The organism is Phormidesmis priestleyi BC1401, assembly GCF_001650195.1.
Lineage (GTDB): Bacteria > Cyanobacteriota > Cyanobacteriia > Leptolyngbyales > Leptolyngbyaceae > Phormidesmis_A > Phormidesmis_A priestleyi_B.
The window spans coordinates 57,672-113,176 of sequence record NZ_LXYR01000010.1; the positions used below are offsets into that span (position 1 = coordinate 57,672).

The window sequence follows — 55,505 nt, forward strand, 5'->3', positions numbered from 1 at the left end:
CGTTAGACGTGTTGAAAATCTGATTGAAAAAGTCTTAATCAACAGCTCACCTGCAAAACATCACGCTATAATGAGGAAAGTCACGGGGCTGTAACGGTTTCGACAGGTTGGCGAACGTCACAACGTGATTCAGGTCGAGAGGGAGTCCACTCTCGTAAATATCGGCTCAAAACACAGTACATGCGAACAACATTGTACCCTTCGCTCGTAAAGCAGTCACTGCCTAAAAACCCCTAGCGGTTCGAGCGTCTACGATTTGACACCGTTAAGGATCGTAGAACAACCCCAACGGTTGCTCTAGTCGATCGCCTCAAGTCGGTTTGCTAGCTAAGACAATACTTGAGAATCCCACCGTTCGGGATAATGAACGGTTCCCGCTTCGAGGATTAGAGAAGCTAAACCTGTGAATGAGCGGTGTGCTAATACCCAATTTGGACACGGGTTCGACTCCCGTCAGCTCCACTAACCATCAAAAAGGGGAGGTTCTAAATCAGAACTTCCCTTTTTAGATTGAACATCTCAAGTCGTTAAGCATCCCTACAAGTTTCTGTGAAATAGGTGTTAGCCCTATTTTGCGAGAGATTGACCAACCCCTTTTTCTGCAAAATATTGACTGAGAAACGTGTTGGTAAAGGAAAGCACAACGGGAGCTAACACGATCGCTAACACACCGTGCACTGCAAATCCGGGAACTAGGAGGGACGCTAGCCAAAAGCAAACTCCGTTTACAACCAGCGAAAACAAGCCTAATGTCACAAAGGTAACTGGCAGCGAGAGAAGAGAAAGAACGGGTTTAACAAACGCGTTGACCAATCCGATCGAGATCGCTGCTAACAATGCAGCAGGGAATGTGTTGATGTCAACTCCAGGAACGGTGAGGTCAACGATCAGTAGACTTAATGCAGTCGTCAACGTAGTCAAAAAGAATCCAAGCATATTTATTTCTCTAAGTTAAGTGAAGTCGAGTCAGAAAGTGCCTTGCTGATTGGCTTTTTCTTCAGATTTAGCGATCGCCCAAACTGCATGAATTACGCCAGGAATCCAGCCTAAAAAGGTAAGCGCGATGTTAATCAATAAAGTGGTGCTAAACCCATAGGTTAGAAAAACACCAACGGGGGGTAGAAGAATGCCAAGTAAAATGCGAATGAGTTGCATAAATTAACCTCAGTGGGAATGATAAAAGAATGGGAACTGAAATCTAGATCGTGGACGTTGAAGCTATTTGGCGGCGACAGTTTTCAGAAGATCTTTTAACTGTTGCCGAATTTGCTGTTCTTTCCGGGCAGCAGACGTTCCGGCTTCACCGACTTTGTTCTCAAACTCTGTCTGCCTTTGCTGAAGCGGATCAGACCCTTGCGCCTCAGCTTTTGCGATCGCGGTGGTGTATCGGTCTGCTAGTTTCTCGACGCGCTGTTTAGCTGCATGGTAGCGATTGCCATATCGAGTTGTCAGCGTTGCATCTAGAGTAATCCAGCGACTTTTTAACTCAACAGACAGCCGATTTTTAAAGGTGGCGAAGAGATTTTTAATCACCGTTTGAGAACTGTTTGAAGTCGTCTCTTCGGAGGAGTTTGAACTCTCTTCGTTGAGGGTGCTAGCGATCGTAGAGAAACTGTCTTTGGCGATCGTGCCCACTTCGCTAGAACCTGCTTTGAGTTCGGTCACAGCTTGCGATGCTGCTTCTCGGACGATTTCACCAATCCGAACGGCTCGCGTTCCTCCTTGGGCTTTGACTTTTTGAAAGTTGGTTGTGATGCGGTCTTTGATGGAGTCTGTCATGGTTTACCTGCTGTTTAGCGTTGCAAATTTGGATGGGTCATCGGACTAACTGACTGAAACAGTTTCTGGGTTGGCACTCTTTGTTTTGCGCGTTTTAAGCTGTGCTAAAAGCAGTTGAGAAACTTCTGTAACCAGAACGGTTGCAATCACTCCGTCGTCAATCCAGCCCAAAATCGGAAGTGCATCGGTGGCTAGATTAAAAGGACTCACGAGATAAAACAAACTACCTAATACGATCAGCCAACGATATTTAGAATTCTGCAACGTGGTGCGATACCAAGCATAGAGCGGTTGAGTGAAGAATTTCATCGGTTGCCTTTTGGTTGACAAGACTATCTTCGCAAACCCCTCGCTATATTTCTGGTGTTGATAACCCACGATTTTGTCGTAGCATTCCCACCTTATAGACTTCTGTAATCGTCTTAGCATTCGGTGGATGTCTTGGTAGCAGTTTCAAAGTCATCCTTCAAATAAGCCTATCTCGATCGATAGACAAGGTGAGAATCATTTATGTCCCTTAGGTAGATGCAGGTTTATATATCTTCTGAGTGACTTAGCTGCTTTTAGTTGAACCGTGTATCATCTCTATACACAGCTCTCAAAAACAAAATCTAATTTGTAGTTTTTGCTACAGAATATATTAGAATTATGGAGTTCAGAGAAAAACTCTGTTAATCGTTAGAATCTTGCATTTTGTGAATCATGGCTATTGCACTTCAAGTCAACCCTTCTAAAATTTCTGCTCAACACCAAGCCACGATCGCAGCTTCTCTCGCCCATCGGCTAGCCGTTGCAAAGGTGGCTCAAAACAATCAACTCATCACTCTGTTAGAGCAAGAACAACGTCAGCTAGATGGCACCTCAAATCGTGCACTTGGTTTGTCTGAGTTTGCCGCACACATTCAGCGAGCTTGGCACTCCTGGTTAGATGCGCTCGATCGTCAGTCTCAGCTTTCAGTTAAGAGAGTTGTTGGTGAGTCTGGTATGACTTTTTGGCACGCCTATGACCCTCAAACTGGGAAGTCTCTCTACGCAGAGTCCTCTTCAGAAGTCGTGAAGTGGATCGAAGACAATCGTTTAGGACAGTAAACGTGTCGAGAAAGCTTGAGACATTTTAGACAAACGAATCTTTACGATCGTGGTGAGAATCGTAAAGATTCGTTTGCTGATCTCGGTTAGCCGTCAGTTTGACCAACCCCCTCAGTCAGCTTGATTTGAGCTTTACGGGTATGAACTACTTTGCTTAAACCTTATTAAGGCGTATGGTGAAGTTGAACGAGGAGACTTTATCGGCACAACTATGGCTCCACTGGTCGCAAACTACTATCTGACCTACCGCTGCAACGCCCGCTGCCACTTTTGTGACATCTGGGCACTCGAAGCCAAACAAGAAGCATCTTTCGAGACGATTCAGAAAAATCTAGCTGATTTGCGTCGTCTAGGTGTCAAATATGTTGACTTTACAGGGGGCGAACCTCTGCTTAGAGCCGATGTCGCTGAGGTCTTTACCGAAGCCAAGCGGCAGGGCTTTACCACGAGCATGACCACCAACACGATTCTCTACCCTAAGCGCGCCAAAGAGATGCAGGGCTTGGTAGACTTTCTCAACTTCTCGCTAGACGGGGGCGATGCTGAAACCCACGATCAGTCGAGAGGGGTGAAGATTTTTGACACGTTGGTCGAGTCGGTTAAAATCGCTCATTCGCTGGGAGAATATCCCGTTCTCAATCACACCGTTACAGCCCAAAACTTTGGACGGATTGGTGAAGTCGCCGAGCTGGGTCAGCGTCTGCAAGCCCGCATTTGGCTCAATCCTGCGTTCACTGCCCACAGCAACTACAACTCTAAAAAGAACCCCACCCCCGACATGGTGAAGGCGATCGAGGTTGCGGCTAAGAAATATAACAATCTTGGTTACAATAAAGCGGCTCTAGCGTTTATCGAAGCGGGCGGCAACGACACCGAAAAACCTCGCTGTAAGGCGGTCGAGGCGGTGATCGCGATCGGTCCTCACGATGAGCTTCTGCTGCCTTGCTATCATTTTGCTCAAAAAGGGTTGCCGATCGAAGGTCGCCTCTATGAGCTTTATAAGCAGTCAGAAGAAGTCGAAGAGTTTCGGCAATCGCAGGGTAAGCTGTCGGTCTGTGAAGGTTGCACCGTTTGGTGTTATCTCATTCCCAGCTTTTTTAAGGGTGTAGACAAATATTGGCTGTTAAACCAAGCAACCTATGTCGGAGAATTCTTGGCAAGAAAACGATTCTTACAACGAGCTTGAGTCTCTTCCCGAAGAAGCGTGTGCGGCGATCGCTGCCCTCGTAGGGGATTTGCCCGAACCGTCGGAGTTTGATGAGGTAGATGACAAGCCCTATTCGGGGTTTCGAGGGCGTAGGCGAAAAGCGGCTACGGTCTTAGTCGTGATTTGGGGCGGCACGATCGCGCTGCATCTCGTAACGTGGGGATACTGGTTTGTGCTGGGTCTGACCACGTTGATGGGGCTACACGCCGCTAGATTTTTGTTGGCACGTCCATCTGACTTACCAGAACCATTGTCGGACGACACGCGGGACTCGTATCCGTATATATCGCTGATGATTGCTGCCAAAAATGAAGAGGCGGTGATTGGAAACATTGCCGATCGGCTCTGTAATTTGGACTATCCGAGCGATCGCTATGAAGTCTGGGTGATTGACGACAACAGCACCGACAAAACGCCGATTCTCTTAGACGAGTTGGCGACTCAATCTCCACAACTCAATGTTTTTCATCGTCCTGCAAACGCTGGAGGCGGCAAGTCTGGTGCACTCAATCAAGTGCTGCCGCTGACTCAAGGAGACATTATCGTAGTCTTTGATGCGGATGCTCAAGTCGAGCCAGACTTTTTGCGGCGAGTCGTGCCGATGTTCGATCGTCAGCAGGTCGGTGCTGTCCAAGTTCGCAAGGCGATCGTCCAAGCCGAACCTTGGTTTCAATCCAAAGATGATAATAACTTTTGGATTCGCGGACAGATGGCAGAAATGGCACTTGATGCCTTTATTCATCAACAGCGAGTTGCGATCGGTGGCGTGGGCGAACTGCGCGGCAATGGTCAATTTGTCCGGCGCACTGCCTTAGAGCAAGTTGGCGGATGGAATGAAGAAACGATCACTGACGATTTGGATCTGACGATTCGACTCCACGTTAATCGTTGGGACATTGATGTGCTCACCGTTCCGGCGGTTTATGAAGAGGGCGTGACCAGCGCGATCGGGCTATGGCATCAGCGAAATCGTTGGGCGGAGGGCGGCTATCAGCGCTATCTCGACTATTGGCGGCTGATTGCTAGAAACCGCATGGGAACGCGCAAAACCCTTGATTTACTGATGTTTTGGATCATTCAATATGTCATTCCTACGGCGGCGCTGCCCGACTTTTTGATGGCGATCGCCCGCAGCCGTCCATTGCTGCTCAGTCCGATTTCGGGGTTGACGGTGACGCTGTTTCTGTTTAGCATGATGGGCGGGTTGCGACGCATTCAGAGAGTCAGCAGAGTCGAGAACAAACTCCGACCGCCTTCTAAAAGATTTGACTTCTCTCTATTTGTGACGTTGCTGCAATCTCTGCGCGGCACGTTGTATATGATGCACTGGCTTCCGATCGTTGCCAGCACCACGGTTAGAATGTCCATCCGTCCCAAACGGTTAAAGTGGGTCAAAACGGTGCATCGTGGCGTAGACGACTAGTGATCGAGGCAGAAACAAACTCCTACGCGACAGTCTCTAAGATAAAGTTGTAGCGAGTTTGCTTTAGCGTGTGATAGAACTAGAAGAGGTAGGTGTAGGACTGTAATCTACCGAAAGGCAGTAAAGGATTATTCGTTCAAGATTAGAAATGAAGATGTTAACGATCCAGCGTTTTTAATTCTAGACTCCTCAACATAGATTACGCCACGGATAGGTCAAACCCTTCCCATAAGTATGCAAAGCGAAGCCCCCGTCTCAAAACCCATTCGATCGTTAGACGATGCGATCGAACGCTGTCAGATCTTAGGAATGCGCCTTAGTCGCCAGCGGCGTTTTATCTTAGAGCTACTTTGGCACGAACAAGAGCACCTGTCTGCCCGTGAGATCTACGATCGTCTCAATCGCCAGGGTAAAGACATTGGGCACACTTCAGTCTATCAAAACCTGGAAGCGCTTTCTGAGCAAGGAATTATTGAGTGCATTGAGCGATCGGATGGTCGCCTTTATGGAAACGTCAGTGATGCCCACAGTCACGTCAACTGCATCGACACCAATCAGATTTTAGATATTCATATCGACCTGCCCGACGACCTGATTCGTCAAGTCGAAGCGCAAACAGGCGTACGAATTACTGAATATCACATTGATTTCTACGGCTACCGTGCCGATAAAGAAGCCTAGAGACTCAGTTTTAAAAACCTTTGTCCAGGAATCACTGCAAAGTCGGCGATCCCCGGATTTCGTTTGTTCACAATTCGCAAGGCTTTCGTCGATCGTTACTCCCGGACGCTCATTATTCTGAGGAGGATATTGAAATAGCCGTCAGCAAGTGAGGGTGAGCGAGTCAAAATCGGCTCAATCAACTGCCCAAACCGACTGTAGAATAGCCGAACCCCGACCTGTGCGATCTGCTGAATTCATGGCTAGAAAACCCCCGACTCTCTCCTGGTTTCAGGTCTTCCAAAAACCTCGCTCCGAGAATGCAGACCAACCATTACATCCCCACTCATCGCCAGATGACCTGTTAAACTCCGAGATAAAAGTCACTCATGAGGACGTTGAACCTGTTGCTCCGCCCGAAGGACGACGGGTAGAAAACCGCTGGGTTAAACTTCCCAAAGCTGCTGCTCACAAGATCTCATCGGGGACGAAAGGCACTCTGCAAACTTTAAGCCCGATCGCACAAGCTTGGAAATGGCAGATCATCTGGTTAGGAATTCTTGCAGCGGCAGGCGGAACAGCAATTGGAGCATTTATCTGGCTCTCAAAAGTTCCCCCAGCGGCTGACTGTCAGCAGATCTCTAGCTGGTCGGCTGAGTCAGAACGGCTGTTTTGTGCTCAACAAAGTGCCTCGTCAGGGAAGCCAGAGCAGATTTTAGAGGCGATTAAACTGGTCAAGAACTGGACACCAGAGCACCCTCTTTATGGTCAGGCGCAAGGGCTGATGCAAGACTGGTCGAATGCGCTGCTGACTTTAGCGCGCGATCGAGTCACTCAAAAAGACTTAAAAGGCGGCATTGCTCTCGCCAACCAAATCCCTAAGTCGAGTGCGATTTATAAAGATGCTCAAGTCGCCATTAAACGCTGGCGAGAAGAATTCAACAAAGGGCAAATCCTCTACGACAAGATCCTCATCGCCCTCAAAAAACAAAACTGGAACTTAGCCTCTGAGCACATCGCTTCGTTAAGTCTGGTCAACGATCCCTCTTGGCAAGATCGACTCAGCGAAGTTCGGCAACGCGCCACTGATGAGAAAGTCGCCTGGCAATATCTCAAAGATGCCCGGAATTTTGCAAAATCGACCTCACCAGAACAGTGGGGACGGGCGATCGCGATCACAGACCCGATCAGCCGTAAAACCTTTGTCTGGGAGCAAGCAAAAGCCGAGGTGCTGCGGTGGCGCAATACCGTATTTGGGCTGGCGGTGGCTCGGTTAGACAAACAGGATCTCGTTGGGGCAAGCACTCTAGTCAGTTCGATTCCTGCCAGTGTTAAGCTCACCTCAGATAATCAGGACTTAATCCGGTTGATTCGAGCCAAAGAAATCGCCGCCGATACCGATTATCGTCAACCGCCTCTAGAACGCCTCGCACCTCTGTGGCTGGCGACTCAGCTTTTGCGACAGATTAATGCACAGAGTCCGTTTTATGCCCAGGCAAAAGTTTTGTTGCCCCGGTTAGACCTGCAAGCACAAGACCTGGTGCAGCTTAATATTGCAAGCAGTCTGTCAAACGTTCAGCAGCTTCCGATTTTAGAACTGGCGATCGACCAGGCAAAACAGATTTCGCCCAAGCGTCCGCGTCGCCTTCATGCCCAAACGCTGCTTGCCCAGTGGCAAAAAGAAGCCCAATGGATGGAAGATCGCCCTGTGCTGCGGCAGGCTCAACAGTTGGCGAAGGCGGGCAAACTTGACCCCCTGCGGTCGGCGGTGGCGTTAGCCAGTTTGATTAAACCCAAACGGGCACTGTCGCAAGAAGCGCAGTCAGACATTGTGAACTGGGCGGCGCAGATTCAGACGATCGAAGACAAGCCGATTTTAGACGAGGCGAAAGCGATCGCGACCCCTGGCAAATGGGGGCAGGCGATTCAAATAGCGTCAAGGGTGCAGCCAGGGCGAGCGCTCTATGGAGATGCGCGATCGCTGATCGGAGAGTGGGTCTATCAGATTCAGATTGCTCAAGATCGCCCGATTCTCAATCAGGCGAGTAGTTTAGCAAATGGAGGTTATCTAACGAGAGCGATCGACTTGGCATCTCAGATTTCATCGCGGCGTGCCCTTTATGGAGAGGCGCAAGGTGCCATTTCGCGGTGGTCAGTTGAGCGGGCGGCGATTTGGAGAGCACGAGATCAGGAAGCTGCCAGTCAGTCTAGTGGTTCAGCAGACTCTACTCAAGAGCCAGCTTCAGATCCGGCTCCACAATAGTTGTGGGAGTATAGGAAGCATGATAGACCTGTAAAGGATTTCGTCTGTGTCGCTAGATCGTTCGGTAAATCGCTTGTTGCAGCTCATTCTAATTGAGGCAGACCCCGTTTTGCGACTGGGACTGCTGACAGGGCTGAGTCGATTTGCAGACCTGCAAGTGGCAGTCGAAGCTGAAACGGGCGCATCGGCATTGAGAACCCTGGCAGATCGCATGAGAAGCAGTGCTTCGATCGATGTGATTCTTCTAGATTTAGAAAACGCGGGATCTTTTCAGTCGCGCTTAGATCTAGATCTGCTGCGGCAACTCAAAACTCAATATCCCAATCTGCCCATTTTGCTGATCGGGTCGCTGCCAGACGCGATCGCGCTTGAAGCTATGCAAATTGGCGTTGAGGGATATTGCGCGAGAGGAAGCTCGATCGCAGATCTGGCAACAGCAATCCGGCAAGTCGCGGCAGGTCAGACTTATTGGGATCTGGAGCGATTGCAGAGTTTAACGATCGTTACCCCAACCGAACGATCCTTTAATCTGCTGAGAGAAGCGCGTCAGGCTCTCCGATCGTCGAGTCTTCAACAAATCGAAGCCGCTCTGATCGAACTTGATAATCAACTGCGATCGTCGGGGCTGTCATTACTCGACAAAGCCATTCTCACCGGGCAGCGTCGAGAGCTTAAAGCCGCTCAATGGGTGGTGAAGCGAATCTTTTCTAGCTCAGATTTAGCGCCAGAACCTGCGAAAATTTTACCTCCTTTAAGCGAACTACGATCGCTGCCGTCTAGTTCTCAACTCGTCCCTGATCCGCCTCCAGAAATGACCGCTAAAGATCTTCAAGCAATCTTGTTTGACGGCATTTCTGCCAAACTGCAATCGAGTTTGGAAAACCTGACTAATTCGCCGTTAGAAATCGACATTTTTCGAGCAGAGCGAAAGCGAGAACTTTTTTACATCATTTTGCGGCAGATTGAAGCGAGTTTAGAAGAGTTGCGGTTTTCTCAAATTCAGCCCCATCAGCTTGTCGAAAAACAGTCTGTGATCTTGCGAGACTTGTGGCAATCGGTCAGCCTGGATTTTTTTGGCAGATACTACACGTTGCGCGTCAGAAACCAAGACATTGAAGTTGTGACAGCATTACTTCAAGACGAGAAAACGGTTCAGACAGCAATTCTAGACAAAATTCCTGCGGTGATAGAGTTGTATGCTCACCTGCTATTTCGGACTGCACTCACGATCGACAATACCGATTATTTGATCGGATCTGCTGACGCGATCGCTCGTGCCACCGATCTGTTAGAAAATCTCACCATTCAGCTTGCAAATGCCGTTGTACAACCGTTGCTCAATCGCTTTTCAGACTTAGAAGCCATCAAACAAAGCTTTTACGATCGTCGCCTTCTCTCTACCCGCGACATTGAGCGCTTTCGCAATGACCTATCTTGGAAATATCGCGTCGATCGCTATGTTTCTGAACCGACCGCTATTTTTGAGAGTCGATATTCATTATTTGTGTTCACCCATCAGGGCATCGTGCGAATTTTTATCTACGCTCCACGTCGCCATGAGCTTGAGCAACTTGCAGGGGTGCGATTAGCCGTGACATTGGCATTAGAGACACGAGATGCAATTTCGCCCCGATTGAGATCAGCGATCGCATTTCTAGGCAGTGGAATCGTCTACCTTCTTACAGACGTGATTGGGAGAGGATTGGGGCTAATCGGTCGCGGAATTGTTAAAGGAATTGGGAATGCTTGGCAAGATAGTAGAAGGTAGCTCGGTTTAAGGTTTGAACTGTGAAAATGTCTGTAGAATGCACGTTAGACCGTTGCATCATTAAAAAAGCTATCTTTGATGCTGGACTACTTCTATAAAGCGAGTCACTGGTTAATTTCTAATTAAGCTCAATGGGAGCACATTTATGATTGAGTCTCTACTTGGTGCATTCACACTGATTATTCTGGGATACATGATTGGTTCTGTCAGGATCATTGACCAGGGTGACGAAGCCCTAGTTCAGAGATTAGGGCAGTATAAACGCACCTTAAAGCCAGGGCTAAATTTTGTGATCCCGTTCATAGATACGGTTTTAGTCGAAACTGTTCGAGAACAGCTTTTAGATATTGACCCGCAACAAGCGCTGACTAAAGATAACGTTCCGATCGAGATTGATGCCATCATTTTTTGGCGAATTGTAGAACTCCAAAAAGCCTATTACGCAGTTGAAGATTTAGAAGAAGCGCTAAAACAACTGGTGATTACCAGTCTGCGGGGCGAAATTGGTCGCCTGACGCTTGAAGAAGCGGTTTCATCGACCAATCGAATCAATAGTGAACTTCGCAAACCCCTCGATGAAGCGGCGCGCAAATGGGGAATTGAGGTAATTCGAGTCGAGGTGCAAGCCATCAACTTGTCATCGGCTTTAAGAGATTCTCTAGAGCAAGAGCAGATTGCCAAAAGTCAAAAGAAGGTAGCACTTTCGAGAACAGAGGCAACGGTGCAGTCGATCGAAGAACTCGCACGAGCACTACAGGCTCAACCGAATGCCCAAGAAGTATTGCGCTATTTGGTCGCCAAAGATTATGTCAACGCCAATTTAGAGATTGGCAAGAGCGATAACTCTAAAATCGTCTTCATGGACCCTAGAGCCTTGAATGAAGCCATTACCGACTTGATCAGACCGAATGAATTTGAACAAGGAACGAACAATTCTTCAGAAGGAAACACCACAAACTAAGAGCGCCAAATAGCATCGGCAACGCGGCAAACGTCGTGCATCTCTGAGACATCATGAACGCGCAAAATATCAGTGCCTCCGACGATCGCGCTCACACACGCTGCCGCTGTTCCCCATCCTCTTTTCTGCGGATCGGGCTGGCTGATGATGTGACCGATAAAACTCTTGCGAGACACGCCCACTAAAATTGGACATCCTAAACCCTGAAACGCAGGAAGCTGGTGCAGAATTTCTAAGTTCTGCGCTTGTTTTTTGGCGAACCCGATGCCAGGGTCGATGATGATCTGATGGCGATCGATACCCGCCGCGATTGCACCTCGAATTCGCAACTCTAAAAATTCGACAATCTCCCGAATCAAGTCTTGATAATCGGTGAGAGTCTGCATCGTTTTGGGAGTGCCGCGACTGTGCATCAACGCGATCGGCACGCCCAATTTTGCCACTATGGGAAACATTTCTGCGTCAAACGTCCCGCTAGAAACATCGTTAATCAAGTCGGCACCTGCGACGATCGCGGCGTTTGCCACCGTTGCCCGTGTGGTGTCGATCGAGATCGGCACCTGTGAAAAGTCTGGATTTTGTCGCAGCGCTTGAATAACGGGGATGACTCGATCGAGTTCTTCTGCTAACGTCACTTCTTCTGCATTAGGTCGAGTTGATTGTCCGCCAATGTCTAGAATGTCGGCTCCACTCGTCACCATTTTTTGCGCCTGATTGAGGGCGGATTCTAAACTGTTAAACTGTCCGCCATCGCTAAAACTGTCGGGCGTGACGTTTAACACACCCATCAAGTAGGTTTGTTGCCCCCACTGAAAGGGGCGATCGCGCAGAGTCCAAGCCGCCAAGTTTTTTGAAGAAAGAGAACTCATCGCTGAATTTTGTCACTATGAAAGAATTTAACCAGATTTGGTAGTTGAAAAGACACTTCACAACTCAAAACCTATGAAAAATAGGGACATCTACCCACAAAGTCAAGGTTTTATGAATAGTCGGCTATCTCTCCTAACTTCTACGATCGCGCTTAGTGTCAGCATTGGTTCGATAAGTTTTAGCATCCCCAAGGCAGACGCAGCGCTCTTAGTAGGCAACACCAGAGGCGACAACGTGGTGATCTACGACGATGCCGGAAACTTTAGAGGTGATTTTATCGCACCTGGGGCTGGTGGTCTGCTCGACCCCGATGATCTCACGTTTGGACCGGATGGCAATCTCTACGTCAGCAGTGGCAGTGGGTCATCAGGCGAGATTTTGCGCTACAACGGCAAGACAGGCGCTTTTATTGATATGTTTGCGACAGGTGGCTTAATTCGTCCTTATGGAAGTGCGTTTGGACCAGACGGCAAACTGTATGTCAGCAGCTTTCTGACCGATCAGATTTTGCGATTTGATGGCAAAACGGGTGCATTTCTTGATGTTTTTGCTTCTGCAAAAGAGATTCCCTCATCCGATCGCAAGTCGGGACAACTCAACGGACCCAATGATCTGCTGTTTACGGGCGATGGTCGCCTGTTAGTGACCACTCAAGGAAGTGTCGCGATCGCTGATCCGACGAAACCGGGTTCATTTAAAGCAGACTTTAGCGGCGGGTTTGCTAGCCAAATTTTGAGCTATGACCTCAGCACCGGGCAGTCATCTGTTTTTGTTGACCAACCAACGCCTTCTCCTGACAGCTTTGGCTTTGTGAGCTTTTTGGGGTTAGCCACAAATCCTCAGGGTGACTTGTTTGCCAGTGACTTTGCCAACGACATTCGCCGCTATGACCTCTCTAGCGGAGCCGCTAAACAGACCATTTCAACAAATTACACTGGGGTTGTGCCGAGCACAAGCTTTATTGGCAACCTGACGTTTGACCCAAACGGAACGCTTTATAGTGTGGGCTTTGACCAAACTACTAACCAAGGTGCAATTCTTCGCTATGACGGGTTTAGCGGGGCACCCCTGCCGTCTGCTGGCAATTCGAGTGCGATTTATGTGCCGACCAACAAAGCGTTAAAGCGCCCGATCGGAATCACCTACACGGCAATCAAAATCCCAGAGTCAGAAGCCGTTGTTGGAACCGTGGCGATCGGGCTATTGAGTGGGCTGCTGTTGAAACGCCGCGATCGGGCAAGCTCTGCGATCGAATAGGGCTTAAAAAAACTGGAGTTGGGGACTGTAGGACTATCGCGAGTAGCGTTCCTACAGTCCGGTCAGAATCGTGCTAGACAATCTGGCTCAAGAAATCTACTGTCTGATCAGTGTCCAACGATTTGAGCGAGTTCAATAGTTCTGTTGCCTCAGGCGATAGAGAATAGTCAGACGGCAGTGCAATCACTTCATCGCCCATTTTGCTGGCTAACTGCGACCAAAACGATAGCCGTTCGGTGGGGCTGAATTTGTGATATTGAGTCAGAGGTGGCTCAACATTATCGCCCGGAATTAGCTCAAGCAATGCCTTTGTAGGATGAGGATCAAGGGAAACCTCATCGGTTTTAGTAGTTTGATCGTTCAGCACATCTTGCATAAACTCGATCTGGCTGCCCTCGCGCATATCGCCCATCATATTCAGCAGGTCATTCACCTTATCAGGAGTGGCGATCGATGGAAGTGAGCTACCCAGTTCTTGATAAAGGTAGCCTAGTGCAGCGATTTGGTCATCAACGAGCAATTGCTTAAAGCGAGTCGCCAATGAATTAAGGGTTTTGGTGTCGATCGATGTCATAGCAAAGCCTCTCAAAGTATTCACAGTAGTCTCTGACACAAAACTAAGGTTCTGTGGGCAGTATAGCGACTATAAATGGGCAGAAGCTTTGCTCAAAAATAAAATCAGAATATCTTCCAATAGGTAGAGCCAGAATCTTACAACAGAGAGATGTTGAACCTGAGCGATCGCGGAAGAATGATTGAGACTATAAAATCTACAGATGCCCATTTAGGAGAAAACTTCTATGATGCTCTCTTCCTTTATCGCTCAATTCGCAATTCCTGGCACCGAGCTTTGGAACTGGGAAGGAACCCCGGTAATCATCGGATCGTGTCTACTCGTCTTAATTATCGCTAGTCGAACCATTAAATATCCTAACGCAGGAGCCAAGATGCCGCTGCCTTTTTCCAAATCGCTGTTTAACGACATCAGCGTTGCAGGATTTCTGGCTTCAATGAGTTTTGGTCATATCTTGGGTGTGCTGGCAACGTTGGTACTTGCGAACTCAGTAGCGCGATAATGACGTTCAGTTTGGCAATCTTAACCTGATGATGCGGACGTTCCACGGAGCGTCCCTAAGCACTCCAATTCTGTCATCTAATTTGAACAGAACCTCAATGGCATGGCGCAATTTCTGATAGGATCAGTCAGATAGCCTGATGTGCAGACTCACTGTATTTCTAGGCACTCCCTCTGACTGCGCCAATGTCACACCTCGATCGCTTGCCTTCCGCTCTCCATCCAGGGCTTGCCCTAACCGCGCTTGCACCCATGCAAGATGTGACCGATCTACACTTCATGAATGTGATTGCCCACTATGGCAGTCCCGATTATTTCTTTACTGAATATTTTCGCGTCTATGCAAATTCGGGTTTAGATAAAAAGACGCTGCGATCGATTACTGAAAATTCTACCGATCGCCCCATTTTTGCTCAACTCATTGGCGAAAGCATTCCCGACTTGATTCGCATTGCTCAAGAGTTGAGCCACTATCCAGTTGCGGGCATCGACCTCAATATGGGATGTCCTGCCCCCAGAATTTATCGCAAAAATGTGGGAGGTGGGCTGCTGCGCGATCCTGACAAGATAAATCGAATTTTAGGAGAGCTTCGAGGATCGGTGAACGGACTCTTAACGGTCAAGATGAGAATCGGCTTTGAAGACACAGATCACTTCGATCGCATTCTTGACCTGATCAGTCACCACGACATCGATTTGCTGAGTCTGCACGGTCGCACCGTCAAAGAGATGTATCACAGCGACGTGCATTATGATCTGATTGCTCGCGCCGTTCAACGAGTGAATTGCCCCGTTTTAGCAAATGGAAATGTCACATCTGCCGCCTCAGCCCTGGAGGTCTTATCGCAGACAGGAGCCGCAGGGGTGATGATTGGTCGCGCTGCCATCCGCAATCCCTGGATTTTTAAGCAAATTCGCCAATCTTTAAGCGGTCAACCTGTTGAGATCGTCACTCTAGCTGATGTGCATGACTATATTGAGCGATTACGACAAACGACCACAGCGCTAGCGGTGCCCGAACGAGCGCGGGTTAGCTATCTCAAAATGTATCTCAACTACATTGCTCAAAGTGTAGACTCAGCGGGCACTTTCTTGCGAGCTATGCGGCTTGCCCAGACTGAAGCTGAACTATTTGCAGTCTGCGATCACGCTCTGCTAAGTGACCCAGATCGAGCATTTGCCCCAGAGCCATATCCCGGATTGGTCGCCCGTCCCAAGTCTGAGACTGCCCGTGAACCGATCGCGATTTAACGAAAGACTCCAATACAATGCAAGAAACCCTAGAATTTGGATGAGATGAATTCATCGATCGCTGACCTCAGAAAAGACTACACCCTTCAAGAACTCAACGAAACGGAGGTTGACCCGAATCCGTTTGTGCAGTTTCAGCGCTGGTTTGATCAAGCCGTCGAGGCACAGCTTCCCGAACCCAACGCGATGACCGTCGCAACGGCGACCAAAGAGGGCATTCCGTCTGCGAGAATTGTGTTGCTGAAAGGCTTTGACGATCGAGGCTTTGTTTTTTACACCAACTACAACAGCCATAAAGCCCAAGAACTGATCGACAATCCTCATGCGGCTCTCGTGTTTTTATGGACGGAGTTAGAGCGACAAATCCGCATTGTGGGCAGTGTCGAAAAAGTTTCCGCTGATGAATCTGATGCTTATTTTTATAGTCGCCCGATCGGAAGCCGCCTCGGTGCTTGGACATCTGAGCAAAGCCAGGTGATTGCCAACCGCGATGTTTTAGAACAACGGCTCACCGACCTAAAAGCCCAATATGAGCATCAAGAGATTCCCCGTCCGCCACACTGGGGTGGGTTTCGAGTCAAGCCGATCGCCATTGAGTTTTGGCAGGGTCGATCGAGTCGATTGCATGATCGACTCCGCTATCAGTTGAAAAATGGGAAATGGATGCTCGATCGGCTGTCCCCTTAAGTGCCTAAGTCGTAACCATTGCGAGGGATAGAAATGGGCTTTGCTACTTTCGTGGAGCGCTGCTTTTCTGTAGAATAACCGATACATAGTTTAAGAAATCGTTATTCACAGTTTTCACTCTTCACCCTGCAATCCATGTCGATCGAACTTGGTCCTTTCAGATTTCCGATTGATGCCACTGTGATTGCAGGGGTAGGCTTGTGGTCGCTGGCACTTTATTTAGGGTTTTCCCCGATCGGAGAGTGGGTGATCGAGCAGCTCAATCGCTGGTTTAACTTTGCAGAGCGATCGCTCTATCTCTCAGAAGAAGAATTTGAGAAGACTCGACCCGCGAGAGAAGCCCAAAACGCTTTTTATGCGTCTGTCTTCAGCATCATTCCATTTTTGGCAGTGGGCGCTCTGTGCAGCTATGGAGTCGAGGTGAGTCTGGGCAAAAGTTGGGCAATCAGCGTCGGCATTCTTGCCTGCATGGGCTGTGGAATTTATGAATTAGGTCGTCGAGACGGACAGATTTGATTCTTAAACGTTACACGGCGCGGCTTCTCCTACACTAAGAGTGGCAAATCTAAGGAACCTCACCGTGACTCATCCTCGCGTCATTTGTCTGGGCGAAATCTTATTTGACTGCATCGCTGACCAACCGGGTCGATCGCTCGAAGCAGTCGAGTCGTGGACATCCTACCCCGGTGGCGCTCCGGCAAATGTGGCGTGTGCGTTGACAAAGCTTGGCACTCCGGCAGCGTTTGTGGGCTGCGTCGGGCAAGACGATCCCGGACGATCGCTCGTCGAGGTGCTGCAAACTGTGGGGGTTGACACGACTGGCATTCAATCTCATCCGACGGCTCCGACGCGCACGGTGATGGTGTTGAGATCAGAGACGGGCGATCGTAGCTTTGTGGCATTTGGCGGCAATCGTCCCTCTTCGGAATTTGCCGACACGCATCTGCAAGCGGCGCAGCTTTCTCCGGCTCTATTTGAGTCAGCCGATTTTTTGGTGTTGGGTACTTTAGAACTGGCTTATTTGGACAGTCGAGGCGCGATCGCTCGTGCGCTCGATTTATGTGAGCAGTTTTTCGTCAAAATCGTGTTGGATGTTAACTGGCGACCCGTTTTCTGGGCAGATTCTAACGCCGCGTCGCCAATGATTCACAATCTAATCAAACGAGTCGATTTTCTCAAACTAGCAGAAGAAGAAGCAGACTGGCTGTTTGGCACGACTGACCCCGGCGCGATCGCGCATCGTCTCGGCACCTTAGAAGGAGTCATCGTGACCGCAGGCGAAAAAGGGTGCGCTTATTGTCTGGGAGAAAACGAAGGGAAAGTGCCAGCCTTTAAGGTAGATGTTGAAGACACAACTGGAGCCGGAGACAGCTTTGTAGCAGGGTTTGTCCATCAACTCTGTCAACAGGGCATTCAAGGATTGACGAATCCCGATGTGGCTAAACGGGTTGCCAGCTACGCCAGTGCAGCCGGGGCGTTGACTACTTTGAGACTCGGCGCGATCGATGCCCAACCGATCGCCGCCGAGGTGGATGCTTTTCTCTATTTGCAGCAGCAAGGCGGGTAACAATGGGAGTCGAAATCGAACGCAAGTTTTTAGTCACCAGCGATCGCTGGCGTGACCTTGCCCCCGGAGCGCTGTATCGTCAGGGCTATATCCCTACTCAGCCGGGGCGAACGGTGCGTGTGAGAGTTGCAGGCGATCAGGCGTTTATTACCATTAAAGGAGCCTCTGAGGGAATCGCCCGATCGGAGTTTGAATACCCAATTCCGATCGAGGATGCAAATGAACTACTAGACAGTCTTTGCGCGTCGCCTCTGATTGAGAAATATCGCCGCAAGATTGACATCAGCGGGCTGACCTGGGAGGTTGACGAATTTTTAGGCGAAAACCAGGGGCTAGTCATCGCAGAAGTTGAGCTAGAAAGTGCCGACCAAGCGATCGATCACCCCGACTGGATTGGTGAAGACGTTTCTCACGATGCGCGTTACTACAATTCCAATCTGGTCAACCACCCCTTTAGCCGATGGTGATGATTTCGATCTCGCAATGGTTTCAACCGGATAAAGCCGAGCTTAATATCGGGGAACGCTAGAATCAACGACGATCGAGTAGGCATCAATGCCCCCCGCAATATTCTTAACGTCAGTAAAGCCCTGATTGATCAACCACTGGCACATCTGAGCAGAGCGCATCCCGTGATGACACAAAACGAATGTTTCTTTCTCAGAATCAAGCCGAGTTTGGATGGCTTCAGACCATTCGGCAAACTCGCTGAGAGGCAGATTTATAAAGTCGGGTAGACTAGCAGTTTCAAGCTCCCACGGCTCCCGCACGTCGATGAGTTGCACGGCTTCTGGAGGGTCTGTCAGCGTTTGGGCAAGCTCTCTAACTGTGATTTCGGGCAGGGGTTGACGAAAAGATGAGTGAGTCATGGGACGATCGTACGATAAAACCAGCTTAAGCGATTCCTCACGAGCGATCAGTTACTGAGCGGCTGAACGATTTTGTCCATAAAGCGCGATCAACTGAGTAATGCTTTCTGCTTGCTGTTGGGCGACGGCTGCTTGTCGCTTAGTAGTCTCTTTAACTTCTCGCAACTCTTCTCTAATTTCTCTCATCTCCTCCCTACTATTTTTGAACTCTTCTCTACTGTTTCTAAACTCCTCTCTCATTTCACGAATGGACTCTGTTTGCTGACGAGCATTTTCGGTTTGCTCCTGCATCAAGAATCTGAGTTCGGTTAAGCCTTCGGTGAAGCGATCGATTTGATCAGTCAGTTGCCTTAACTGTCGTTGGATGGGGAAGTCGAACTGTTCGCTGTTTGAGGTCATCGTCGCTGTTTAAAGACCGATTGAGTGAAATTGTTGTACTCGCATCATCCGCCCGTAACACTCAGCAGAGCTTTTTTGGAATGCGTGACTTTGACTTCGCCGACCGTCTTGCGATAGAGAGAACTGTGGGGCAAGACGCGCAAAATCTCTTGAATTGTGGTGATGCCCTGCGTGACTTTGGAAATGGCTGCCGATCGAAACGATTCAAAATTGCCATCGATTAAATAGCGGTTTAGCTGCGTCATGGTGCCTTCATAAATGAGTTGACGAATCGCATCATCGACGTTTAACAACTCAATAATCGCTTCGCGCCCCAAATAGCCAGAGTTATAGCAGCGATTGCATCCTTTGCCTTTACGCCACTGATCAAGATGGGCATGATCCCGATCGATGCCCAACGCCTTGAGATCTCGATCGGTCGGTTGATAAGGCTCAGAACAGTGAGGACAATTTCTTCTCACCAGCCGTTGAGCCACGACTCCTAACAACGCGTCGCTGATTAAACCGGGATCAGGACCAATATCCTTGAGACGAGGAATCGCGCTGACGGCATCGTTGGTGTGAAGAGTTGTGAGCACGAGGTGTCCCGTGAGTGCAGCACGAATGGCAGTTTCGGCAGTTTCGCTATCTCGAATTTCGCCCAACATGATGATGTCTGGATCTTGACGCAGAATAGCGCGTAAGCCAGCCGCAAAAGTCATTCCAGCCGCTTCATGCACTTGGGTTTGGGTGATGCGAGGCAGCACATATTCCACCGGATCTTCGACGGTGATAACATTGACATACTCAGTGGCGATCGTTTGCAGACTGGTATAGAGCGTACTCGTTTTGCCAGAACCCGTCGGACCTGTGAAGATCACCATTCCTTGGGGTTGCTGGAGCCAGCCTTGATAAATCTCTAGAGCCGCACTTGAGAACCCTAACTCGTGGATGTCGTTAAACGGGTTTTGACGCGGCAATAACCGGATGACTGCCTTCTCGCCGCCCACACAGGGCAAAGTGCTGACGCGCAAATCCAATCCCAGATCGGTTTCTTGACCAGAGGCGTAGATCTCACCAATGCGGGCATCTTGAGGGCGACGGCTTTCGGCAATGTCCATGTTAGACATGACTTTTAGGGCAACGATCGCGCGACGACTCACCTCGATCGGCAGCGTTGTAATATCTCGCAAGATGCCATCAATTCGATAGCGGACTCGCAGCCCGTCAGGCGTTGGCTCTAGGTGGATGTCGCTGGCACGGTTTCGCAGCGCACCCGAAATAATGGTTCTAATGCGTCCGATTTGGTCGGCTGCTTTTGACAGATAAAGCTCGGTAACTTCTCCGATGTTTTCTTGCTCCAGTTCACCCGTGAGCGGATTGACTAGAGGAGAGGCACTGATTTGAGTGTGGTCTAGATTTGAAACGTGATACCAGGCGCGATAGCTTTTGTCAGAAACCGGAATAATCTTGACATCGGTGAAGGTGCGATCGCTCAAGCTCTGAATCATCGCGTCTGAGAGTGCGGCAGGGCTACCGAGATAAAAGCAGTTGCGCCACAGCAGCAGCGGAATCAGAGGAGGCAGCGAGTTGCGATCGGGAAACTCTTTTAAGAAGCGATTGCTGACTTCGCGATCGAGCAATTCTAACGTGACGTTGCCGTCGGGGTCGATAAGCAGATGCAGGGCTTGTTCGCAAGTTAGCTCACGATTTTTTAGCTGTTGCCAAACAGAAAGACTGACGTTGAGAGCTTTCATAATCTACCTAAGGTGGAACGAGTGCAGGCTAGAGTGATGCAAGCAGTTGACTAAATTAAACCGAAGGCAAACGGCGAATGGTGACTCCAAACCCTTCAGCGATCGTACTGTACGAAAGCATTGACTACAAGCACTCTAGAAGACACTTTCGTTCTTTTTAGATACCTACAAGTTGCGTGAAGATTCGGAGGATGGCGGAGGCGGTTGAGAGGCTGAATGCTGTACCCTTCGATGCTCGACAAACTGTTTCATTGCTAGGCGGCGATTGGTCATAAAGCGACTCCAAAAGCCAGGAGTCAGGCTGTCCATTGTCTTGGCGATCGACCAAACTTCTATCGCCATGATGTTATAGAACGCGCGATCTGAGCGCCGAAGTTTTTCGAGCCATTCTTCGAGAGTCATGGCGGGAAGCGACGCGATCGGGGGCTGCTCTTGAGATTCAGAGAACGGTTTAGGCTGAGTCATAGCAATTTTCTTGACATGAGGCTCAAGGTGCCTCGCGGGATGAGTCTCCTTGTCCCAAAGGTGCTCTCGTTTCCACAATCTGAAACACGATGATTCTGAGGTTCTGATGGCAGCAGAATTGCCTAATTTTTGATTTTGTCTTTGCTTACGGACATCTTAATGTGTAGCGAGGGCATTGTGCTGAAATAATGATTTTGAGGAAAGACAGGTTTGTCGCTATCCTTGATTACTCCTTCGTCTGGGCTGATCCATGAAGCTGCGCTCATTTTTTTATCTTTCGGCAACGATCGCGACGGGGCTTTTTTTAACAGGCACGATCGCGTTTCTCTGGCTGTTTGCTCAAAGTCCGTTAGGGTTGCTCAACGGCAGCAGAGACGAACCCTCAGCAGCGATGTTTATTTCTAAACAGGCTCCTGTGATGGCATCGCTGATGGTCAACCCCGATCGATTGACTGCTCTACGTCAAATCGTGGTCAAACCCGGAAAGCGCAAACAAGCACGGGCAGAACTAGATCAGTTCAAACAGGGGCTTATCGGCGCGACTGGGCTAGATTATCAGCGCGATTTGCAGCCCTGGCTGGGCGACGAAATCACTTTGGCGGTGACAACTCTTGATATCGATCGCGACTCTGAAAACGGGCAACAACCGGGTTATTTGATGGCATTGACTACCAAAGACCCACAGCGATCGCGAGAATTTCTGCAAGTGTTTTGGCAAAAACAAGCGATCGCGGGCACTGACCTGATCTTTGAACCCTACAAAGGCACTAAATTAATCTACGGAAGCGAGTTAAAAGACAGTCAGACAAGAAAGCCAAACTCCCCACTTTTGTTGGCTAGTGCAGTCATTGGCGATCGGTTTGTCTTGTTTGCCAACAGTCCCAAAGTGCTGCGAGATGCAATCAATACGGTTCAGGCAGAAGAATTGGGGTTAGAGAATTCGACGAACTATCAGAGCGCGATCGCCAATCTGACTCAAGGACGCATCGGCATGGTGTTTCTAAACTTGCCGCAACTTGCTGCATTAACTGGAGAAGAGTCTGTAGCGGTTACAAACTCTGAAGAAGTCTCGGCAGCTTATCAGGGCTTGGCGATCGCCCTCGGACTCGATCGTCAAGGCTTGACCGCAGAGACGGCGCTTTTGGCTCCCGCAGTCGATATTGCTTCAACTCCGTCAACGTCTAAACCTGTAGGAGCGCTCAAATATATTCCTGCTAGCAGTCCGCTCTCGGCATCAGGAGTCGATCTCGATCGAGCCTGGGCAAGTCTTTCTCAAGGCGTGTCTGGCTATCGCAGCGTCGCCGATTTGGTGAATCGCCCTGTCGAAGCGCTCAACGATCGCTGGAAGTTAGACTTACCACAGGATATTTTTAGCTGGGTCAAAGGCGACTATGCGCTGGGGTTAGTGCCGCGACCAGAAGGAACTCAGGAGAAAACTGTGAGCGACTGGGTGTTTGTGGCAGATAAATCTACTGACCAGACTGCACAAAGCGCGATCGAGCATCTCGACGACATCGCAAAAGCGCAGGGCATCAGCATCGGCTCTCTGCAACTCTCTGATCAAACGGTCAACGTCTGGACTCGCCTATTGGTAGCTGGGGACGCAGAAAAACGCAGCCAAAAAACGGTTGATGTGCAAGCCCAAGTTGCCGGAGTTCATGCGTCTGTGGGCAACTATGAGATCTTTACAACCTCCGTTGAGGCAATGGATGATGTGCTGAAGGCAACCAAAAATCCGATCTCGCAAACCAAAGGATTTGAGCAGGCGATCGCTCCGCTCTCAACGCCAAACAACGGCTATCTCTATCTCGATTGGCAAACGGCTCAACCGATCTTAGAGAGCCGATTCCCAGTCCTCAAAGTGTTGGAATTTGCGGGTCAGCCTTTCTTTGATCACCTGCGATCGTTCACGATTAGCAGCTACGGCAGTCGATCGGGTGTGCAGCGAGGCGGAGCGTTTCTCAAGCTCGAAGAAACGTCTAAAGTCAAGTGACATACTTCTACACTGATGAAATGGACACTCACCTTCTACAATCATTTCCTCAGTCTGCAAAAGCGCTATCAACAAGAGACACCCAAACAGCGGTTGGCAGAAAAAGCTTGGTTCGATCGGCAGAGGCAACAACTACAACAACTATTAGATAGTGTCGAGGTGATCCTGAATTAATCATCGTTTGAGAAGGTGGCGAGACTCGATCGAAGAATAGACCTCCTGCGTGAATCTAGATAGCCCTCCTCACGCAGTGTGGCAAGCCCTCGCCAACCCTTCTCCCCAGGGAGAAGGGAGCTAGAGCCTCTTGTCCCCTCTCCTTAGGGTGAGGGCGAAGTATTCGTGCAGGAGGTCTAATATGAGCTTGCTCTTTATCAATACCCTGCGATTCTAAGTCGTTGAATTCTGCAAACCAAACCCGAAACGCTGCAAACTCCTCCGGTGAAAGCTAACGAACCGCTTGTTCAATTTCGTTCAGCGTATTTACAATCATCAACCTTTTCCACTCTGCCAACTCAACTATACAAAAAGCCGCCAACTCCGATCGAGCTAGACGCTTTTAAGATTGTTGAAATACCAGTAGAGATTAGCAACTGTTAAATCTGAGGCATCTTGCCAATTTGACGGCACAAGCGCAGAGTAACCCGCTTTAGGAGCTAGGGTATCGATCGCCACTTCATATTCTTGCCGCGACTCCGGTTTGATCATAAAGCGCAGTTGATCCCGTAATCCCTCAAAGTCAGTTTGCAGTCGCAGCGTTTCATACAGCGCCTCTTCTAGAGGAATTTGTAAAATCTCAGGCTCGATCTTGTCAAAATCTTCAAGGCTCAGATCAGGAAGCTGCTGTAATTCCCTGGGTGAAAGGGCTTGCATCACATCAATTTGAGTTTGCCACGATTCTAAAACCTGCAAATCTTGGTGATGAATGCGAGTGATTTCGGGAAAGATGAAGTCTAATTCGGCTTGAGATTGGCAAGTAGCGACAACCGAGAGAGTATTCTGTTTGATGTTGTTTTGCAAATCAGAAATACATTTACTGGCAGCGATCGGCTCATTGTGTAATTGAAAGACTAGGGCGATCGTTTGCTCGATCGTCCAAGCGCACTCAAATCGACGCAGTTTTCCAGCCGCATTCATTTCTGGCAATAACCTGGGGTCGTTATAAATTGCCAGTGACTCACTCATGGTTTGCACTGCGTTCGCTAAATAATTGTCTCTAGCATTTACGTTTTGGCACTCCAGCCCTAACCTGACTAATTTCGTCGCTTCTGCAAACCGAGCGTAGGCGCGTTCTAATTCTCGTCGGTGATCGTCAAATGTCTGCTGATCAATGCGTTGCAAAATCTCTGTGTGTTGCGAGGTCAGAACTTGTTTGATATCCAGAAAGCCATTGTTTAATTCTTTTCGCAGTTGCTTTACGTCTTCTCTCAGTTGCAGCGTTTGATAGAGGTTTACTGCTGTTAAAACTCCGGTGACTGCAACCCCTGCCCCAATAATGGCGGTTGTCGTTTGCAAGACTCCCAAACTTTGCTGAAGCGTTCCGATCATTTGGTAGGTTTTTTGAAACCCACGATGAGTCTGAACCATTTGAGCACCATCCATTATGAGTTTAAATGGTGCAACTACAGGATTAAAACCTCCTGCAACGACTCTCCCAATCTCAAAAATCTTGCCCGTATCAACGTCTACTAGCATAGGAAGCACTTCTCCTGTTTTAGACATCATGTACTGGAGTTTGCCGGATTTTAGAAGAGCTTCTCCGAGAAGACTAAATGCAAGTGACATAGGGCGATAGGTATAATTTCGATAGAGATGCCACCAGTCTATTCGCAAACTTTCTGATTAAGTATGATGTAGTGAATAAATTAGCTAATTAGCCGATTCAGCCTCAGTAAATTTACTGTTTTGCTTGTGGAAGGTAGTTGATGAAAGAATATTTCACGTCTTTGAGAGCGATCGCCCAATCTTCAACAGAACTGTTAGCGGGTCAATATCACTCGGTGGAATCCTTGGAGATCAAACAATCCGCTACAACGTTGCGTAGCTCGATCCAGCCTTGTTTAGATGATCTTCTACAGGCACAAGTTCAATTCGGAAGAAACCTGATAGGCTGCATGAAAACTCTAGAGCAGTCAGAAGCCGTCTGGCACAGCAAGCAGCAGGTCATCGCAGTTTCGGACTCTGTGATTTTGGAGAAAGTCGGCGAAATTAGCGGATGGTGGAACCACCTTCAGCAATTTGCAGCCGAAGAAAAGGCGAAAATTATTGAGCAAGCTAACCAGAACTGGCTTAATCAGATTGAGGAGTTAAAGAAGAAATTCTTTTTTGATTCAAAAAGTCAGCAACGCGCAGTGATTGGCTGGGCTGACAAAGATGGGTTTACGCGAGAACTGCCAGGTAAGATCAGTCATATCTCTGAGAGCTTAGACAAGGCAGTTAAAGAAACGCTAGATGAACTTTTCCAAAAACTCGACATTAAGCACTTAGACTCAGCACAAACGTTCACAGATCTGCTCGATCCAGAATTGAAATCTAGCATCACGCAAGAAAAAGAAAGCTTGCTGGCAGAGCTAGAAGATAAATTCTATCGGAAGCTAGGCACGCTGTCTAATAGTCATACTCTTGATTTATCTCATGACACTAATTCTAAAGTCAAAGAGTGGCAGAGCCGATTTGGTAACATCTCATGGGACGAAGTAGACAAATTCAGAGATAAAGGATTTGCAAAAATCGAGGGGCGAGTTGAGCTTGTGATCAACGATCGCCTCGCAATACTCCAGAAAGTAGTGAAATGGACACTCACCTTCTACAATCATTTCCTCAGCCTGCAAAAACGCTATCAACAAGAGGCACCCGAACAGCGCGCAGCAGAAAAAGCTTGGCTCGATCAGCAGAGGCAGCAACTACAACAACTATTAGCGAATGTCGAAACGAGTCTTAAGTAGTTTAGGTCAAAGACTTTTGCTACAGCCCAAGCGTATGTTTCAGCGCTTTATCGATGTCTTCTGTCGGTAATGAGCCAATCACTCGATGAACGGCTGAAAGCACGATCGTGGCTAAGTTATCAGTCATCACCACTGAGTCTTTTAGCAGACCTGATCGTTGCCCTTCTGATGAATTTAGCAAAATTGTAACGCGACTGGGATGCCCCGATCGAGACATTTTGCTTGTCACCATCGCAATAATGATCTGTGGCAGTTCAGTCTGCAAGCCGTCCGCTTGAACGATTAGGGCAGGGCGCGTCTTAAAAGAAATCAGATCGGAATTGGGAAAAAGTACCAGCGCTACATCACCTCGCTTGAACACTGGCTTTAGCTGCGTCGTAGTTGTCATAGATGCTCATTTCAGGACTGTCCCAATCTTCTAAGAAAGTGGCGAGGCTAGATCGTAGAACCTGAGCCTGCGCTTGATCAATTCCTTGAGATTTTAAGTCAATCCCGTCCGTCCGATATTCTTCTAGCCATCTTTTGCTCTGACCTTCCACATCTCGTAAAGCTTTGAGAAGTTCTAGATGCCTTGGACTTAACCGACCTGCCTTCTTATGCTCTTCAATCTTCTGCTCCCATGTATCCGTATCCAATTCCACAAACCAGGCGCGAAAAGCAGCAAGATCCTCTGATGAAAAGCGACTAACAGCCTCTTTGATCTCGTTCAGTGTACTCATGGCAAACACCAGCTATTTGACAATGACTACTTCGACTATACAAGGAACCCCCAACTCCGATCGAGGAACTGAGGGCATTCAAGCAAACGACTAATTGAGTCTTAGGCAACCCACTTTTGAGCCACGATTTCAGCCAGGTCAACAACGCGTTGGCTATAGCCCCACTCGTTGTCATACCAAGCGATCACCTTCACCATATCGCCGCCCATCACCATCGTCAGAGCCGCATCAATAATCGAAGACTCATCGGTTCCTGCGTGGTCGCTCGACACTAGAGGTAAATCGCAGTACTTGATAATTCCTTTCATCTGACCTTCAGCAGCGGCTCTTAGCACCTCATTAACCTGCTCGGCGATCGTCGCTTTCTCAACCTGAACCACCAAATCAACCACCGACACGTTAGGAGTCGGAACCCGCATTGCAATCCCGTTCAGCTTGCCTGCCAGTTCGGGCAGCACCAGAGCTACGGCTTTTGCAGCACCCGTCGAAGTCGGAACAATGTTCATCGCAGCAGCCCGTGCCCGACGCGGATCGCGGTGACTCGCATCTAGCAGACGTTGATCGCCTGTGTAGCTGTGAGTCGTAGTCATCGTGCCTTTGATGATGCCAAAATTTTCGTGAATGACTTTGGCAACGGGGGCAAGACAATTAGTAGTGCAGCTTGCGTTACTAATAATGTTGTGCTTGTAATGATCGTAATCTTGATGATTGACACCCACCACAAACGTGCCATCCTCACCCTTACCCGGAGCCGTAATCAACACCTTTTTAGCGCCAGCGTTGATGTGCTTGGATGCGCCTTCTTTGCTGATGAACACTCCGGTTGATTCAATGATTAAATCAATTCCCCAATCCTTCCAGGGCAAGTTTTCTGGGTTGCGATCGCTCGTGCATTTAATCACATGACCGTTGACCGTGATCGTGTTTTCATCGGCGCTCACATCGGCTTTAAACTTACCTAACATCGTGTCGTAGGTCAGCAGGTGAGCGTTTGTCTTGGGGTCAGACGTATCATTGATAGCGACTACTTCTATCTGACTGCTTTCCCTGCCCGCCCAGCAACGCATGAAGTTTCGCCCAATGCGTCCAAAGCCGTTGATCGCTACTCTCATGACTGCGCTCGCCCTCTGTAGATAAATACCTATTGATGAGACACATCATATCGTAAAAGGTAAAGAAATTATTAGAGGAAAACAGGCAGTGAAAGAGCGGGATCGGGGAGTGGGGATCAAAGGTCAAAAATTGAGAAAAAGCTTGACTATTGACAGAAAGGCGATCGCCCACTGAATCCTATGCAATCGGGGTTCACGTCTAAAGAGCAACCGGGACTGATAAAGCGATATGCGACTCGGCACCAACCGACTCGATCGAGCGCCAACTGGCTTAGAGCCGTCTCAGCAATCAGCATGTGCTCCTGACGAATTGGGTTAAACGTCCCTTCCCAACACTGCCAGCTTTTGCATCGTCAAGACATAGCTGACCACGTTGGTTTTGGACAAAACTCAATCTGCTGTCAATTTTTTGGCGTTGGTGAATGCAGACATGAAATGCCTGCCTCACGAGGTGGGGCGAGAGCTTTGCCCAACCTTTCTCCCCAGAGGGAAGGAAGCCAAAACTCTTGTCCCCTCTCCATTAGGGAGAGGGCTAGGGTGAGGGGACAATCTGTGCTTCATAGATCGATTGAGCAACGCTAATTTTTTAATCCATGTGCTGATTTGAGGAATTCGGGTTATTTTAGATGGCAACTCATTTCAACTCTGAAGACCCCCTAAATACTGATGAATTTTCATCAGGAATTGACTCACTTAATCGTGTAGTAATTTAGCTAGGGGTGCGACTGATGATGGATCAGTCAAAGGAGTTGGGAGAAATCAAGCCTCTTGCTATGTCAGGCAAAAGCCAACATCGCGGTTTTGAATTGAAGAGAAGGAAATTCTCGTTTATCTATACCGTGAAAAAGCAATTCTTGATATGATAGCGCGTGTTATTGGTGTGGTGTGTGAGGAGCTAAGATGCTGAATTCCGTTGATTTCAGCGGCAGACCGTTTCATTTTATTGGAATTGGTGGGATTGGAATGTCGGCTCTCGCTTATGTTTTAACGAAGCGTAGACTGCCTGTTTCCGGTTCTGATGTTCGCTTAAGCCATATTACCGAGCGCCTCGAAACATTAGGTGCCCATATTTTTAGTCGTCAAGATGCGTCCAATCTTGAGTTCTTTAAGTCTCAGGCTGATTTGCTCCCGACCGTTGCGGTCAATCTAGCTTCTACAGCCGTTGCAACAGTTGAGTCATCTGTGAAAAGTCGATCGTCGAAAACCGAATCGACTTCGGCTTTGCCCCAGGTTGTTTGCTCTACGGCGATCAATGCTGCGAATCCTGAATATCGGGCAGCGATCGAGCTAGGCTGTCCTATTTTTCACCGATCGGACATTCTCGCCGCTTTGATTGCAGATTATCAAAGCATCGCCGTTGCCGGAACTCACGGCAAAACCACGACTAGCAGCCTGATTAGCTACATGCTGCTGATGGCTGGGCTTGACCCCACGATCATTATCGGCGGTGAAGTTCCCGCTTGGGAAGGCAACGCCCGTCAGGGGCAAAGCAATTATTTGGTTGCAGAAGCCGACGAGTCAGACGGGTCGCTGGTGAAGTTTTCTCCTGATATTGGCATCATCACGAATATTGAACTTGACCATCCTGACCACTACAGCAGCTTAGAACAGGTTGTAGAGACGTTTCAGACGTTTTCGAGCCGTTGTCATACGGTGATCGGCAGCATTGACTGTATGACGGTGCGCGATCGCCTCAAACCCAGCATCAGCTATAGTCTTCACCTCGAATCTGGAGCCGATTATACCGTCGATCAGATTGACTATCACCCAGAGGGCACGATCGCCTGCGTCTGGGAGCGAGGGCAGGTGTTAGGGCAGTTGAGCATTAGGCTTTTGGGTGAGCACAATTTGAGTAACGCACTGGCAGCCGTGGCGGTGGGGCGGCTGTTGGGATTAGAGTTTGCGGTAATTGCGGCGGCGATCGCTGACTGTGAAGGAGCGAGGCGGCGATTTGAGCATCGGGGCGCATTCAATGACATTCTATTTATTGATGACTATGCTCACCATCCGAGTGAGATTCGAGCCACACTCTCATCCGCCCAAATTCATGCTGGGTTAACGACTCGTAAACGTCGGGTTGTCGCAGTTTTTCAGCCCCATCGCTACAGTCGAATTCTCACGTTTCTCACCGAGTTTGCCGAATCGTTTCGCGACGCGGATGTCGTCATTGTCAGCGATATCTACAGCGCTGGAGAACCCGATTTGGGACAAATCAACGGTCAGCAGGTTGCAGACTCGATCGCAAAGCATCACGCGAATGTTTATTACCAGCCTTCGCTACAGGCAATCACTCGCTTTTTAGATAAAACGTTGGCTCCTGGAGATTTGACGCTTTTCTTGGGGGCAGGAAGCTTAAATCAAATCATTCCCCATGTGATGGCGCATCAGCAGGGTGTTGAACAAAACTCGTCTTCAGAATGGTGCAGGCGCGCTTAGGCTATGGCACAACCATTTTAGATTCTGTGCACGAGATCCATCAGGGTCTCCAGTTGGAGCATTCAAACACCTAATATAACCATGACTCTTTCAAGTGATCCCCGGACTTCCTGCACTTCTCACACACCTGACTTTTCAACGTACACCCCATTATCGAGAACACTTGCCATCACAAGTGACGTTCAGACGATCCCGCTTCCCGGCACTGACAGCTTACTAAAAGCCAATGTTCCCTTAGCAACGCTAACGTCCTTTCGGGTTGGAGGTCCAGCAGAGTGGTATATTGCGCCGCGCCGACTTGAAGAGCTTCAGGCAAGCCTTGAGTGGGCACAGTTTCAAGGGCTGCCCGTAACCACGCTGGGGGCCGGGTCAAATTTGCTGATCAGCGATCGAGGTCTTCCAGGTCTGGTGATCTCTACGCGCCATCTGCGGCATAACCACTTTGATCACGCCACTGGGCAAGTGACGGTCGGAGCCGGGGAGCCGTTGCCCCGTTTAGCATGGCAGCTTGCCGATCGCGGCTGGCAAGGGTTTGAGTGGGCAGTCGGCATTCCGGGCACGGTAGGCGGAGCGGTGGTGATGAACGCAGGCGCACATGGAGAAGCGATCGCAGACGTTTTGGTTGAGGCGCAGGTGCTGCTCCCTAGTGGGCAGATTGAGATTCTCACGCCCCAAGCGTTAAATTATCGCTATCGCACGTCTGATTTACAGGGCGGTTATTCTGATGGAAAAATGGCTTCGCGGCGACGGCTGGTGACTCAGGCAACGTTTCAACTTCGACCAGGCGCTAACCCCGCTCAAGTTTTAGTCACGACTGAGCACCACAAGCACCAGAGACTGACCACTCAGCCTTACGATATGCCAAGCTGTGGCAGTGTGTTTCGCAACCCTGACGCTTATAAAGCAGGTTGGTTAATTGAGCAGACCGGGCTAAAGGGGCATCAGATCGGCGGTGCTCAGGTTGCACAGCGTCATGCAAATTTTATTCTCAACTGCGGTGGGGCAACAGCAAGCGACATTTTTCAACTAATTCGGTTTGTGCAGCAGCAGGTGCAGCAGCAGTGGGCACTCTTTTTAGAGCCAGAAGTCAAAATGATGGGAGAGTTTCAGCCGCTCTGAGATAAATCAAACGCGTGATTTCACCGAAGGCTGTTTTGAGCAATAGGGCGATCTATGTAACCACTTCTTCTGATTTTGGCTGATATACTGAGAAGAATTGTCGGGAACTTTGCAATAACTCTACAAGTCACGGTAGTTTGAAGAACTTAATGTAAAGTGACCGCCCGTGATTTCAGCAATCTGGGTAGGCTTGGATTTAAGAAGGGTGTGTCGGTTCCATCACTACAAACAAAATTTCTCTATTGAGTGAAAATGCGAGATAGAAGCGATCGTGTTCAATTTCCGTCTGTTTCACTGGCTTCTCCCAGAGCGAAATATATTGGCAGCTATTTAGTTGAGGCAGGCTTGATCACACCTGCCCAAGTTGCCGTAGCGCTGAATGATCAAAAGATCATGGATAATATGCGATTTGGTGAAGTGTTAGTGGCGCGGGGCTGGGTTAAGCAACAGACTTTAGATTATCTAATTAAAAAAGTCGTTGAACCCGAACAACGAGCGGCAAAGCCCTCTCAGCAAAATCCCTCCATCTCTAACGGGTCGTTAAGCCCTGCGATTGCCAGACAGGTTCCCCCTGCAATTGCCGCAAAATCTTCTGACCTGCTGCCCAATGAGCGCAAGCCTCTTCCTTCGGTGCTTTCTGATGATGGGGTGAGTTGGGCAGGCTAGACGCTAAACAGCCAAAGCCAAATCGGTAAAGTGAAGAGTAGCCCGATCGAGCCGAGTGCGAGAGAGGTCACGGCAAGATTTTTGTCTAGCCCATAGGTTTCTGCCAGCACTAGCGTTGCAAAAGCAGGTGGCATTGCCATTTGCAGGACGATCGTGTGTTTAGTCGCTTCAGGGATGGGCAAAAAAGGGAGGCTCAAACTTACCGTCAGAGGCACCAACAGCATTTTGATCGTCAAGCTGACCGTCGCGGAACTGAGGCGAGAAAGTGACGGTAGCTGACTGAGGCGCATCCCGATTAACGCGAGAGCCAGAACGATCGCGCCCCAGCCCGCTTGATGCAAGCTAGTCTCTAACCATCCTGGTAAGGGCACATTGCGTCCAGCAAGTCCCAGTCCAAAGCTCCAAAGTGCCGGATTTTTGAGCAGGGCGAGGGTGAGCTGCGATCGACGCTCGATGCCCAGCCCAAATCGACTCGCTAATACAACGCCTAAGCCGTAAGCGCCCCAAGTGGTGCCCAGCATATCGTAAAAAAGCGCCCAGGCAAAAAGGTTTTGTCCCCCCAGAGCCAACGCCACCGGGAAGCCTAGATAGCCAGTGTTGCCCACCATTGAGGCAAGTAGAAAGCTGCCTTGAGTGGGCTTGCTCCAAGTCGGTTGATGTTTGATCCACAGCCAAGCAAATCCTGCACCTAATAGGATCGCGACCCAGGCAACGATCGGAGCGATCCAGACCTGCCCTGACAAGTCAGCCCCCCGCAAAAATGCCAAAATGCTGATGGGAACTCCGATCCAAAATAAAAACCGACCTAAATAAGTCGAGGTTGTTTTGGGTAAATAACGCCCCATTAACCAGCCGAGGAGCGTCCATCCGATGAGCGGCAGATAGAGATGAACCAGTTGAATCGCAAGATTGGGCATGAATTTGGGACGAAATTTGCATTCCTGAACAGAGAATCGGTATCTTTAGGGGTAGCTTAAAAACCCCTGAGATCAGAAAATTGTTTGGTAAGCTTTAACGATCGAGACCACCTTGCCGTGATCCTTTCGATAGGGTAGCGTCTCTGAATCGTTCACGCCGATTGCAAAAGAAGTGTAGGAATTCTTTCTTTGAATAACGCTGGTTCACCTGGGAAACCCCCCAATCATCAGGCTGCATCCTCAATGGACGACATTCCAGAAGCTCTGCGAGAGACGAGCGAACCCAAGCCGCAGCCTCGCGTCAGTCGAGTCGGGCTAAGCATCGGCTTGGCGGCGATCGCGCTCGGTGCGGGCGGTTGGTTTGCTTACAGTGTGCGTCAGGCAAGTTCTGTCATTCCGGCTGCGAGTCCTCCTGCGCCAAGTGGCTCGATCGCGGCATCTCCGAGTGCGAGTCCGGCTCCCAATACCCTGCTGGGACATTTTGCCTACGCCGAAGCGCCCCAAGCCGAACTGCAAGCCATTAGTGGCGATGGTGGAATCAAGCTTCGCAAATCAGCGGCAGAGGCATTTAGGCAGATGTCTAGCGCGGCTCAAGCAGAAGGAGTTATTCTCGCCCCGCTGTCGGCATTTCGATCGCTCAGTGATCAACAGCACGTCTTTTTTGAAGTCAAAGCAGAGCGATCGCAGACTCCTAACCAGCGAGCCGAGGTCAGCGCCCCTCCCGGCTATAGCGAACATCACACGGGCTACGCGATCGATATTGGAGATGGCAACGTCCCGGCGACCAATCTCAGCCCCAGCTTTGATCAAACGGCTGCCTTCAACTGGCTCAAACAGAATGCAGTCCGCTTTAACTTTGAGATCTCGTTTCCTAAAAACAATCCGCAGGGCGTGAGCTATGAACCCTGGCACTGGAGATTTGTGGGCGATCGTCAAAGTTTAGAAACCTTTTACAAGGCGAGAGGCAAGCAGTAATTCTGCAAAAGGGCAACAAACGATAAAGTGAAGGATACATCCTGTTTCACTCTTTTTTGATGAACCAAATCGCTCTCAATCTGATCGCCATTTCAATTTTTGCGATGACCGTGACGACGATATTAGGTCCGTTGATTCATCTGTCTCCGGCAGTTCCAGCGATCGCGACGTTTGCGGTGTTGGGCATCGCGACGATCGACACCTTTACCTGGCAAGGGAGAGGCGGCACAATCTTGTTGGATTGGCTGGCAAATTTTTCTCCGGCTCATCGGGTGCGGGTAGCGAGACATGAGGCAGGTCATTTTCTAGTTGCCCAACAATTAGGAATTCCGGTGACGAGCTATACGCTCACAGCCTGGGAAGCGTTTCGGCAAGGGCAAGTTGGGCAGGGTGGCGTGCAGTTTGACACGCAAGAATTAGACACTCAGTTGCAAACAGGCAAACTCTCGGTGCAGTGGGTCGATCGCTACTGTGCCGTCTGGATGGCGGGTGGCGTTGCCGAGACGTTGGCATACGATTCAGCAGAGGGCGGCGCGGATGATGTGCAAAAACTTCGTATGACGTTGGCGCAGTTGCGGTTACCCAATGCTGAAATTCAGCAAAAAGAGCGGTGGGCATCGCTTCAGGCAAAAAATTTGCTAGAACAAAATCAGGAGGCTTACGAGGCATTAGTGACGGCAATGGAGGAGCGCAAACCGATCGAGGAATGCCGTCAACTTCTCAAAGAGAACCTGACCGTGAACTGATTTGTAAGGCTCTTTGGCTCATGAGTATGTCGCTTCCGCCGCAGCCGCGTGTTTTGATTCTGTTTAACCCTACAGCAGGACAAGCCCAAACCTTGATTTCAGCGTTAGAAAGCGCCGCCGATCGCTGGCGAAACAGCGGCTGGTTGGTCGATCTCCGTCCAACTCGCAGCGCAGGAGATGCGACACGCTTGGCGCGAGAAGCTGCTGCCCAAGGCTACAACATTGTCGTTGCGGCTGGGGGAGATGGCACCGTCAATGAAGTCATCAATGGTTTAGTCGGGACTCAAACCGCTCTAGCCGTGTTGCCGATCGGCACGGTAAATATTTGGGCACGAGAAATGGGATTGCCAATGGATTTGCCGCGATCGACAACGGCATTTCTACAAGCACAGCTTAAGCAAATCGATGTCGGTCAAGTCGGCGATCGCTATTTTCTGCTCATGGCAGGGATCGGATTTGATGCGGCGGTGACGGCAGCGGTTCGATCGGGCGAGAAAAAGCGGCTGGGCGCGATCGCGTATGTGTTTCAAGCGCTTCAACTTGCCCAAAAATTTAAGGGCACTCGCGCTCACATTCGCGTTGATGGCAAACGAATTCGTGGACGGATTTTGATGGTTGTGATTGGCAACAGCCAACTCTATGGCGGCGTAGTCAAACTGACGGCTCACGCAGTTCTCAACGATGGCTTGCTAGATGTGTGCGTGATTAAGGGCAGCAGCATGATGTGGGCACCCTTGCGGCTGTTGTCGATTCTGCTGCGGCACTACGATCGTGACCCCAAAGTGGACTATTATCGGGCGCGACAGGTGCAGGTTTTGGGACGAACCGTGTTGCCCGTGCAAGTCGATGGCGACTATTTGGGGATGACTCCGATGACGTTTCGAGTCGTGCCTAAAAGTTTGTGGGTGCTGGTTCCGACTTCTGCCGATCGGTCTCTCTGGCAGCCTGAATAGATTTTTGATCTCACTTCAAAGCGGCTGCAAACTATCGACCAATGCCGAAATCACTCCTGGCACTTGCCCTGTAGCGGTTTCTGTCGCAGCAATCAGAATCATTGCCACATCTTTCGGGAGCTGACGCACCAAAATTATTCCGCTGACTGGCTGGCTCTTTCCGGCGATCGTCAAGCTGCCCGTCCAATCGAGTTTGATGCCATTGGGAATGGCTTGCCACTGCCCTACCTGAAACCCTTCTCCTTGCTGAAAGGCAGTTTGAGCAATCTTCGCCAAGGCATCATTGATAAAGGTTGCGTTGCCATTTTGAAGCGCGAGTTCACCCTGCGATCGCACCAAAACGGTGTAGGCTAGACTCCCGTCTTTCGACTCAATCAACATCGAACCCGCCAGTGGACTCACGGCGTAGTCTTTGAGAATGGCAACTTTAAACCGTCCGTTAGGGTCTTTATAGTCACCGCTCACAGGCAACGGAGGCGCGATTGACGCAGGCACGATCGGAACCACGGGAACTGGGGAAATAGGCGCAAGCGGCACCGTGGGAATCGCGGGAACGATCGTGGTTAAGGGCGTTGGAGACGCGCTCACCGTTGGACGAACGCTAGGAGTCGCAGTAGGCGGAGTTGCCGGAGACACAGGGAGCGCACTGGGAGTTACGATCGGCGGTTCTGCCTGTGCCACGGTCGGAGCTAAATGCCCAGTGATTTCTCCAACGGTGGTGAAGCCGATAAATGCTGCGAATGCTATCCCAATCAACCCGTTTCGATTTAATCTCATTGTTCTTAGTGTCCGATCGACGCTTATCGCTTATTATCTGCCTAAAATTGTCGGATTGTTCGACGCAAACACACCTGCGACACAGCCGATCATCAACGTTGCCAACGTCGCCGCCCACAGTGCTTTCCACCCCAGTTCTGAAATGTCTTTGCGACGAGTAGGAATCAGACTCACAAATCCCCCGACAAAGATGCCGACAGCAGGGAGGTGAGCGAAGCCACAGAGGGCATAGCTGATGATTAAGAGGGCACGATCGCTGATCGCTCCCTTGTCGGCTAAAACCGCTAGCTGCTGATAAACTGGAACTTCGGTTTCGAGCAATCTGCGCCCAATCAACACAGACGATTGCCAAAGCTCTTGCCAGTTGAGCGAAATGCCCGTTAAAAATGTCAACGGCAAAAAGAGTGCTCCGACGATGTTTTGCAGGGTCACGACTTCAAAAATTAGACCGAGCCGACGAACGAATAAATTGTTGCTCTGCGCCAACGAAGCGAGATTGCCAAAGAACAGATTGACGAGGGCAACTAATCCTAAAACAGCGATCAAGAGAGCGGCGATCGCGATCGCGAGTTTCACCCCATCCATTGCGCCCGTGATGATGCTTTCCATCGCGTTTGTTTCGGGGTTGGCATCTTCGAGTGACTCTTCTGGCAAACCCCCCAACGTTTTAGGAATCTCGGTTTCTGGCACCAGCAGTTTAGACACCACAAAGCACGCCGGAATCGCCATGATCGAAGCCGAAATTAAATGTCCGGTAATATTGGGAAAAACGGGACGAAGTAGCTGTGCGTAAAGCGCTAAAACGGTAGAAGCAATGCTGCCATAGCAAGCGGTGAGAACGGCGCACAACTCGCTGCGAGTCATGTCTGCTAAAAAAGGACGGACAACCAAAGCCGATTCGATGCCGACAAAAATGTTGGTTGCGCCACTCAACGCTTCTGCCCCGCTCAAGCCCATTGTGCGGCGAAATAGTTTGGCAAAGATGTTTACGATCGGCTGAATCAACCGCAAATAATAAAACAGCGACATCAACGCCGAGAAGAAGATCACCGACGGCAGCGCCCGAAATGCGAAGACATAGCCCAAGTTGAGATTATCAGGGCTGAGACGATCGCCCGCCACAGGCACATAAGCAGGAGTAACGGCTCTCGCAATCCAGCGCCCTGCCAAAATGGGACCGGGCACTCGATTGGGTTCGGGCACGAGCAGAGACCCAAAGATAAACCGCGCTCCTGTTTCGGTGGCATCTAAGATTGCGTTTACGCCATCGCTCAATACTTGAATAAACGTCCGGGTGCCTGGGAAAGAGAAGACGAGTAGACCTAACACAAGCTGTAAGCCAATGCCCCAGATGATCACCTTCCAGGGAATGATGCGACGGTTTTCTGACCCTAACCAGGCGATGCCACAGAGTGCAAAAATGCCGACAAAAGACAAAAGATTTAACCAGGTCATTATGAATATCGACTCAAAAGGTCATTGAATCTGATGTTTAGCAAGTCTATCAACATTCGGATCAAGTCTTGCAGAACATTTACAGTTGAGAGTTTAGTTGGGTGCTGATTTGACACTTGAGTTCATCCTTGCCTGAAGGGTTTGCCAAGCGGCAATCGCTTCAGGGTTTGACGAAACGCCCTTTTGCATCAACACCACTCCATCTTGAACTTGAAGAACTCCATAGGTTCCGTCCGCCGAAATTTTTTCTAGGACGGGGAGCGTTGCTCGCAAACTGTCCCTACTATCCGCAAATGCTTTCTGATATTCCTGCATCTGCCACAAATCAGCCACGGCATAATCGACGGTGATGATCTCCTTGCGATCGTCTCGAATTTGCAGAGTCGGCAGCCGCACGATCGCTCGACGACTCGACAAGTGAGGGATGAGATAAGTGGTTGTTGAAACACTAGCACCATCAGGAACATTACGAATCACCTGACGAATCTGATTCGCATGCTCCCACTGGCGGGTAATCGGCACAAACACCCACGGACGAATGGAATCGGGAATGATAAAAGACAGCGATCGATTGGGATTATTAATCACCGTAAACACTAGAGATAGCGCAATGCAAATACCCCAAAAGCGGCGCAACTTGGGCTTAAAAGCATTTGGATGATGGGACCACCAAAGAATGGTTCCATAAAACACACCGGGAACAACCGCTACCGCATATCGCAGATTGATCGCCAGCGCTGACTTGCCCGACTGTGCCAGCAGCGCGAGTAGAGGAAATCCGGCGATCGTCCACGCAGACGCTGAGAGGGCAGACACAAACGCCAGCGGCAACCAGTGTGCTGCGAGGTAGCTGAAACGACGATCGAGCGGCAAAAACAAGCTAGACAGCAGCACGATCGGCTTGGTCATCATTCCCCACAGCACTTGCATTGAGGTCGGATTTGGACTGTCTACAAACTGTCCAAACCGATTTGCCAGATACAATCGCGAACTGTCTTCAGAGATGCGCGGCAAAATTGCGTTTGTGACAAATGCCACATAGCTAAAGCTGATTAGACACACTGCTAACCCAACCCAAGGGTGCCGCCGACTGAGAATTAGGTAAACCCCAATCCCAAACAAGATAATTCCTGCATCTTCTCGCAGCCCCAACACTAGCAGCACACACAGCCAAAACCATCCCCAGCGCTGTTTTTCTAACGCCAGTAGGCAACCAAACGTAAACAAAGGAATTTGACACTGCTCATAAAAGTTAGCCAACGTTGGAGCAATCACCGCGATCGCGCCATAATAGCTGCCTACAATCCACAGCGATAGCTGCGACGAGAGATAGTGTCGAGCCAGAGCATATAACACCAGTCCACCCAGCGTCATTAACGCCACCTGCAACACAATTAACATCGCTGGATGGGGAAACAGCGCATAGAGCGGCATCCACAACAGGAAATCTAAGACAAGATGCTGACCCAAATGCAAAAAAGAAACGGTAGGAATCACACCGTCAGCTAGAGAGGCAATCGAGTTTGCAGACGTGAGAGAACTCTGAAACCAACTACCCCGTAAGGTATTCCAAAAAAGCTGATTAAACAATCCCTGATCGTAGGAGGCATAGAAGGTGAAATAGCGGTGCAGCCCGATCGCCAAAACACCCGTAAAGAAAATTAACGCGAGTAGAATCGCCCGCTGCAAGCCTAATTGATGCTTACCTAGAATGAGATAAGAACGCATATTCATCCATAAAAGATTGGTAGAAGCAATAGATTCAAAATACTATACAGGTTTCTAGTCGAACGGTTAAGGGGCTTTAGAAGCCGGAGACTTTGCAGGTTTAGCGGTCTTATTAGGCACGACAGGAGCGGAAGGCACCGGAAGCGGTTTTGGCGTAGATACTTTGGCAGGAATCGCCGCAGGTGACGGTGGAATCGAAGGGGCAACACTTGGAGCAATGATCGCGGGTGTTGACTTATTGCCTAAAATACTGGCGCTACCTGTGTCATAAAATCCTGCGATACAGGCAATCATCATCGTCGCCAACGTGCCCACAAAAAGCGCTTTCCACCCCAGTTCTGAAATGTCTTTGCGACGAGACGGAATTAACGCGATCGTGCCACCTACAAAAATGCCGACCGATGCCAGATGAGCAAACCCAGACAGCGCATAGCTGACGATTAACACCGCCCGATCGCTGAGAGGATTTACCGGACGAGCGGCAGCGATCGCCAATGCCTGATAAGGCGGAATCGCAGTTTCGAGCAGTCTCCGTCCGATAATCACCGATGACTCCCACAACTCATTCCACTCTAGAGATACCCCCGTCAAAAACGTCAACGGCAAGAACAACGCACCCTCAATATTTGCCAATGTGACAATGCTAAAAAACTGACCAATCACACCGGGAATTCCCGCCAAGCTTGCAAAGATTTGATTGACGAGAGAGACTAAGCCCAAAATTAGAATCAGGACGGCGGCGATCGACACCGACATTTTTACCCCATCTAATGCCCCGACGATCGCGGCATCAAGGGGGCTAACTCGCTCGATCGGTTCGCCTCCGATATCTCTAGATGGATCTTCATCACTGCTCGCCTCAACCGGAATGCCTCCTGCTGTTAACGGAATCTCAGTTTCGGGCACCAAAATCTTAGACAACACAAAACAAGCCGGAATCGCAATCACCGAAGCTGAAACTAAATGCCCCAAAATGTTGGGAAAGACGGGACGCAAAAAGCTGACGTAAATTGCCAACGTCGATGAAGCCGCCGTCCCAAAGCAGCAAGACAAAATCGCACACAGCTCACTGCGGGTCATCTTCGCGAGAAAGGGCTTGACGACGATCGCCGCCTCAATGCCCACAAAAATATTCGCCGCCCCGCTCAACGCCTCAGCTCCACTCAATCGCATCGTCGTATAGAATGCTTTCGCAAACAGATTGGTGGCAACCTGAATCACTCCGATGTTGTAGAGCAATGCCATCAATCCAGAGAAAAAGATCACAGTCGGCAGCGCTCGAAACGCAAAAATATAGCCGAGATTGATATCAGCAGGTCGAGTTGGCAACGGGACAATGTTTTTGCCGAACACAAAACTGGCTCCGGTGTCTGCGGCAAGAAACACTCCATCCAGCAAGTTGCTAAAAACTTGCAGCGACTCTCTCGTGAAGGGCAGCCAAAAAACTAGCGCTCCCAGCACAAGCTGCATTAGGATGCCCATACTGACCACTCGCCAGGGAAACACTCTAGGGCTACGGTTTTCAGAGAAGAGCCACGCGATCGCGCACAGACCAAAGATGCCAAGGAACGAGACGAGATTGAGCAGACTCATAGGGCTGAATCCTTGAGCGAGGGCGAAACGTTTTTAGGACTACGCTTGAGGTAGATGATCGAACGTCACTAAGACGATACCTAAAAAAGGCTCGATCGGCGCAAATAATTCTCGCGATCGCCATCGCCCAAAATTGGTAAGTCGCCACTTTAGCAGGTCATAATAGGCAGAGTCGCCTTCATTCGTTGCTTCATGGACGCTTTTAATCCAACCGCTCCGACCTGGACTGAGCCTGCCATTCACGCTCACGAGTTTCACTGCCCCAACTGTCACAAGTCTTGCATTGAGGCAACCCACGTTTGGGTTAATCGCCGAGCGCCCGTCTTCTCAAATGACTATCGCAAAAAGTGGCAAGAGTTTTATCAATGCCCGTGTGGTCAAGTCTGGTGGGCATGGAGCAACGATCGTCCTCCGTCAGAGTTGCCTGAGCGCGATCGCCCAGTGATGGATATCTTCAACCCATTCGATGACCTTTGAGGATGAGCATGGAACCCTCAAATTTAACCGGACTATACTTTGACGCTCAGTAGAATATGTCAAGAACTTATATCAAGAACTTAATGATGCTGTGTCAGCACAACGACTGGACTGAATTTTAGTAGTTATGATTCTCTGGTCATAATGCTTGCAACGCTTCAAATATCATGATCGGTGTGCTTCCATATACGCTCTTAGCAAGGTGTTGATTTGGGTTTGATAACCTTGTCCTTGAGATTTGAACCACTCTAAAACCTCGCTATCAATCCGTAACGTCACCTGTGCTTTGTTTTTTTCCGTAGGTAAACCACCCCGTTGAACCGTAGCTTTAGCAAACAGTTCAGGAGTAATTTCTGGGCAATCTGATAAATCGATGTCTTCGTCACTCATCGTATCTAGTCGTTGCCAATCAGTTTGAGAGTTGCTCGAAATAGGTTCGTTGCTCATAGTTGGTCGCCTTTCTCGCAGAAATAACGCGGGTCATCTTACCTCGTTCAGTATGGACAACAGCGACTACTCGCCCTTGCAACAAACCGAACGTTACAAAACGCTGTTCTCCGTAGCGGTAGCGATCGTCTTCAACGGTTACGGTATCTCCGTCGAACATGGCGTAAACGTCAACAAAATCAATTCCGTGCTTGTGAAAATTAGCAAGACGCTTTTCTTCATCCCATTCAAACTCCATCACTCGACGATCGCTGGATTGCCCTTATTGTAATTACATTTTGTCGTTACAGTCATCGCTGCTCAACTCATCGCTTCCGAATCAAATCAGCGCTTCCGAATCCTCCACGATTGCCGAAACACGTCCCATCCAATGCGACAATGAACCCGTCCCTCTCGATCGGAGCCTCGACCCTCATGTGGCGTGTGACCGTTTACTGTTCTGCTGATAGCTGGCAAGCTCATGCGATTGCTTTTAAGGAAATCACCGCCAAATATCCCAACAAGCTGCTCTCTAGCAAGAAGATGAAAGACGATGAGCGGCGGATTATGGAATTTCAAATAGACGATGTGAATGATGCCGAATCGTTTCAAGACGAGTGCATGATGCTTGAGGGATTTACCGCGCAGTTTGAGTCTTTATAGTTTCATGGCAAAGCACCGATCAGATCTCAAAATTCTGCTTCTACAAATCCGCAATGACGCGATCACACGCTTAGAAGAGCTAGACGAATTCGTCCGCTATGGTCGCTTAGAGGCACATCAGTTTTCAGTCTTGGATGTCTTTGCCACGCCCGACTTTAGCCCCACTCAGATTGAGGGCTATGACGCTCTATTTATCGGCGGTTCTAGTGATGCGTCGGTCACTCAGCCAGAGCTATATCCCTTTGTCGAGCCGACTAAAAAGCTCATTATTCACTGTCTCAACGAAAGCATCCCCGTCTTCGCCTCTTGCTTCGGGTTTCAGGCGGCGATCGAAGCGTTGGGCGGCAGCATCATCGTTGATAAACCCAACATGGAGATGGGCACCTATCCTCTCTGGCTCACCGAGAATGCCGCGAGTGATTTGCTCTTTCACGATGTCCCGAATGGCTTTTTAGCGATCTCTGGGCATAAAGAACGCGCTGTTTCGATGCCAAAAGATGCAATCTTGTTAGCGTATTCTGATCTGTGCCCCTACCATGCCTTCAAAATTGCCAACAAGCCTTTCTACGGCTTCCAGTTTCACCCCGAAGTCGATGCCAAAGATTTAGCCGTTCGCATTAGCCGCTATCAAGACCGATATTTAGACGATCGGGATTTGCTCGATCGCATCCTCAACAGTTTGCAAGACACCCCGATCGCCAATCAACTGATCGAAAAGTTTGTCGATCGCATTCTATTAGCCCAATAAAAAAGGGGCACCCAAGTTGAGCACCCCCTAAAATAACGCAAGGTCTGACTACGCTCCGACCGATTCTTTGGCGGCGTACATTGCTTCGACCGTGATTTCGGATAGGTTGCGATCGCGCGCAAACTTCTCGGTGTTTCGCTTGATTTTGCCGCGCACAAACCCAGGAATTTTGTTTAATTCTAGTTGCGCCTCTTTCGTCCAATTCATATCAGAATCGGCAGACATTCCTCGCGTGATCACTTCTTTGGTGTCGTGTCCGCCAAAGATTTCCAGCAGGTGATCTTCCATGCCCAAGGTGAAAGAGTTGTAGACCAAATCAGCCACCTGATTAGTGCCCTCATAGCCTAGGAATGGCTTATATCCGATCGGGAAATCTTGAACGTGAATCGGAGCCGAAATCACCCCGCACGGAATTCGCAGTCGCTTCCCGACGTGGCGTTCCATTTGAGTTCCGAAGATTGCCGAAGGTTCGATGCGGGCGATCGCGTCTGCAATTGCGCCATTATCGTCACTGATCATCACTTCATCGCAATATTCACTCACCTGTTCGCGAAACCATTTCTCATCGGCTTTGCAATACGTTCCTGCCATGACGACGTGAATGCCCATCTCGCGTGACAAAATCTTGGTCATTGCCGCCGCGTGAGTGTTGTCACCAAAGACTACTGCTTTCTTGCCTGTGAGGTTTTGGCAGTCAATCGATCGTGAGAACCAAGCTGCCTGAGACACATACAGGGTTTGGTTTTCGATGAAATCTTCGTAGTTTACATCGCCACCCTGAGCATTCACCACGTCTTGAATTTTGCGAATGCAGCGCGCTGTCTCAACCACACCCATCGGCGTGATGTCCACATACGGCATCCCAAATTCTTCTTTCAAGAATTCTGCGGTCATCAAGCCAATTTCCCGATAGGGCACCAGGTTAAACCAGGCTTTTGGCAGATTCTTGAGTTCCAGAACCGAAGCCCCTTCAGGAATCACCGCATTGACTTCAACGCCGATGTCTGCCATCAAGCGCTTTAATTCAATGCAGTCGTGCTGATTGTGAAATCCCAGAGACGAGATGCCGATGATATTGACCGAGGGCTTTTCGGTCTTGCCTTCGGGCAGTTGTCCTTTCTTTTTCGCCTTCGCAATGTAATATTGGACGATCTGCTGAAGCGTTCGATCGGCAGCTTGCAGTTCCGTAAACCGATAGTGATTCACGTCTGCCAGCAGCACATCACACTTCGTATCGATTTGCGCTCGTTGCACAAAGTTTGCCAGATCTTCTTGCAAAATGCTGGAGGTGCAGGTTGGAGTCAACACAATCAGATCTGGTGTTTCTTCTGCATCTTTGCGGGTGATGTTATCCACCACTTTCTCTTGAGAGCCACGAGCCAACACGTTGCGATCAACCGAGCTAATCGTCACCGGAGTGAAGTTACGATCGCGCTCTAACATTGATCGCATGACGTTGAAATAATCATCACCGATCGGAGCGTGCATGATGGCATGGACGTTTTTAAAAGAACTGGAAATGCGAAGAGTGCCAATGTGAGCCGGACCTGCATACATCCAGTAAGCCAATTTCATACGGTGTCTCCCTTATCTGATCTGAATTCTGTGGCGTGGGGTGTAGAAAGGATTGCCCCTATCGTCTTGTCCCCGATCATCGCCGAGGCTTATCGCTTTCTGATTGTCTCAAAGATGGTGGAATCGTGGGCGATCGCTCAGTCCAGTTGGATCGATACTTTGAAGAGAAAAAATCGATGTAAGGTATATCCGGTAGGGGCTGTAGAGATTTTGACCTGGAGAGTGGAGTGGAACGATCGCAACGATTCTTATTGCTTTGTCATGTTCTGCAAAAGCCTGTCAGGAGAAAGCTTTGAGAACCTATTGGATTCGGTTAATCAACTCGAAGCAAGTTTCCTGCGATCGTTGCCACAGCATAGCTATCATTGATTGCAGTCAGCGTGGTGGGTAGCCCAAACCCAGTCTCTTGAACATTGACCAGCGGAGACAGCGTGCCGTCTGAAAGAATTTGGACTAACCAGCCCATACTCGTAGTCACCAAGCAAGCGCCTTGAGAATCAGGAATTGAATGAGTAATTGCTAACGGTATTCCTAACCCAGCCTCAATTAGATTTGCGATCGGCTCCACTTGACCCGTCGGCGAAATTTGCAAAATATTTCCATCTTCTTGTGTTACAAAGATGCGATCGCCAGCCGCCGCAATGCCAAATGGTGAACTGGGTAGCTGGACTAGCTGAGAAACTTTTCCAGACGGCGTGACCCGCACGATCAGTCCTCCTGAACCCGTCACATCGGTCACGATCGCTACTAAATAGTAAGGATAGTAGCCCCCATGAGCCGCAATCCCAAAGGGGGCACCAAACTCTCCTGCTAACTGGGATAAGTCTGCGGTCTCGGTAATTTTTCCCTCTGGCGACACCTGCATCAAGAAATGCCCTGACTCTTGGGCTGAGAGCGTGACCGCGATCGTGCCCTGCAGGTTCACCACTCCGGCTGGAATGCCATAGCGAACCAGACTTACCCATTTCGTCACAGTTCCATCTAGACTAATCTTGAGCAAATCACCTTCTAGAGTAGCAACAATTAACTGTCCATCACTCACTGCCACTCCGTGAAACGTCAGCATTTTTAGCCCTGAAGTGATCAGCGAAAGGCGGGGTGACATGGAATCAAAATTTAGAGTAGGTGTCAAGTTTAGAGTAAGTTTGAAACTGCTGACCTTCTAGTATCTCTTCAAAAAGAATTTTGTTTTTAGAGACAATTCAGCATCTTCGTGATCATATTCGTACGGCAACCAGCGCTTGGCTCCAGTTTTGAAGAAGGGGTCAGTTTCAACTTTAGCTGGGTTGATCAGAGTGTACTCTTGAAAGGTTGGAATCGTCTGATAGAGCCTAAACGTATTCGTGCCATCAGCCTCCGTCAAATCTGACAGCACCTGAATGATCACTCGCGGATTCGTGAGGCGAAAGCTGTTCTTGAGCTTAAATGGTTTGAGCGAGAGATTACTCTCCAGGACACTGGCTAACGTCGTAATTTTAATAGCTTACAAAAAGTGGTGCCTACCAAGCCCCAAAATTACTCGGGAGAATCGCAGACACCAAGTTTAAAGCCCAAAATCTTTTCAGAACAGACCCAAAGTCAGCGCTTGGCTCACTGGGAAGGCGGCTCCAATTCCCAACCACAGAGTTACAGCCGTACCAAACAGAAAAACTGTGGTAGCAACCGGACGACGGAACGGGTTTTGAAACTTGTTCACATTTTCAATGAATGGAACAATCAGCAAACCTAAGGGAACAGAACCCATTAGAACGACACCCAACAGTTTGTTAGGTGCAACTCGAAGGATGTTGAACACGGGATAGAGATACCACTCTGGCAGGATTTCTAGAGGGGTTGCAAAGGGGTTGGCGGGTTCACCGATCGAGGCGGGGTCAAGCACGGCTAAACCGACGCAAAGAGCGATCGTTCCCAAAATCACCACTGGGAAAATGTAAAGTAAGTCGTTGGGCCAGGCAGGTTCACCGTAATAGTTGTGACCCATACCTTTCGCCAACTTGGCACGCAATTGAGGATCGCTTAGATCCGGCTTCTTAACAGTTGCCATAGTTGAAAAAGGCTCTCCTTAAGAGGGAAATCAGCAGATAAGGAAACAGCAAACAAATTTCGGATTCGCGATTTTGAATTCATCATCCAAAATCTGAACCTTAAAATCGACTACAAGGGACCAGAGATACCCTGTTTGCGAATCATCAAGAAGTGCGCCAGCATGAACACGGCGATCAGCCAGGGCAACACAAACGTATGAGCACTGTAGTAACGAGTTAGAGTCGATTGACCCACACTCGCGCCACCGCGCAGCAAATCAGCAATCAAGGTGCCCACGACAGGAATCGCTTCAGGCACGCCTGAGACGATTTTGACTGCCCAATAGCCCACCTGATCCCAAGGCAGAGAATAACCCGTCACCCCAAAGGAAACGGTAATCACCGCTAAAATTACACCCGTGACCCAGGTCAACTCGCGGGGCTTTTTAAAGCCACCCGTCAGATAGACGCGGAAGGTGTGCAAAATCATCATCAGCACCATCATGCTGGCAGACCAGCGATGGACGGAACGAATTAGCCAACCGAAGTTAACGTCGTTCATCAAATACTGCACTGAGGAAAATGCCTCAGCGACAGTTGGTTTGTAATAAAAAGTCATCGCAAACCCAGTCGCAAACTGGATCAGGAAGCAAGTTAACGTAATTCCACCCAAGCAGTAGAAAATATTGACATGAGGCGGCACGTATTTGCTGGTTACGTCCTCGGCTAGCGCCTGGATTTCGAGGCGCTCCTCAAACCAGTCGTACACATTTGCCATAGAGCAAGCGTTCCTAACAATGATTGCTGTTCATAAAAAATGTAACACAGCCCAATGGTCGACAGCCGTCTGGGAAGCGGCAATTCATCAAAGTTTGGCTGCTTTTAGGGTTTACTTGCAGTGGCTGATCGCGTTTAACTATTTGTAAAGAAAAGTTTTATTTTTGAAAAATTTGACCAGCAGAGTCCACATTTTTTGAGTGCGTGGGAATTTAAGGACATTTCCAGTTAGGATCTATCACTATGGAAAGACGATTTTCTTGGGTTCGTTCACTGTCCGGGTTTGTGTTGGCGATCGCAGTCACCTGGAGCGTTTTGGCTCCTTCTGCCCACGCTCTGACTGAAGAGCAACGGCTGGTCAATGAAGTTTGGCGAATTGTCGATCGCTCTTATGTCGATTCCAGTTTTAACCATCAAAATTGGTGGGCGATTCGAGAGAAGTATCTCAAACAACCGTTGCCGAATCGTGAGGCAAGCTACACCGCGATTCAGCAGATGATAGCGGGGTTAGATGACCCGTTTACCCGGTTGCTCAAGCCCGACCAATATCGCAGCCTGCAAACCAGCACGTCTGGAGAACTGACGGGGGTAGGGTTACAGATTTCTTTAGATCCAGAGACGAAGCGGCTGAGGGTGATTGCGCCTGTTGAAGGATCTCCTGCTGCCAAGTCGGGCATTCGACCCGCAGACAGCATTTTGATGATTGATGGAGTCTCGACCGTAGGGCTATCACTAGATGATGCGGCTGAACGGATGCGAGGTCAAATGGGCAGTCGAGTTACGCTAACCATTGAGCGAGCAGGGGAAAAAGTCTTAGAAATTGATCTGGTTCGCGATCGCATTGAGTTAAACCCCGTCTATGCCGAGTTGCGTCCTCAATCGAACGGCAAAAAAATTGCCTACTTGCGGCTGAGTCAGTTTAACGCCAACGCGACGGCTGAGATGGCTCACGCGATCGCTCGACTCGAAAACCAGGGAGCCGACAGCTATATTCTAGATTTGCGAAACAATCCCGGTGGGTTGCTGCAAGCGGGGATAGACATCGCGAAGCTGTGGGTTGATGAAGGCACGATCGTCTACACCGTAAACCGTCAAGGGACGATGGGCAGCTTTGAAGCGATGGGAGATGCTCTGACTAAAGATCCCCTCGTCGTCTTGGTCAATCAGGGCACTGCCAGCGCCAGCGAGATTTTAGCAGGTGCTTTGAAAGACAACGGACGGGCGATTATTCTGGGCGAGAAAACCTTTGGCAAGGGGTTGATTCAGTCTCTGTTTGACCTGTCAGATGGGGCGGGACTGGCTGTCACCGTTGCCAAATATGAAACTCCGAGCCACAAAGATATCAACAAATTAGGAATTGTCCCAGATCAGGTGGTTCCTCTTGACCCGATCACCCTCGACCAGATTGGAACGCCGAGCGATCGTCAATATCAAGCCGCGATCGACGCGATCTCATCCGATGCGTTGGTTGCAGGCGCGAGTTAGATCGGAAGCCCTCGAACTGTCCTTTACTGTTCATTCTTTTGCTGCCCAACTCTGAGCGAACTTATCACGATCCTCTGCATGGTGCGATCGCTCTCAACAGCAGCGACTCGACCGAAGCGCTGCTGATTCGCTTGATTGACACACCTGCGTTTCAGAGATTGCGACGAATTCGGCAGTTGGGTCCAGCGAGTCTGACATTTCACGGGGCAGAGGGTTCACGGTTCACGCATTCACTGGGCGTAATGGCGGTGGCTCGGCGAGCGTTCGATCGCCTTGCCAAGTCTTATCCTCAGCTACAAGTTCATCGACCCGTGGTGCTGTGTGCTGCGCTGCTGCACGACGTTGGGCATGGCGCGTTTAGCCACACGGCTGAAGAAATGTTTGGCTGTGACCATGAACACTGGACTCGGCGGATCTTGCGAGAATATCAGCCGATTTGTGAATTGCTCGATCGCTTTCACCCAAACCTGTTGGATCAGATTGAACAAACTTACTTAAAAAAATATCCGGTGCCGTTAGTGTCGCAGTTGGTGTCGAGTCAGCTTGACTGCGATCGCCTCGATTATTTGATGCGCGATAGTTACTTCACCGGGGCATCTTACGGCAAGATTGACCTCGATCGCATTCTCATGGCGCTGAGATATGACCCCGTGAGTCAGCAGTTAGTCGTTGCACAAAAGGGAATCGCCGCGATCGAGCATTACCTGATCGTTCGCTATTTTATGTATGCCCAGATTTATAATCACCCCAAAAATATTGCGGCGACTTGGGTGTTAAATCAAGCCTTCGATCGTGCCCGTACTCAGCTTCAGGCGGGGCAGTTAACCGCCGATGAAACCGTCACTGCCTGGTTGAGTGAAGACTGTAATCGGCTCACTTTAGAGCAATATTTGTCTGCCGACGATGGCGTGTTTGTCTACCATTTGCAGCGTTGGCAACATCAGTCTGACCCCGTTCTCGCTGATTTGTGTCGGCGTTTTTTAGATCGAGACTTGCTCAAAGCCTTGGATGTCAGTCATTTAGGAGAGAGCGATCGCCAAATGCTTCTCGACAAAGTTCACTACTTATTAACAGAAGCCGGATTTGTCCCTCGCTATTATGCAGGGCTGAGAACCTTTATCAATCGAGGCTATACGCTCTATCAGCGAGGCATCAATCTGCAAACATCTACGGGTTTACAGGAAATCAGTGAGCTATCACCGCTCGTCAAAACCCTGACTCAGCCCGTACAAAAAGTTTGGCTGCTGTATCCGCGAGAGATTGAGGCGCAGTTGTTGGCGGCGATCGATTAGGTGAGCGACGGTTCAGTTGGGGTCTCTTCTAGCGAGGGCAGCCCGATCGGAATCGCTGCATTCACCAACGTCGTCAAAATTCCAGTTTGTTCCTGTCCATTGGTGGCTAAGTCGCCGTAGCAGAGAAACACTCGTTCTTCGGCGCGACCGAGTAGATCGAGCAAAATTCGTCTCAGTCGCTGCTCGTTTGAAGTTTGCGTATCGTCGGCTGTCCAGGTTTTGCCTGACCAGTCTTGCAAAAATAAAGGAGCCGCAAACAGCGAGTCTACGCCACTCAGCCAGCGAGTTGACCCGGCATCTAGCCAAAACTGCCAGCGATGAGAACGCCGACTCGATCGATATTGAAACACGGTGGCTAAGGTGACGGCATTGCTCGACGGTCCGATCGGTCTAACCGGAAACGGATTGGCAGTCACCGTCCCTTGTCTGAGCAGTTGGACAAATCGGTTCACCGTCATCGAAGGAGGCGCATCAGTTTTGTCGATCTGTTTCAGTCGAGCATCCACCTCCCAATAGTGCTGGGCGGTTTCAATCAGTTCTCTCAAAGCGGCGAGTTGGTCAAACGGCAAATGACTTCCGCCTAAAAAGAATCGCTGGATGGCTCGATCGAGCAACACTACCGGACTCGCAATCAATCGCTGCGATAACTGCGATCGCTGCCCGTCTACCCACTGGACAATCTCCTCATAGGCTTTGGTGGTTTGATATCCCAGCCGATCCCAGCGCGGAAACGTTGCGGCAGGCAGCAAGCAGGGACGATCGGGGTGAGGCTCAAAACAGTGATCGGCAATCAGTCCGGCGCGAACCGGATCAATCAGAAAGGGTGAAGCGTGAAGCGTGAGTGGAGGCTCGTTGGGGTCACGATCGGAGGGAATTTGAATCCTCGATTTCTGGCTTAAGACGACGAGCATTTCAGCGATCGTGTCTCGATCGACCAGTCGCCCTAACCCTGGGTAAACAAGCGTGAGAAGAGTCAACAGCGCTCGAATAATGGGGCTACTCGCCAAAGGACGCTGATCATTGAGCGTTTCGACCGGAATCCCTCGGCGGGTGAGAATGGCGGCAAGGGCATAGCGAGAGATCGGATCGATACCCGGACCAATCAGGGCAATCTCTCTCGGCTCAACCTGTCCTGACTGAATGGCTTTGATAATCACATCTCCCGTTTGCCGAAGGAGTTGAGCTTGAGTCGTCGTTTGAATCGCTTGGACAGATTCCGGGAGCGTGGCGAAGAAAATGGGATCGGTGACTAATTCGACGATAGACTCACTCAAATCATTGGCTAGACAAGGGGCAGGGCGATCGCTCAAAATTTCCTGCTGACACCGCAGAGCCAATCCTTGCAAATAGCCGGGGTCGGCTCCTAACCCTTGTCGCACGGCTCCATCTGGGTTAAAGCTAAAGGCTCCAACCACGCCGCGATCGAGCAAAACCTCAAACAAATGACGCACGATCGCCGGATATTCATCGACATCATCGGCTAAGACTGCCCGATAGCGCTGAGTCAGATGTTGCTGGTAGGTCGGGTCAGTCAGCAAATAGCGCCCATACAGCTCGGCGATCAGGCTATAGGTCAACAATCCCCGTTGCAGACACCAGGTACGCCAGCGCTGAAGCATCTCACAGACCGTTTCGTAGGGCAAAGGCAGTTCGCTCCCCTCTCCATCGGTTTGCCTGGGCAAGCCCTGCTCTAGAAGAGTCGGAATGTCTTCGATCGTCATCCCGCTCAAGGTCGCCAACTGCATCAAATCTAGAATTCGTCGTACGAGTCGCGCTTCTGAGATGCCCGATCGCCCGATCGCGTCATCTAGTTCGACTCTCCACAGACGAGTCGCGAGTTCTTGCTCGTTTTCGGGGCGAAGTCTCACCGGAAACTGTGCTTTTAGCCCCAAGTTTTGAATCAGCAGCGACCAGAACAGCATCACCTCATCTTCAAAAAACCCCAAAGGGGTCGTTGCTCTAAAAGGACACTTGCCTTGAGTCGCTGCCGTTAAGCGATCGACTAAATCGAGGCGGTTGTCTCCGATCGCCGACAGCACGAGCACACGGGCATCTGTCTGAGTCGATTTTGACTCGATCGCAGGGCGAACCCAATCGCAAAACTGACGGACTAATCGCGTCGTTTTGCCGCTGCGAGTTGCACCAATGATCCAAATAGATTGTGAAAGCACAAATTAGCCCTAGATGAATTTGTTAGGATACTTAGCACTCCAACGTTTGACGCTCACATTCGCAGATGCCAAGACTCTCTCTATCGTAGATCTTTACAAAAAGCAGTCTTACAATAAATTGTTGCGACGATCGTCAGATCCTGTGTCTGACCAGCCAGGGTCAAATCACTACAGCCGAGGGAAAGCGATTTTAAGTTTGCGCTATGAAAACATCAATCTTTTCAAGATTTAAGGGCTATTTGAACCGCGCTGAACGGTGGTATCTAGAAACCCCCGATCGTGCCTTAGATCACGCGTATGACGCTGCATTAAAAATTAAAGCGATCGAGGATGAACACTTCGACAGCAAAAAGGTTGCTCCTGAATCAACCAAGATGAGTCCGAATGTATTCGCTTTTTTTGAAACGGATCTGAAGAAATATCTCAAGATTGTTCGCATCGGGCTTGCAGAATTTAAACTCAGCCGATCGACGTTGAATCTCACGAATCCTGATGTGTCTGATCGCCCCTTAAGAACGATCGAAACTTCAGAATTTGGGTCTTCTCGATTCGTGTCAACGGCGAAAGATCGACCCGCCATTCTGTTAGAGAAGCTGAGATTTATCGATGAAGTGTTAGCCAGATATCATACAGAAAATCTGTTGACGATCTCTTCAACGGCGTTGGTTCCAGTTGAAAATAACGGTAACGGAGCGGTAAGCGTTAATACTGACCAGATTAATGCGGCTTCCTATTCACCTAGCCCCGATCGCACTGCTGATTTTGAAACGGTATCCGATAAAACAGGTTTATTGCCTCGATCTATTTTAGGAACTTTAAACCGTCTCAAGCGAGATCTAGACCCAAAATCTGAACAAGAAGTTGTTCAAACCTTCCGTAGCTCTAAAGTCAAGACGGTTTTTGCGTTAAGATTCATCTTGATTTTGATCTTAGTCCCGCTGCTCATTCAGCAGGTTTCTAGAAATATCTTGCTGTCCAACAATTTTACTTTTGGGGCAGTGATTTCTGAACGGTTTAAAGCTGAAAACCAAGGGAGTATCTTTATCAATTCTGAAATGGCAGAAGAGGCTCTTACAGAACTACAGCGATATGAAGAACGGCTCAAGTTTGAAAACTTAATTGGTGAAACGATCGGGCGCGCTCCGATCATTGGTGAAGAAATTGAAGCTAAAGTAAAAGCAAAAGCTGGAGAGATTGCTGAGACATTTGCTTACCAAAGTGCAGATGCAATTAAGAACTGGATTGCCGACATTTTGGCAACGATCGCGTTTACGATCGTGCTGGTCAGAGCCAAGCGAGAGATTGCAGTTCTCAAATCTTTTATGGATGAAATTGTCTATGGCTTGAGCGATAGTGCCAAGGCATTCATCATTATTTTATTTACAGATATATTTGTAGGGTTTCACTCGCCCCACGGGTGGGAGGTTTTACTAGAAGGAGTCGCAAAGCATTTTGGGCTTCCTGCCAGTCACGATTTTATCTTTCTGTTTATTGCCACGTTCCCCGTGATTTTAGACACGATTTTCAAATATTGGATCTTCCGCTATCTCAATCGAATCTCACCGTCAGCAGTCGCAACTTACAAGACTATGAATGAGTAGCCTTTTTCTAATCGCAGTCAAGGGTGTCTCGCGTCTCGCGTCCTGTCACAGGGTTCGTTCCGCTGGCAGACTTGCAGAGAAGCTTTTGAGCATCGGCTCGAAAGTCAACCCCTGTAAAGTCGGCTCCCTCGATCGTGGCTCCCTCAAATTTTGCGTTAAAGGCAAACGCCCCTTCTAAAATGGCATTGGTCAAGTTTGCATTCACAAATCGAGCCGTATCTAACGTGGTGTTTCTGAGGTTTGCTCCTTGCAAATTAGCGCTCTCTAAATTGGCACCAAACAAGCTCACTCCTTGCAGATCGCTGTTGCTGAGATTGATTTCTCGCAGATTTGCTTTTGTGAAGCTTGAGTCAGTCAACACTCGATTGGAGAAGTCAGCACGAACCAAAAAATCTTTGTCATAGTCCTCGGCGAGAGCAGGAGCGGCGATCGTGCCCCAAATCCACAGCCAAGATACCAAAATCAAGACAACTTTTTTCGACGCTTGACGCAGCGCAGCAGTCCAGCAAACCTGCATCAATGGGATAGATAGAACGTTGGACGATCGACAGCTCATTGTTTATCCGTGGGTCTGACAGTTTATAGCAGCAAATAATTCGGGCACTTTGAGAATAGACCTCTTGCAAAAGTCCCTGCCCTCACCCCAAATCCCTCTCCCACATGTGGGAGAGGGACTTTGAAATCTGGCTCCCCTTCTCCCAAGTTTGGGTTGGGGAAGGAGAGCATCTTCAGACTTTTGCAGGAAGTTTAATGAACCAAACTCGTCCTACGAGACGACTTTTGCCTCAAATTGTCCACCTTGATATTAC

General features: G+C 49.4%; 59 protein-coding genes and 1 other RNA gene (1 of these 60 only partly in view). 31 read left to right on the plus strand and 29 right to left on the minus strand.

Going from position 1 to position 55,505, the window contains the following annotated elements:
• Positions 1-6 carry the final stretch of an nSTAND1 domain-containing NTPase gene (locus A8707_RS07765; protein WP_068816237.1) on the plus strand. 3,057 nt of this gene lie to the left of the window's left edge, so 6 of the gene's 3,063 nt are visible here — the last part of the coding sequence; its start codon lies off the left edge, out of view; its stop codon occupies positions 4-6.
• Between the two features lie 78 nt (positions 7-84).
• Positions 85-465: a transfer-messenger RNA gene (gene ssrA / locus A8707_RS07770) on the plus strand.
• Between the two features lie 102 nt (positions 466-567).
• Here the strand turns inward: ssrA and A8707_RS07775 are convergent.
• The 4 genes from A8707_RS07775 to A8707_RS07790 form a co-directional block, all read right to left on the minus strand.
• Positions 568-936, minus strand: a complete 369-nt coding sequence (locus tag A8707_RS07775) for a phage holin family protein (RefSeq protein ID WP_068816238.1) — start codon at positions 934-936, stop codon at positions 568-570.
• A 30-nt stretch (positions 937-966) separates the two neighbouring features.
• Positions 967-1,155, minus strand: a complete 189-nt coding sequence (locus A8707_RS07780; protein ID WP_068816239.1) for a YqaE/Pmp3 family membrane protein — start codon at positions 1,153-1,155, stop codon at positions 967-969.
• A gap of 63 nt (positions 1,156-1,218) precedes the next feature.
• Positions 1,219-1,779, minus strand: coding sequence for a hypothetical protein (locus tag A8707_RS07785; protein ID WP_068816240.1), 561 nt, complete (start codon positions 1,777-1,779; stop codon positions 1,219-1,221).
• A 45-nt stretch (positions 1,780-1,824) separates the two neighbouring features.
• Positions 1,825-2,088 carry a YkvA family protein gene (locus A8707_RS07790; protein WP_068816241.1) on the minus strand — a complete coding sequence of 88 codons (264 nt, stop codon included), beginning with the start codon at positions 2,086-2,088 and terminating at the stop codon, positions 1,825-1,827.
• 393 nt (positions 2,089-2,481) lie between these two features.
• Here A8707_RS07790 and A8707_RS07795 point away from each other — a divergent pair, with 393 nt between their 5' ends.
• The 7 genes from A8707_RS07795 (at position 2,482) to A8707_RS07825 (ending at position 11,150) form a co-directional block, all read left to right on the plus strand.
• Positions 2,482-2,868 carry a hypothetical protein gene (locus tag A8707_RS07795; RefSeq protein WP_068816242.1) on the plus strand — a complete coding sequence of 129 codons (387 nt, stop codon included), beginning with the start codon at positions 2,482-2,484 and terminating at the stop codon, positions 2,866-2,868.
• A gap of 211 nt (positions 2,869-3,079) precedes the next feature.
• Complete coding sequence (locus A8707_RS07800; protein ID WP_068816243.1) at positions 3,080-4,054, plus strand: radical SAM protein; 975 nt, start codon at positions 3,080-3,082, stop codon at positions 4,052-4,054.
• Complete coding sequence (locus A8707_RS07805; protein WP_068816244.1) at positions 4,008-5,498, plus strand: glycosyltransferase family 2 protein; 1,491 nt, start codon at positions 4,008-4,010, stop codon at positions 5,496-5,498. The genes A8707_RS07800 and A8707_RS07805 overlap by 47 nt, the downstream gene beginning before the upstream one ends.
• Positions 5,499-5,732: 234 nt before the next feature.
• Positions 5,733-6,179: a Fur family transcriptional regulator gene (locus A8707_RS07810; protein ID WP_068816245.1), complete on the plus strand. Its 447-nt coding sequence runs from the start codon at positions 5,733-5,735 to the stop codon at positions 6,177-6,179.
• A gap of 238 nt (positions 6,180-6,417) precedes the next feature.
• Positions 6,418-8,421 carry a hypothetical protein gene (locus A8707_RS07815; RefSeq protein WP_068816246.1) on the plus strand — a complete coding sequence of 668 codons (2,004 nt, stop codon included), beginning with the start codon at positions 6,418-6,420 and terminating at the stop codon, positions 8,419-8,421.
• A 46-nt stretch (positions 8,422-8,467) separates the two neighbouring features.
• Positions 8,468-10,189 (plus strand): DUF3685 domain-containing protein, encoded by a 1,722-nt coding sequence (locus tag A8707_RS07820; protein WP_068816247.1) that lies wholly within the window; start codon positions 8,468-8,470, stop codon positions 10,187-10,189.
• A 145-nt stretch (positions 10,190-10,334) separates the two neighbouring features.
• Positions 10,335-11,150 (plus strand): SPFH domain-containing protein, encoded by an 816-nt coding sequence (locus tag A8707_RS07825; RefSeq protein WP_068816248.1) that lies wholly within the window; start codon positions 10,335-10,337, stop codon positions 11,148-11,150.
• Here the strand turns inward: A8707_RS07825 and folP are convergent.
• Positions 11,147-12,019: a dihydropteroate synthase gene (gene folP, locus A8707_RS07830; RefSeq protein ID WP_068816249.1), complete on the minus strand. Its 873-nt coding sequence runs from the start codon at positions 12,017-12,019 to the stop codon at positions 11,147-11,149. The two genes, A8707_RS07825 and folP, sit on opposite strands and share 4 nt — an antisense overlap.
• A gap of 112 nt (positions 12,020-12,131) precedes the next feature.
• Between folP and A8707_RS07835 the strand changes: the two genes are divergently transcribed.
• The gene (locus A8707_RS07835) at positions 12,132-13,277 is read left to right on the plus strand and encodes a Vgb family protein (RefSeq protein WP_068816250.1); all 1,146 of its coding nucleotides are present in this window, start codon (positions 12,132-12,134) and stop codon (positions 13,275-13,277) included.
• A gap of 73 nt (positions 13,278-13,350) precedes the next feature.
• Here A8707_RS07835 and A8707_RS07840 read toward each other — a convergent pair whose 3' ends face one another.
• On the minus strand, positions 13,351-13,851 hold the full coding sequence (locus tag A8707_RS07840; protein WP_068816251.1) for an orange carotenoid protein N-terminal domain-containing protein: 501 nt from the start codon (positions 13,849-13,851) through the stop codon (positions 13,351-13,353).
• A gap of 226 nt (positions 13,852-14,077) precedes the next feature.
• Here A8707_RS07840 and psaK point away from each other — a divergent pair, with 226 nt between their 5' ends.
• From psaK to A8707_RS07870, 6 genes are all read left to right on the plus strand, one after another.
• Positions 14,078-14,353: a photosystem I reaction center subunit PsaK gene (psaK, locus tag A8707_RS07845; RefSeq protein WP_068816252.1), complete on the plus strand. Its 276-nt coding sequence runs from the start codon at positions 14,078-14,080 to the stop codon at positions 14,351-14,353.
• Between the two features lie 185 nt (positions 14,354-14,538).
• Positions 14,539-15,603: a tRNA-dihydrouridine synthase family protein gene (locus A8707_RS07850; protein WP_068816253.1), complete on the plus strand. Its 1,065-nt coding sequence runs from the start codon at positions 14,539-14,541 to the stop codon at positions 15,601-15,603.
• A 45-nt stretch (positions 15,604-15,648) separates the two neighbouring features.
• Entirely contained in the window at positions 15,649-16,290 is a 642-nt protein-coding gene (gene pdxH / locus A8707_RS07855) for a pyridoxamine 5'-phosphate oxidase (protein ID WP_068816254.1), read from the plus strand.
• A gap of 135 nt (positions 16,291-16,425) precedes the next feature.
• Positions 16,426-16,806 carry a hypothetical protein gene (locus A8707_RS07860; RefSeq protein WP_068816255.1) on the plus strand — a complete coding sequence of 127 codons (381 nt, stop codon included), beginning with the start codon at positions 16,426-16,428 and terminating at the stop codon, positions 16,804-16,806.
• A gap of 64 nt (positions 16,807-16,870) precedes the next feature.
• Entirely contained in the window at positions 16,871-17,857 is a 987-nt protein-coding gene (locus tag A8707_RS07865) for a carbohydrate kinase family protein (RefSeq protein ID WP_068816256.1), read from the plus strand.
• Between the two features lie 2 nt (positions 17,858-17,859).
• Entirely contained in the window at positions 17,860-18,324 is a 465-nt protein-coding gene (locus tag A8707_RS07870; RefSeq protein ID WP_068816257.1) for a CYTH domain-containing protein, read from the plus strand.
• Between the two features lie 42 nt (positions 18,325-18,366).
• On the opposite strand, the gene A8707_RS07875 is transcribed toward A8707_RS07870, so the two are convergent.
• The 4 genes from A8707_RS07875 to A8707_RS07890 all read right to left on the minus strand — a co-directional run bounded on the left by A8707_RS07875 (position 18,367) and on the right by A8707_RS07890 (position 21,326).
• Positions 18,367-18,726, minus strand: a complete 360-nt coding sequence (locus A8707_RS07875; RefSeq protein WP_068816258.1) for a rhodanese-like domain-containing protein — start codon at positions 18,724-18,726, stop codon at positions 18,367-18,369.
• A 51-nt stretch (positions 18,727-18,777) separates the two neighbouring features.
• Entirely contained in the window at positions 18,778-19,125 is a 348-nt protein-coding gene (locus A8707_RS07880; RefSeq protein WP_068816259.1) for a hypothetical protein, read from the minus strand.
• A 44-nt stretch (positions 19,126-19,169) separates the two neighbouring features.
• The gene (locus tag A8707_RS07885) at positions 19,170-20,861 is read right to left on the minus strand and encodes a GspE/PulE family protein (RefSeq protein ID WP_068816260.1); all 1,692 of its coding nucleotides are present in this window, start codon (positions 20,859-20,861) and stop codon (positions 19,170-19,172) included.
• Positions 20,862-21,026: 165 nt separating this feature from the next.
• Positions 21,027-21,326 carry a hypothetical protein gene (locus A8707_RS07890; RefSeq protein WP_082906274.1) on the minus strand — a complete coding sequence of 100 codons (300 nt, stop codon included), beginning with the start codon at positions 21,324-21,326 and terminating at the stop codon, positions 21,027-21,029.
• A gap of 250 nt (positions 21,327-21,576) precedes the next feature.
• Between A8707_RS07890 and A8707_RS07895 the strand changes: the two genes are divergently transcribed.
• Together A8707_RS07895 and A8707_RS27955 are read left to right on the plus strand one after the other, a co-directional pair.
• On the plus strand, positions 21,577-23,319 hold the full coding sequence (locus A8707_RS07895; protein WP_068816261.1) for a DUF3352 domain-containing protein: 1,743 nt from the start codon (positions 21,577-21,579) through the stop codon (positions 23,317-23,319).
• Between the two features lie 15 nt (positions 23,320-23,334).
• Positions 23,335-23,493 (plus strand): hypothetical protein, encoded by a 159-nt coding sequence (locus tag A8707_RS27955; protein WP_156518424.1) that lies wholly within the window; start codon positions 23,335-23,337, stop codon positions 23,491-23,493.
• Between the two features lie 372 nt (positions 23,494-23,865).
• On the opposite strand, the gene A8707_RS07900 is transcribed toward A8707_RS27955, so the two are convergent.
• Complete coding sequence (locus tag A8707_RS07900; protein WP_068816262.1) at positions 23,866-25,101, minus strand: hypothetical protein; 1,236 nt, start codon at positions 25,099-25,101, stop codon at positions 23,866-23,868.
• Between the two features lie 140 nt (positions 25,102-25,241).
• Here A8707_RS07900 and A8707_RS07905 point away from each other — a divergent pair, with 140 nt between their 5' ends.
• On the plus strand, positions 25,242-26,261 hold the full coding sequence (locus A8707_RS07905; RefSeq protein WP_068816263.1) for a hypothetical protein: 1,020 nt from the start codon (positions 25,242-25,244) through the stop codon (positions 26,259-26,261).
• Between the two features lie 19 nt (positions 26,262-26,280).
• Here the strand turns inward: A8707_RS07905 and A8707_RS07910 are convergent, their stop codons facing one another.
• From A8707_RS07910 to A8707_RS27960, 4 genes are all read right to left on the minus strand, one after another.
• A complete protein-coding gene (locus tag A8707_RS07910; protein ID WP_068816264.1) occupies positions 26,281-26,649 on the minus strand; it encodes a type II toxin-antitoxin system PemK/MazF family toxin in 369 nt (122 codons plus the stop codon).
• Positions 26,606-26,980, minus strand: coding sequence for a hypothetical protein (locus tag A8707_RS07915; RefSeq protein WP_231947979.1), 375 nt, complete (start codon positions 26,978-26,980; stop codon positions 26,606-26,608). Before A8707_RS07915 ends, A8707_RS07910 begins: the two co-directional genes overlap by 44 nt.
• 101 nt (positions 26,981-27,081) lie before the next feature.
• Positions 27,082-28,092: a type I glyceraldehyde-3-phosphate dehydrogenase gene (locus A8707_RS07920; protein WP_068816265.1), complete on the minus strand. Its 1,011-nt coding sequence runs from the start codon at positions 28,090-28,092 to the stop codon at positions 27,082-27,084.
• Positions 28,093-28,238: 146 nt separating this feature from the next.
• Positions 28,239-28,388: a hypothetical protein gene (locus A8707_RS27960; RefSeq protein WP_156518425.1), complete on the minus strand. Its 150-nt coding sequence runs from the start codon at positions 28,386-28,388 to the stop codon at positions 28,239-28,241.
• A gap of 604 nt (positions 28,389-28,992) precedes the next feature.
• Between A8707_RS27960 and murC the strand changes: the two genes are divergently transcribed.
• From murC to A8707_RS07935, 3 genes are all read left to right on the plus strand, one after another.
• A complete protein-coding gene (gene murC, locus A8707_RS07925; protein WP_068816266.1) occupies positions 28,993-30,528 on the plus strand; it encodes a UDP-N-acetylmuramate--L-alanine ligase in 1,536 nt (511 codons plus the stop codon).
• Between the two features lie 81 nt (positions 30,529-30,609).
• The gene (gene murB, locus A8707_RS07930) at positions 30,610-31,647 is read left to right on the plus strand and encodes a UDP-N-acetylmuramate dehydrogenase (RefSeq protein ID WP_082906275.1); all 1,038 of its coding nucleotides are present in this window, start codon (positions 30,610-30,612) and stop codon (positions 31,645-31,647) included.
• 252 nt (positions 31,648-31,899) lie between these two features.
• Positions 31,900-32,313 carry a hypothetical protein gene (locus A8707_RS07935; RefSeq protein WP_068816267.1) on the plus strand — a complete coding sequence of 138 codons (414 nt, stop codon included), beginning with the start codon at positions 31,900-31,902 and terminating at the stop codon, positions 32,311-32,313.
• Here A8707_RS07935 and A8707_RS07940 read toward each other — a convergent pair.
• The gene (locus tag A8707_RS07940; RefSeq protein WP_068816268.1) at positions 32,310-33,230 is read right to left on the minus strand and encodes an AEC family transporter; all 921 of its coding nucleotides are present in this window, start codon (positions 33,228-33,230) and stop codon (positions 32,310-32,312) included. The genes A8707_RS07935 and A8707_RS07940 overlap by 4 nt on opposite strands.
• A gap of 189 nt (positions 33,231-33,419) precedes the next feature.
• Here A8707_RS07940 and A8707_RS07945 point away from each other — a divergent pair, with 189 nt between their 5' ends.
• Genes A8707_RS07945 through A8707_RS07955 form a run of 3 tightly spaced genes read left to right on the plus strand, consistent with a single transcriptional unit; the run spans position 33,420 to position 35,904 of the window.
• Positions 33,420-34,205: a M15 family metallopeptidase gene (locus A8707_RS07945; RefSeq protein ID WP_074382477.1), complete on the plus strand. Its 786-nt coding sequence runs from the start codon at positions 33,420-33,422 to the stop codon at positions 34,203-34,205.
• Positions 34,206-34,264: 59 nt separating this feature from the next.
• Entirely contained in the window at positions 34,265-34,951 is a 687-nt protein-coding gene (locus A8707_RS07950; RefSeq protein WP_068816270.1) for an ATP-dependent Zn protease, read from the plus strand.
• A 20-nt stretch (positions 34,952-34,971) separates the two neighbouring features.
• The gene (locus tag A8707_RS07955) at positions 34,972-35,904 is read left to right on the plus strand and encodes a diacylglycerol/lipid kinase family protein (RefSeq protein WP_068816271.1); all 933 of its coding nucleotides are present in this window, start codon (positions 34,972-34,974) and stop codon (positions 35,902-35,904) included.
• Between the two features lie 15 nt (positions 35,905-35,919).
• Here A8707_RS07955 and A8707_RS07960 read toward each other — a convergent pair whose 3' ends face one another.
• From A8707_RS07960 to A8707_RS07975, 4 genes are all read right to left on the minus strand, one after another.
• Positions 35,920-36,681 (minus strand): hypothetical protein, encoded by a 762-nt coding sequence (locus A8707_RS07960; RefSeq protein ID WP_068816272.1) that lies wholly within the window; start codon positions 36,679-36,681, stop codon positions 35,920-35,922.
• Between the two features lie 33 nt (positions 36,682-36,714).
• Entirely contained in the window at positions 36,715-38,136 is a 1,422-nt protein-coding gene (locus A8707_RS07965) for a NupC/NupG family nucleoside CNT transporter (protein WP_068816273.1), read from the minus strand.
• 93 nt (positions 38,137-38,229) lie between these two features.
• Entirely contained in the window at positions 38,230-39,870 is a 1,641-nt protein-coding gene (locus A8707_RS07970; RefSeq protein ID WP_082906276.1) for a DUF2079 domain-containing protein, read from the minus strand.
• A 60-nt stretch (positions 39,871-39,930) separates the two neighbouring features.
• Positions 39,931-41,457, minus strand: a complete 1,527-nt coding sequence (locus A8707_RS07975; protein ID WP_068816275.1) for a NupC/NupG family nucleoside CNT transporter — start codon at positions 41,455-41,457, stop codon at positions 39,931-39,933.
• 192 nt (positions 41,458-41,649) lie between these two features.
• Here A8707_RS07975 and A8707_RS07980 point away from each other — a divergent pair, with 192 nt between their 5' ends.
• Positions 41,650-41,934, plus strand: a complete 285-nt coding sequence (locus A8707_RS07980; protein ID WP_068816276.1) for a hypothetical protein — start codon at positions 41,650-41,652, stop codon at positions 41,932-41,934.
• Between the two features lie 165 nt (positions 41,935-42,099).
• Here the strand turns inward: A8707_RS07980 and A8707_RS07985 are convergent, their stop codons facing one another.
• Together A8707_RS07985 and A8707_RS07990 are read right to left on the minus strand one after the other, a co-directional pair.
• Positions 42,100-42,381, minus strand: coding sequence for a BrnA antitoxin family protein (locus A8707_RS07985; RefSeq protein WP_068816277.1), 282 nt, complete (start codon positions 42,379-42,381; stop codon positions 42,100-42,102).
• The gene (locus A8707_RS07990; RefSeq protein WP_068816278.1) at positions 42,344-42,619 is read right to left on the minus strand and encodes a BrnT family toxin; all 276 of its coding nucleotides are present in this window, start codon (positions 42,617-42,619) and stop codon (positions 42,344-42,346) included. Before A8707_RS07990 ends, A8707_RS07985 begins: the two co-directional genes overlap by 38 nt.
• 140 nt (positions 42,620-42,759) lie before the next feature.
• Between A8707_RS07990 and A8707_RS07995 the strand changes: the two genes are divergently transcribed.
• Together A8707_RS07995 and A8707_RS08000 are read left to right on the plus strand one after the other, a co-directional pair.
• Positions 42,760-43,023 carry a hypothetical protein gene (locus tag A8707_RS07995; protein WP_231947980.1) on the plus strand — a complete coding sequence of 88 codons (264 nt, stop codon included), beginning with the start codon at positions 42,760-42,762 and terminating at the stop codon, positions 43,021-43,023.
• A 4-nt stretch (positions 43,024-43,027) separates the two neighbouring features.
• Positions 43,028-43,771, plus strand: a complete 744-nt coding sequence (locus A8707_RS08000) for a type 1 glutamine amidotransferase (RefSeq protein ID WP_068816280.1) — start codon at positions 43,028-43,030, stop codon at positions 43,769-43,771.
• Between the two features lie 48 nt (positions 43,772-43,819).
• Here A8707_RS08000 and bchB read toward each other — a convergent pair whose 3' ends face one another.
• The 5 genes from bchB to petB form a co-directional block, all read right to left on the minus strand.
• Positions 43,820-45,346, minus strand: coding sequence for a ferredoxin:protochlorophyllide reductase (ATP-dependent) subunit B (bchB, locus tag A8707_RS08005; protein ID WP_068816281.1), 1,527 nt, complete (start codon positions 45,344-45,346; stop codon positions 43,820-43,822).
• A 313-nt stretch (positions 45,347-45,659) separates the two neighbouring features.
• Positions 45,660-46,451 carry an SMP-30/gluconolactonase/LRE family protein gene (locus A8707_RS08010; RefSeq protein ID WP_156518427.1) on the minus strand — a complete coding sequence of 264 codons (792 nt, stop codon included), beginning with the start codon at positions 46,449-46,451 and terminating at the stop codon, positions 45,660-45,662.
• A 57-nt stretch (positions 46,452-46,508) separates the two neighbouring features.
• Entirely contained in the window at positions 46,509-46,733 is a 225-nt protein-coding gene (locus A8707_RS08015; RefSeq protein WP_068816283.1) for a hypothetical protein, read from the minus strand.
• Between the two features lie 174 nt (positions 46,734-46,907).
• Positions 46,908-47,390 carry a cytochrome b6-f complex subunit IV gene (gene petD, locus A8707_RS08020; protein ID WP_068816284.1) on the minus strand — a complete coding sequence of 161 codons (483 nt, stop codon included), beginning with the start codon at positions 47,388-47,390 and terminating at the stop codon, positions 46,908-46,910.
• A gap of 110 nt (positions 47,391-47,500) precedes the next feature.
• The gene (petB, locus tag A8707_RS08025) at positions 47,501-48,148 is read right to left on the minus strand and encodes a cytochrome b6 (RefSeq protein WP_068816285.1); all 648 of its coding nucleotides are present in this window, start codon (positions 48,146-48,148) and stop codon (positions 47,501-47,503) included.
• A 242-nt stretch (positions 48,149-48,390) separates the two neighbouring features.
• Between petB and ctpA the strand changes: the two genes are divergently transcribed.
• Together ctpA and A8707_RS08035 are read left to right on the plus strand one after the other, a co-directional pair.
• The gene (ctpA, locus tag A8707_RS08030; protein ID WP_082906277.1) at positions 48,391-49,632 is read left to right on the plus strand and encodes a carboxyl-terminal processing protease CtpA; all 1,242 of its coding nucleotides are present in this window, start codon (positions 48,391-48,393) and stop codon (positions 49,630-49,632) included.
• A gap of 38 nt (positions 49,633-49,670) precedes the next feature.
• A complete protein-coding gene (locus A8707_RS08035) occupies positions 49,671-50,924 on the plus strand; it encodes an HD domain-containing protein (RefSeq protein ID WP_068816286.1) in 1,254 nt (417 codons plus the stop codon).
• Here A8707_RS08035 and A8707_RS08040 read toward each other — a convergent pair.
• Positions 50,921-53,095 (minus strand): DEAD/DEAH box helicase, encoded by a 2,175-nt coding sequence (locus A8707_RS08040; protein WP_068816287.1) that lies wholly within the window; start codon positions 53,093-53,095, stop codon positions 50,921-50,923. The genes A8707_RS08035 and A8707_RS08040 overlap by 4 nt on opposite strands.
• Positions 53,096-53,298: 203 nt before the next feature.
• Here A8707_RS08040 and A8707_RS08050 point away from each other — a divergent pair, with 203 nt between their 5' ends.
• Positions 53,299-54,696: a proton extrusion protein PcxA gene (locus A8707_RS08050; protein ID WP_068816289.1), complete on the plus strand. Its 1,398-nt coding sequence runs from the start codon at positions 53,299-53,301 to the stop codon at positions 54,694-54,696.
• A 7-nt stretch (positions 54,697-54,703) separates the two neighbouring features.
• Here A8707_RS08050 and A8707_RS08055 read toward each other — a convergent pair whose 3' ends face one another.
• Positions 54,704-55,213, minus strand: a complete 510-nt coding sequence (locus A8707_RS08055) for a pentapeptide repeat-containing protein (protein ID WP_068816290.1) — start codon at positions 55,211-55,213, stop codon at positions 54,704-54,706.
• Positions 55,214-55,505 lie beyond the last annotated feature (292 nt).

Excerpts from the sequence above, each read along its gene's own strand:
- A8707_RS07775 (WP_068816238.1), bottom strand. The coding sequence starts at position 936 with ATGCTTGGATTCTTTTTGACTACGTTGACGACTGCATTAAGTCTACTG.
- A8707_RS07780 (WP_068816239.1), bottom strand. The coding sequence starts at position 1,155 with ATGCAACTCATTCGCATTTTACTTGGCATTCTTCTACCCCCCGTTGGT.
- A8707_RS07785 (WP_068816240.1), bottom strand. The coding sequence starts at position 1,779 with ATGACAGACTCCATCAAAGACCGCATCACAACCAACTTTCAAAAAGTC.
- A8707_RS07790 (WP_068816241.1), bottom strand. The coding sequence starts at position 2,088 with ATGAAATTCTTCACTCAACCGCTCTATGCTTGGTATCGCACCACGTTG.
- A8707_RS07795 (WP_068816242.1), top strand. The coding sequence starts at position 2,482 with ATGGCTATTGCACTTCAAGTCAACCCTTCTAAAATTTCTGCTCAACAC.
- A8707_RS07800 (WP_068816243.1), top strand. The coding sequence starts at position 3,080 with ATGGCTCCACTGGTCGCAAACTACTATCTGACCTACCGCTGCAACGCC.
- A8707_RS07805 (WP_068816244.1), top strand. The coding sequence starts at position 4,008 with ATGTCGGAGAATTCTTGGCAAGAAAACGATTCTTACAACGAGCTTGAG.
- A8707_RS07810 (WP_068816245.1), top strand. The coding sequence starts at position 5,733 with ATGCAAAGCGAAGCCCCCGTCTCAAAACCCATTCGATCGTTAGACGAT.
- A8707_RS07815 (WP_068816246.1), top strand. The coding sequence starts at position 6,418 with ATGGCTAGAAAACCCCCGACTCTCTCCTGGTTTCAGGTCTTCCAAAAA.
- A8707_RS07825 (WP_068816248.1), top strand. The coding sequence starts at position 10,335 with ATGATTGAGTCTCTACTTGGTGCATTCACACTGATTATTCTGGGATAC.
- folP (WP_068816249.1), bottom strand. The coding sequence starts at position 12,019 with ATGAGTTCTCTTTCTTCAAAAAACTTGGCGGCTTGGACTCTGCGCGAT.
- A8707_RS07835 (WP_068816250.1), top strand. The coding sequence starts at position 12,132 with ATGAATAGTCGGCTATCTCTCCTAACTTCTACGATCGCGCTTAGTGTC.
- A8707_RS07840 (WP_068816251.1), bottom strand. The coding sequence starts at position 13,851 with ATGACATCGATCGACACCAAAACCCTTAATTCATTGGCGACTCGCTTT.
- psaK (WP_068816252.1), top strand. The coding sequence starts at position 14,078 with ATGATGCTCTCTTCCTTTATCGCTCAATTCGCAATTCCTGGCACCGAG.
- A8707_RS07850 (WP_068816253.1), top strand. The coding sequence starts at position 14,539 with ATGTCACACCTCGATCGCTTGCCTTCCGCTCTCCATCCAGGGCTTGCC.
- pdxH (WP_068816254.1), top strand. The coding sequence starts at position 15,649 with ATGAATTCATCGATCGCTGACCTCAGAAAAGACTACACCCTTCAAGAA.
- A8707_RS07860 (WP_068816255.1), top strand. The coding sequence starts at position 16,426 with ATGTCGATCGAACTTGGTCCTTTCAGATTTCCGATTGATGCCACTGTG.
- A8707_RS07870 (WP_068816257.1), top strand. The coding sequence starts at position 17,860 with ATGGGAGTCGAAATCGAACGCAAGTTTTTAGTCACCAGCGATCGCTGG.
- A8707_RS07875 (WP_068816258.1), bottom strand. The coding sequence starts at position 18,726 with ATGACTCACTCATCTTTTCGTCAACCCCTGCCCGAAATCACAGTTAGA.
- A8707_RS07880 (WP_068816259.1), bottom strand. The coding sequence starts at position 19,125 with ATGACCTCAAACAGCGAACAGTTCGACTTCCCCATCCAACGACAGTTA.
- A8707_RS07885 (WP_068816260.1), bottom strand. The coding sequence starts at position 20,861 with ATGAAAGCTCTCAACGTCAGTCTTTCTGTTTGGCAACAGCTAAAAAAT.
- A8707_RS07890 (WP_082906274.1), bottom strand. The coding sequence starts at position 21,326 with ATGACTCAGCCTAAACCGTTCTCTGAATCTCAAGAGCAGCCCCCGATC.
- A8707_RS07895 (WP_068816261.1), top strand. The coding sequence starts at position 21,577 with ATGAAGCTGCGCTCATTTTTTTATCTTTCGGCAACGATCGCGACGGGG.
- A8707_RS27955 (WP_156518424.1), top strand. The coding sequence starts at position 23,335 with ATGAAATGGACACTCACCTTCTACAATCATTTCCTCAGTCTGCAAAAG.
- A8707_RS07900 (WP_068816262.1), bottom strand. The coding sequence starts at position 25,101 with ATGTCACTTGCATTTAGTCTTCTCGGAGAAGCTCTTCTAAAATCCGGC.
- A8707_RS07905 (WP_068816263.1), top strand. The coding sequence starts at position 25,242 with ATGAAAGAATATTTCACGTCTTTGAGAGCGATCGCCCAATCTTCAACA.
- A8707_RS07910 (WP_068816264.1), bottom strand. The coding sequence starts at position 26,649 with ATGACAACTACGACGCAGCTAAAGCCAGTGTTCAAGCGAGGTGATGTA.
- A8707_RS07915 (WP_231947979.1), bottom strand. The coding sequence starts at position 26,980 with ATGAGTACACTGAACGAGATCAAAGAGGCTGTTAGTCGCTTTTCATCA.
- A8707_RS07920 (WP_068816265.1), bottom strand. The coding sequence starts at position 28,092 with ATGAGAGTAGCGATCAACGGCTTTGGACGCATTGGGCGAAACTTCATG.
- A8707_RS27960 (WP_156518425.1), bottom strand. The coding sequence starts at position 28,388 with ATGCTGATTGCTGAGACGGCTCTAAGCCAGTTGGCGCTCGATCGAGTC.
- murC (WP_068816266.1), top strand. The coding sequence starts at position 28,993 with ATGCTGAATTCCGTTGATTTCAGCGGCAGACCGTTTCATTTTATTGGA.
- murB (WP_082906275.1), top strand. The coding sequence starts at position 30,610 with ATGACTCTTTCAAGTGATCCCCGGACTTCCTGCACTTCTCACACACCT.
- A8707_RS07935 (WP_068816267.1), top strand. The coding sequence starts at position 31,900 with ATGCGAGATAGAAGCGATCGTGTTCAATTTCCGTCTGTTTCACTGGCT.
- A8707_RS07940 (WP_068816268.1), bottom strand. The coding sequence starts at position 33,230 with ATGCCCAATCTTGCGATTCAACTGGTTCATCTCTATCTGCCGCTCATC.
- A8707_RS07950 (WP_068816270.1), top strand. The coding sequence starts at position 34,265 with ATGAACCAAATCGCTCTCAATCTGATCGCCATTTCAATTTTTGCGATG.
- A8707_RS07955 (WP_068816271.1), top strand. The coding sequence starts at position 34,972 with ATGAGTATGTCGCTTCCGCCGCAGCCGCGTGTTTTGATTCTGTTTAAC.
- A8707_RS07960 (WP_068816272.1), bottom strand. The coding sequence starts at position 36,681 with ATGAGATTAAATCGAAACGGGTTGATTGGGATAGCATTCGCAGCATTT.
- A8707_RS07965 (WP_068816273.1), bottom strand. The coding sequence starts at position 38,136 with ATGACCTGGTTAAATCTTTTGTCTTTTGTCGGCATTTTTGCACTCTGT.
- A8707_RS07970 (WP_082906276.1), bottom strand. The coding sequence starts at position 39,870 with ATGAATATGCGTTCTTATCTCATTCTAGGTAAGCATCAATTAGGCTTG.
- A8707_RS07975 (WP_068816275.1), bottom strand. The coding sequence starts at position 41,457 with ATGAGTCTGCTCAATCTCGTCTCGTTCCTTGGCATCTTTGGTCTGTGC.
- A8707_RS07980 (WP_068816276.1), top strand. The coding sequence starts at position 41,650 with ATGGACGCTTTTAATCCAACCGCTCCGACCTGGACTGAGCCTGCCATT.
- A8707_RS07985 (WP_068816277.1), bottom strand. The coding sequence starts at position 42,381 with ATGAGCAACGAACCTATTTCGAGCAACTCTCAAACTGATTGGCAACGA.
- A8707_RS07990 (WP_068816278.1), bottom strand. The coding sequence starts at position 42,619 with ATGGAGTTTGAATGGGATGAAGAAAAGCGTCTTGCTAATTTTCACAAG.
- A8707_RS07995 (WP_231947980.1), top strand. The coding sequence starts at position 42,760 with ATGAACCCGTCCCTCTCGATCGGAGCCTCGACCCTCATGTGGCGTGTG.
- A8707_RS08000 (WP_068816280.1), top strand. The coding sequence starts at position 43,028 with ATGGCAAAGCACCGATCAGATCTCAAAATTCTGCTTCTACAAATCCGC.
- bchB (WP_068816281.1), bottom strand. The coding sequence starts at position 45,346 with ATGAAATTGGCTTACTGGATGTATGCAGGTCCGGCTCACATTGGCACT.
- A8707_RS08010 (WP_156518427.1), bottom strand. The coding sequence starts at position 46,451 with ATGTCACCCCGCCTTTCGCTGATCACTTCAGGGCTAAAAATGCTGACG.
- petD (WP_068816284.1), bottom strand. The coding sequence starts at position 47,390 with ATGGCAACTGTTAAGAAGCCGGATCTAAGCGATCCTCAATTGCGTGCC.
- petB (WP_068816285.1), bottom strand. The coding sequence starts at position 48,148 with ATGGCAAATGTGTACGACTGGTTTGAGGAGCGCCTCGAAATCCAGGCG.
- ctpA (WP_082906277.1), top strand. The coding sequence starts at position 48,391 with ATGGAAAGACGATTTTCTTGGGTTCGTTCACTGTCCGGGTTTGTGTTG.
- A8707_RS08050 (WP_068816289.1), top strand. The coding sequence starts at position 53,299 with ATGAAAACATCAATCTTTTCAAGATTTAAGGGCTATTTGAACCGCGCT.
- A8707_RS08055 (WP_068816290.1), bottom strand. The coding sequence starts at position 55,213 with ATGCAGGTTTGCTGGACTGCTGCGCTGCGTCAAGCGTCGAAAAAAGTT.